Below are 54,674 nucleotides of genomic sequence, written 5' to 3' on the forward strand. Positions count from 1 at the left end.
AGCAGGAGTAGCCAGGCCCTCGCTCGTCCCCCGCATCACCGCAGGTCAGCGCGGCGAGCGCCGATCCGGAGCAGGCCAGACTCCGGATCTGGGGTGGCTGGCGCCCCCGGCCGGGACTGACGCGATCCCCGGAACGCCAGAAGCGACCCCAGGCGTCGTCTAGGGTGGCTGTACAGCTCGTGTGGTGAACGGACCCGAGACCGGTCACCGCACGGGCTGCTCGCATCCCCGGGCAGCACCCACACCTGAACAGCACCACCAGCGCACAGCCCCGCACGGCACCCCAGCCGGCGGGGCTTCGTCATGCCCACCCACCCCCAGGGAGGCCCGATGCCCACCTACACCCTCGCCGTCCTCCTGACCGCCTGGAGGTGGCTCGTCCGCTTCGCCGGCGCGAGCGCCCTGCTCACCGGGACGCTGATGATCGCCAACGGCAGCAGCGGCCTCGGCCTCGCCGTCTTCGGCGCCGCCGGGTTCCTCCCCTACTGGGCCTGGGGTTCCTGGAGCGTCCTCGGCGGCGCGCTCACCATCATCGGCCGCACCCGCATCATCGGGCTCTGGACCTGCACCGCCTGGTGGGCCATCTGGGGAACCATCCTCGTCATCGGCGCCGCCATGACCAACACCGTCTGGTACGTCGCCGGCGTCTACCTCCTCCCCACCGCAGTCCTCACCCTGCTCGTCATCACCGAGCACGAGCTGCGGAGAGGAGCACGCCGTGCGACCCGACCCGCATCTGCGTGACCCCCTGACCACCGGCCGCGTGCCCTACCTCGCCACCGCCACCCTCCTCGCGTTCGTCGCTCTCGCGAACCTCCTGGGCGCCGAGGTCTCCCGCGCCCTGACCCGCGAGGGCGGGCAGCCCCTCGACGTCGCCTGGTCGCTGTGCCTCATCCTCGGCTGGACCCTCGTCTTCGCCTCCTCGGTCATGCCCCCCGGCATGTCCGGGATGATCCTCGAGCGCGCCGGCCTGATCCTCGTGTCCGTCGGCGCCACCGTCTACGGCGTCGTCCTCATCGTCGGCGTCGGTGGCCTCGACGGGGCGCTCATGCTCGTCGCCCTCGACGCCGCGGCCGTCATCAGCTGCGTGCACCGCGCGTGGGAGCTCCACCGGCGGCTGCGGTGGGTCCGCCACGGGAGCCGCCCGTGAGCGCCGTCGCCTGGGGGTCCGTGGCCACCATCGCGGTCGCGATCATCGGCGTCATCGCCGGCATCGTGCAGCACGCGCTCCGCTCCAGCGACCGGCAGGCCGAGCGGGGCCTGGCCAACGCGACCGGCTGGGAGAAGCTCATCACCAGCCAGAGCACCTGGGTCGAGCGGCAGGACAAGGCCCTCGCCGAGCTCCAGGAAGCCCGCGAGATCGAACGCCGGCGCATCAACGAGCTCGACGCCAGCCTCCGCACCACGCAGGCCGAGGTCTCCCGTCTCCGGATGCTCGAGGCGCAGCTGGCCAAGGCCCTGTCGTACATCCGCGACCTCATCGCCTGGGGCCTGGCCGGCGGCGGCCCACACCCGCCCGAGCCGCCCGAGGGCCTCCACGTCACCCCGAACACCCAGCCCACCACCCACCGCCCCGAGGAGTAACCATGCTTGCTGCAGGAGAAGACCCGGACCTCGACCTCACCGACGAGGACTTCACCCTCGACCCCGCCGCCGCACTGCTGGCCACCATCGAGCTCGACACCGACCTGGGCGAGTTCACCGCCCCGCCCGAGCCCGCCGGCGGACAGGACGACGTCGTCGAGGGCCTCGGCGGCCCGGCCAGCACCGGCCCGGGCGACATCCCGTCCTACGTGCGGCCCCGCCGCGAGGCACTCGCCCTCGCCGTCTCCTACGCCCGCGACGGGCGCACGGTCACCCCGGGCTACTGCCTGCGCGAGAGCCGGCAGTACTTCAACGTCGCCGCGCTCTACGCCGCCGCGAAGCTCTCGCTCGCCGGCGCGCAGGAGCTCGGTGTCGCGCACCGCGTCGCGATCACCAGCGACGCCGTCGCGCGCATCCCCCGCGGCGCGATCGTCTACTGGACCGGGCCGCTGTCCCAGTACGGCCACATCGCCCCCTCGCTCGGTGACGGCATGGTCCTGTCCACCGACTGGCCCCGCGGCCGGTACGGCAAGGTCCGCGCCGACGTCCTCGCCGCCGCGTGGGGCTACACCGAGATGGCCTGGGCCCCGACCGTCAACGACGTCCGCGTCTGGCGCCCCAACGCCCAGAAGGCAGCCAGCACCCCGCTGATCAGCCGCGTCCTCACCGCCCTGGCCGACGACCGGCCCGCCAAGGCCCAGGCCCTGCTCGAGCGGCTCGCCGAGGACGGCGACGGCGACCGGCCCCGCGAGGCCAAGCGCGCCGCCCGCAAGCTGCTCCTCGCCTTCGACCTCAACGACGACATCGCCGACCTGCGGGCCGAGATCTCCGATCTCCAGACCCGCCGCAACGCCCTGCGCCGCAACGGCGGCCAGTCCCTCCGCAACCTCAAGGTGGCCTGACCATGAGCATCTCCGAGTACCTGACCAGCCTCGTGGCCAGCATCCGCCGCGAGCCCGCCCTCCTCCTGGACACCGTCGAGACCGGCCTGGTGCTGCTCGTCGCCCTCGGCGTCGCGCTGACCGACGACCAGACCGCCGCGATCACCGCCGTCATCGTGGCCGCCATCGCCCTGCTGAAGGGATGGGCGACGCGCCCCTTCGAGGTCTCCCTCATCGTCGACGGCGCCAGAGCCGTACTCGTCCTCGTGGCAGCGTTCGGGTTCGGCATCAGCGCCGAGACCATCGCGGTGGCCGTGACCTTCCTCGGCACGTTCACCACGCTCATCATGCGCGGCCAGATCAGCCCGGCCAACGGCTCCACCACGCCGACCCCCACCGTGGCCACCGACGCCGGCCACGCCCGGCCCGTCCCGGCCCTCCTGGTCGCCGCGGCCGTCCCCCTGTTCCTGCTGACCGCGTTCCTCCTGCTGCAGCCGCTGCTCGCCGTGCTGCTCACCTGACTCCGCAGCTCCCTCACCCTCCCGCTGCGGGACCGCGCCCCCTCCTGGCCACGAGCCGGGAGGGGGCGCTTCGTGCGTTCCGGACCAACCACAGCTGGGCCAGACCTACAGTCAGGGCGTGAGCGACAACGAGGCGAACGCGCCCGCCGGCTGGTACCCGCAGGGCGACGGCATCCGCTGGTGGGACGGGACCGCCTGGCAGGGCCCGGTGCACCCGAGGCAGGCGGCATCCGCGCAGCCGAACCCCGAGGCCGCGCTGCAGATGGCCGCCGCGAGGATCGTCCAGCGCGGCGGCCGGATCGAGAGCCAGTCGCCGAACCTCATCGTGGTGGTGACCGGCCGGCCGATCAGCCACGTCCTGCACCTGCTGCTGTCGCTGCTCACCTGTGGACTGTGGCTGCCCGTGTGGCTCGCGCTCGCGGTGATCTACGGGGAGCGCCGCACCATGCTCAGCATCGGCCGCGACGGGCGCGTCGTGAAGGCAGGCACGGTCCGCGTCAGGTGACCCTTGTGCATTCGGACTGACGGGGTACTGTTCACAGCCCACAAGTAAAGAAGCGGCCCCCGACGGTGCTACCAACACCAGACGAGGGCCTTGCCGAACCACCGACTACTCCTCGGAGGCCCGACCGTGATGAACGGTAGCCTGCCCGCGCTCGCGGGCAACCTCGACCCTGTCCAGTCGACGTACCTGTCGACCATCGCCTCGCCCGACAGCGACTCCAGCCGGTACACCTACCGCGCGTGGCTGGACCGCTTCCTCGCCTGGTGCGACGTCAACCAGCTCGACCCGCTCTCGCTCAAGCGGCTCCAGCTGGAGGTCTACATCCAGCACCTGCTGACCGACGGCCGCATCCGCGGCACCGGCGGCCTCAAGCCCTCCACCGTCAACACGGCGTTCACCCCGGTCCGCGTGTTCTACGAGATCGCCGTCGACGAGGAGCTGATCCTCCGCGACCCCACCCGCCGGCTCAAGCTCCCGAAGTACGAGTACACCAAGCGCCAGCTGGTTCCGACCCGGGACTTCATGCTGTTCCTCGAGGTCGCGAAGACGACCAGTCCGCGCCACTGGGCGTGCGCCGCGCTGCTCTCCGGGCTCGCCCTCCGCATCCACGAGGTGGCCGCGCTCCGAGTCGAGGACTACCTCCCGAACGTCGAGCAGGGCCAGCACGTCCTGGTCTACCGCCAGAAGGGCGGGAAGACCGCCCGCACCCCGGTCCCGCTCCCCACGCTCCAGGCGCTCGAGGCCGTCCGTGCCGGCCGGACCGAGGGACCGCTGATCCCGAAGCGCGACGGCGGGCAGCTGACCCGCACCGGCGCCGCCGGACTGGTCACCACCATCAACCGCCGCGCCATGGCGCAGGGCATGAAGAAGCCCATCAACCCGCACCTGGTCAGGGCCATGGCGATCACGGAGGCGTTCGAGATGGGCATGACCGGCCGCGATGTCCAGGCTTTCGCCCGGCACGCCGACCCGCGCACCACCAGACGCCACTACGACCTCGGCAACGGGAACCACTACAGGCACCCGGCGCACCAGATCGCCGGCCGCCTGGCCGTCTGAGAGCCGCCCGCGGCGGGCCCCGGAGGTGGCGCTCCCGGCCCGTCGCGCAGGGGGTCGAATCCGCCGCCGGACCGGGAGCAGGACCACGCTACCTCGCTGGCTCCGGCGTCCGGCCGGGTGGTGCGTTCTCGCAGGTCGCGGTGACCGATAACGTCAATTATACGAATTTATCCGGCCTGTCGGGGTGCCGGATGTCGGCCCTGTAGGGCACCATGGAGGCATGCGAATCAGCCCGTGATCCCGGCCCCGACGCCCGCCCCCTCGCCCCTCCCGGCAGGGCCGCCGTCGGCACCCACCACCACCTCGAGCACCACGTCGAGCAGCAGCGCACCGGCCGGCACGGCCGCGGTGACGCCCGGGCCCTCCCCCGCGGGCCCCGGCCGACGCCGCGGCGACGTCCTCGCCCGGGCGCTGCACAAGCTCGACGCCCTCCACCTGCACTCTCCGGCGCCGCCCTCGGGTGGACGTCGGGTGCTCGTCCTCGGCCACCACCTGGCCGCCGGCGCCGCGGAGAACGCGTGAGCGCCCCGGCCGCCGAGAACATCGGCACCGAGTGCTGCTGCGTCGAGGAGCTGCACCCCCGGTGGCTGCCCGCATGGGTCGCCGCCCGCGTCCCGGCCCGCCGCGCGCTCGCGAAGTGCTACCTGTGCGCGTTCGCGCGCCGCGGCCGGCCGGGCCGGGTCACGCTCGACCTGCTGGACCACATCGCGAACAAGCACAAGGCCGTGGCCTCGCCCGCGATCCGCAAGCGAGGCCGCCGTGGCTGACACGACGAGCTCGACGAGTGCGCTCTACCACGGCGGCATCCCCGGCCTGCGGATCGGCGACCTGATCGAGCCCGGCCACGCCCGCCGAACCCACCAGGGGTGCGAGTACTGCAAGGCCCGGGAGGCCGGGCAGGCCCACAACGGCATCGACGGGCCCTCAGGCCGGCCTGACCGGGTGTACGCCACCACCCACCGCCTGTACGCCAAGCACTACGCCTCCCTGTGGGGCCGAGGTGACCTGTACCGCGTCGAGCCTGTGGGAGAGACCGAGCAGTCCTCCGAGGACTCGTTCGAGACGATGATCGCCCCCGCCTTCCGTGTCGTGTCGGTCTACGAGCGGGCCGTGGCCCTCACGATGAGCGAGCGCCGGCGCCTGTACCGCGAGTGGGGTGACGCCGACGAGGCCATGGAGTGGTCGACGACGGGCGACACCGATACCTGGGCACGCGCACACACCAGGGCGACGGGCCACGACACGCAGGAGGGCCCCGACGACCCAGGGTCCTGCGCAGAATGCCCCGCCACCGCCCTGGCCGAGCTGGCGCGATCGGGGACCGAGCGTGGCTGAGCCGAATGCGGAGACTGAGCAGTTCGTCGAGGCCATCGCCTGGGGACGTGCACCGCGGTACCCCAGCCGGAACGTGAACTACCCCGTGGTCTGCGCCGACGGCTTCACGGTGTCAGTCCAGGCGTCGTCCTGGCACTACGCGAACGACTCCCACCCGTCCGGCCGGGCCGCCTACTGGCGTACCTGCACCGACGACGAGCAGGTCGTCTACCCGTTCACCACGTTCGAGGTCGGCTATCCCACCGACACCTTGCCCGACTCCTGGGAGGAGTACGGCGGCGGCGGCGTGTGGGCATGGGTCCCCCGGGAGAAGGTCGCCGAACTGCTCGCCCTGCACGGTGGAGCGGTCGCCTGGAACTCGCCGAGCGATGGGCCCGGATCGGAGGCCGACCGTGGCTGACGAGACACCGCCGGTCCGCCCGCTGACCGTTGCGCGCCTGCGCGAGGCCCTGGCAGACGTACCGGAGGCCACGGAGGTCTACATCGAGACGATCGTCGGCGGCGACCTCGTGCACGCCGACATCGCGCTCATGCAGGTCACCGTGGCGGGATACAGCGACGGCTACTTCGTGCGGCTCCTGCCCGACCCTGCCGACAACTTCGACACGCGGACGCTGATCGACCGGGGTCTGGCCGCCGAGGAGGAAGCCGAGGCGGACGAGCACGAGGACGAGCACGAGGACGAGGACCAGCAACGCCTCGTCGACACGCTCCAGGCCCGGATCGACGCCGTCGACGCGCTCGCGAAGGAGTGGGCCAGCCACACCAGCCACCTCCAGCCACCGCTCAGCCCGACCTACGCCGCCCAGCGGCTCCACGGCGCCCTACACGGCTACACCCCCGAGGAGGACACCCCATGAGGCTCACCTCGCCCACCATCACCTGCGACGCCATCGACCCCAGCGGCGCGTCCTGCAACGCCCTCGAGGTCGACGTCTACGCCTGCGGCGGCGACATCGTCCAGGGCTTCGCGATCGACGAGCAGCACCGCGCCCCGGGGTGGGGCACCTCGCCGGCCGGCGGCGACCTCTGCCCCCTCCACCACCTGCGACAGCTCGTCGGCCCGGTCGACGAGCTGCCCCACCCCGAGGAGGCCCACCGTGGCTGACCACGACCTGACGGCCATCGAGATCAAGCTGGCCACCGCCATCGACGTCACCGACACCTGGGGCGACACGCTCCAGATCACCGAGGTGACCTGGCAGGCATCCAGGTGCCGGCGCCCCGGCGAGGTGCGGATCGCAGTGACCGCGCGTGCCGAGAAAGCCGGCGACTTCCACACCTGGAGCAACGCCACGCGCCCCGGAAGGCCGCTGCTGCACCGGCCCACGACGCCCGGGTGGGTCCCCGACGCCCCGGGGTGGTTCTGGCTCGCCGTCGCCGCCATGAAGGCGCAGCCAGTCGCGATACAGACCACCGAGGAGATCCGATGATCAGCGTCTTCCACTACAACGGGAACCCCTTGCCGGTCGGCAACCCCGTCAGCATGAACGGCAGCCGCCAGTCCTACGCGCTCGGCTTCTACGACGGTGCCGACTACGGCGAACAGTACGCCGACGAGCCGGAGGAGGGCGTCCTCTTCCAGAGCCCGGAGGCGGCCGAGGCGTGGCTGGAGGCAGTCACCGCGGTCCTCACCCCCTACATCGAGACGGGCGACCGGAGCGCCCGTCGACCGGACCCCGATGGCTGGAGCGAGAAGTGAGCGCCGGGAAGCCTGCCGCGGCGTGCGACTGCCTTTGCCACAGCCCCAACGTGCTCGTCACCGCCGTCTACTCGCCCTGCTGCGCGAGTCCCGGGGCTGATCGGGAGCACAGCACTGCCACCAGCGGGGCACCCCTGTCGTCCACGTCAGAGCAGGAGGCGGGCCGATGACGCGGCGGCTCGCGGTGGCCTGCACTGGCGTCGCCCTGGGCGCCGCATGGATCGCTGCCCGTCGCACCGGGCCCCACGTGCTCGCGCACCCCGTCACTCAGGAGGCAAGGAGGCGGACGAAGCGCGCGGTGCACGTCCTCCGTGGACGCCCGCTGCTCGCTGACCTGCACATTGAGGACGGAACGATCTACATCGACCCGGGCGACCGAGCGCTCCTCGACGGCATAACCGTCATCGGGGGTCCGCCGCGGGTGGCGGTGGCTGACATCGAACAGATCATGGCGGACGCGGTCAGCAAGGCGGTGGCAGCCGCCTACTCTCCCACCGCCATCCACGTGGGCCCGCGGCCCAGCACCAACCGCGCAGTCCGTCCCGACGAGGCCGCGCCGTGATCTGGGACGACGGCCCCCTGATGCCGGCGCTGTGCCCGTGGCGCGAGACCCGGGCGTCCGCGGTGCACACCGGTGGACCGGACCGCGTCGTGGACGACGGCCGTCCGACCGGCTACGAGCCGCCGCCGTTCCTGGGCTTCGCCCCGACGCCCGACCCTGAGCCCGAGACCGAGCCGCTGACGTGGCCCGGCGACAACGCCTGAGACCGGAGATCATGATCATGACCAGCCGCCGAACCTGGGGCCTGTGCCGGCCCCGCGTCGGACGTCGCCGTCTGCTGAACCCGATCGAGCTCGCCCGGCTGGAGCACCGCGCGCTGGGCCCGGGCCTGGTCCACGAGACGGGCTGCTGGTCGTGCGCCCAGGAGAAGATCCTGCGCCTGGCCATCGAACTCGATCAAAGGGCGGCCCGATGAGCCTCGGAGGGTGGGTGCCGGACGGTGTCGGGCTGGACGAGCTGTCGCTCGAGGTCGCGGAGCGGAGCGCGTCGGAGGTGCACCTGCGGGTGCGGAACGGGGACCGGTACCCGCGGGCTGCGTGCGCGGTGGTGAACCCGGCGGCGGAGATGCGGACCCTGGGGCGGCTGTGGACCGGTGCGGTGGCTGAGGTGACGTGCGAGCCGTGCCTGGCCACCCAGCAGCCCGACCAGCACCACACCGAGACCCCTGGGGTGGGGTCGTGAGCGGCGTGTGGGCGCCGGCGCGGCGCGCGGTCGCTCTGCTGGTCGTCCGGCTCGCTGGTGGTGTCCCGTGACCCGCGTCCCGGACCTCCTGGTCGTCACCAACGCCGACGGCACCCGGTCGGGCCGCTGCGAGTGCGGTGTCCCGGTGGGCGTCGTCCCGGCCGGCGGGTCGTTGGACGTGCTGGCGCGCGAGCACGCGCAGCACCTGCTGACCGAGCCGTGCCTGGTCGCTTCCCCCGAGCGCGTCCGGGCGCCGCGGCGGCTCCCCGGCACCGGGAAGGCGTGCACCCGGTGCGGCGGGGAGATCATGTGGGCCCAGACTCGCGCAGACGAGCATGGCGCCGGGTCGTGGGTGCCGCTGGACCCGGTCGAGCACCCGTTGGGGCGGGTCGCGGTCATCCCGGTCGCCCGGGGCGTCATCCACGCGCGCAAGCTCGCCGCCGACGAGCAGCACGACCCGTCGGTGGAGCTGCAGGGCCGCTCGCACTTCACCACGTGCCCGGCCGATCCGAGGAACCAGTGACCGCCCCGGCCGGCCAGCGACGGGACCGGGCCGCCGGCGCCCGTGCGGGTGGCCGCGCCGGCGCGCGTGATGGTGGCCGTGCGCGGTCGTGGCGTCTCCTGGCGTGGAACAGCGACCGGCAACTGGTCCACGACACGGTCGAGCCCAGCGACTCGGCGCTGAACGCGACCCTGGCCGTCGTCGAGGCCCGCGCCGACGTGGCCACGTGGCGGGTGAACCCGGCATGATCCCCGCCCTGCCCCACACCCACGGCGCTGGCGCCGCGCCCGATGATCCGCTCGCCGTGGCGTGGCTGGAGCACATGGACCGCCAGGGCACCGCGGTGAACACGATCCGCGCCCGCGTCCGGGTCCTGCGGTCCCTGGCCGCCTCCACCGGTCGGCCGCTGGCCGACCTGACCCGGGAGGACTGCGAGGCGTGGTGGGACTCCCGCGCGCACCTCGCGCCCGCGACCCGCTCCAACGATCTCGCCTGCCTGCGGGCGTTCTTCAAGTGGGCCGCCCGGTGGGAACACCGCGCGGATGACCCCACGAACCGCCTCGACGCGCCGAAGGTCCCCCAGGGCCTCCCCCATCCCGTCTCCCGCGCCGACCTCCAGACCCTCCTGACCGAGCTCGACGGCGACCTGCGTCGCGCGGTGTGCCTGGGCGCCTACGCCGGGCTGCGGGTCGCGGAGGCCGCCGCGCTGCGGTGGGAGGCCATCGACACCGAGGCCCGCCGCATCACCGTGCTGGGCAAGGGGCAGAAGACGCGGGCGGTCGGCCTGTCGCCGCTGCTGCTGGACCAGCTGCTTCCCGCTACGGGCGGGAACGTGGTCACCGCCGGCGGGGACACCTACACCGCGGCGAACCTTCAGCGGAAGGTGAACCGCGCGATCCGCGCGGCCGGGGTCGAGGAGACGTTCCACGGGCTGCGGCACCGGTTCGGGACGCTGGCCTACGCCTCGACCGGTGACCTGCTGGGCGTGTCCCGGGCGATGGGGCACGCGTCGGTCACCACGACGGCGATCTACGCCGCCACGGGGGACGAGGTCCTGGACCGCATCGCCGTCGCTGTGGCTCGGTAACCATCAAGCGTCGTAGCGGAGGTCCTGACGAAATGTGCTCTGACCTGGGCATCTTCACAGGATCTGCACATCAAGGTATTTCAGTGAACGTTTGTGCTGGTCGATCTTGGAAGGGCCGGCACCCGGGCGGCGAAGACTCTGGCAGGAGTTCGCCCGGGTGACCGGTCAACAGGAACCGGTCAGGCGGCGTCGGCCGGGGACGTCGTCCCGGCCCGCTCCCCGCCGCCAGGGAGCAGCAGGAGGGCCGAGAGCATCTCGTCCTCGGTGACGGCCGTGTAGGCCGCCGTCGTCGACAGGCTGGAGTGCCGCATCAGCTGCTGCACCGCGCGGATGTTCGCCCCGGACCGCAGCAGCCTGGTCGCGAACGTGTGCCTGGTCCGGTGGATTCCGCCGTCGATCCCCATCGCCGAGAACAGCGTGGCGACCTTCGAGCTGATGAGCTTCGTCCTGACGTGCCCATCCTCGGGTCCGGGCCACCAGTACCCGTGCCTCGGGTGCCGCTGCGCGATCTCCCACAGGTCCGGGTGCACGGGCAGCTCGGCGCGCGACCCGCCCTTGCCCTCGACGTAGAGGCCGCCCTGAGAGACGTCCTCTCCGCGCAGCTTGGCGATCTCGCTGACCCGCAGCCCGGTCACGAGCCCCGTCACGACCCAGTCACGGGTCGGGCCGGTCACCGTGACCAGGATGCGACTGACCTCGTCCTCGGACAACGGCCTGGGCAGCGAACGCGGGTGCGTCGGCCGGCGTACGCCCTGCATCGGGTCGTGCGGAATGAACCCAGCGGTCGCCAGGTAGCTGCACAGGCAGACCAGGTGGTTGTAGTACGTGTACCGGGTCCAGGCGCTGATGTCGTCGCGACCGAGCACGGCCCGGACCGCGTCGACCGTGAAGCCCGTGAGGCCCCACTCCGACAGCCTGGTCTGCGCGAACTTCCGTCGCGCGTTCACGGTCTGCGCTGACGCTCCCCAGCTGCGCATCCACGTGACGTAGAACTCCAGCACCTTGGCTGGACCGATTCTCTGACTCATGCGGGACGTTCCCCCCTTTTGGACGCCAACGGTCGTCGGCTGTGGGGGTGATCTTTACGGTCAGTAAAGGCAGGCGGAACCTGCTTTCGAGAACTACAGGTGTGTAATTCGCGGCTCACGCCACGACCCGAGAGAGATACCCCGCAGTACCCCTGCCGCTACTCCCAGGTAGCCCCTACCGTCGCCACATGAGCACCTCCACGGACCGTCCCGAGGGTCGTCTGACCCACGCTGACCTGGGCACTCTCGCCTCCATGACCGCCGACGCGCAGGCCGCGTCGCGGGCACTGCACCTGCTGGACGCCGCCGCACGGCGCCCCGCCCCGTCCCTGGCCTACGACGACTACCCGCGCGAGGTCGCCAAGACCGGCGAGGTCCGCGTGGACGTGGCGGCGCAGCGCATCGCCAACGCGCTCGAGCTGCACCTGGACTGACGACCCGTCCCGCGGGCGGAGCCCGACCGCCGCGACACCGAGGGTCTCAGACGCGAGCACCCCCGCCGCCTCCGCGAGGAGGGGACGGGGGTTCTCGTGCGCGCGGCCCGCGAGGCGGGCCGGCTCACAGGCTCAGTGGAACGAGTCGCCGCAGGCGCAGGAGCCGGTGGCGTTCGGGTTGTCGATCGTGAAGCCCTGCTTCTCGATCGTGTCCACGAAGTCGATCATCGCGCCGTTGAGGTACGGCACGCTCATGCGGTCGACGACCACGGCCACGCCGTCGAAGTCGGTGACGACGTCACCGTCGAGGGTGCGCTCGTCGAAGAAGAGCTGGTAGCGCAGACCCGAGCAGCCACCCGGCTGGACGGAGATGCGCAGCTGCAGGTCGTCGCGGCCCTCCTGGTCGAGGAGGCTCTTCACCTTCCCGGCGGCGACGGACGACAGGTTGATGCTGTCGGCGCGGCGCTCCTCGGTGATCTCCACCTGCTCGGTCATGTGGCGGCTCCCAACGTCTCGGTCATGTGAGGCGGCTGCCTCGGTGGTCGGTGGTGCAACGTCTCCAAGGCTACGTCACGCCCGGCTATTCCCGTCAGCGTCGCCGGCCTCAGGACGACCAGGACCGCGCCACCCGCTCGGCGAGGTCGGCCAGCGAGCCCGCCGGGTCGGCGAAGGAGCGCTTCTCCCCCACCACGTCGACCATGCCGTAGGCCGACTCCACGCCCAGGGCCCGCATCTCGCGGGCCCCCACGTCGACCCGGCCGGCCAGCGCGACGCAAGGCCGCAGCGCGGCGGCGGCCACCTCGGCCACGCCTGCGGGCACCTTGCCCGTGCGGGAGGAGAAGTCGAAGGCGCCCTCGCCGGTCAGCACGAGGTCGGCGGCGGCGGCGCGCGCGGCCAGGCCCACCGCGTCCGCCACGAGCCCGATGCCGGGCTCGCGGCGGGCGCCGAGGGCCAGGAGCGCGAACCCGAGCCCGCCCGCGGCGCCGGCGCCCTTCTCCAGCGCGAGGCGCCGGTCGACGGCGACGGCCAGCTGCTCGAGCAGCGCGTCGAGCACGGGGAGCCGCTCCTCGGCGATGCCCTTCTGCGGCCCGAAGGTGCGGGTGGCCCCGAACAGGCCGGTGAGCGTGGCGTCGACGTCGCTGGCGGCGACCAGCTCGACCCCGTCCAGCAGGGCGCGGGCGGGAGCGAGGTCGACATGGGTCACGTCGACGAGGGGCAGGGGCCCCGCGTCCAGGCGGACGTCGGCGCTCGCACCGAGCGCGGAGAGCAGCCCCGCACCGCCGTCGTTGGTGCCGCTGCCGCCGAGGCCGACCACGATCCTGCGGGCGCCCGCCGCCACCGCCGCCCGCAGCAGGTGCCCGACCCCGGCGGTGCCGGCCGCTTCGGCGCCCTGGCGCCCGGTGAGGTGCAGGCCGCACGCCTGGGCGCTCTCGACGTACGCGGCGCCCTCGACCAGCAGCACGGTGGCCGGCGTGGGGGCGCCGTGCGGCCCGGGGACGGTGACGGCGAGCAGGTCGCCGCCCAGGGCCGCGTGCAGGACGTCGACGAAGCCGGGCCCGCCGTCGGAGAGCGGCGCCAGGTCGAGCACGTCCTCAGGCGCGCGGCGGCGCCAGCCGGTGGCGATCGCCTCGGCGGCCTCCACCGCGGTGAGGGTGCCGGCGAACTTGTCGGGTGCCACGAGGACGCGCATGGGCCCATGCTCCCCCACCGGGCACGGCGCGGACGCGGTGGCCGCGCCCGGCCCTACGGTGAGGCGGTGACCGTCTCGCCCGACCCCTCCTCGCCCGGCCCCTCCTCGCCGCCCGTCCTGATCCGCCCCATGGCGCCCTCCGACGTGCCGGTGGCCGAGCGCATCAGCGACGAGGCGTTCCTGGCCGCCGACCTGCTGACGGTGCCGCGCGGGGCCCCGGACCCCACACCGCGTCCCGCGGAGCGCTCCGAGCGCTGGATCGCCCGGACCCGCTCCTTCCTCGACACCGACCCGCAGGGCTGCGTCGTCGCCGAGACCCTCGAGGGGCCGGACGCCGGCGCGGTGATCGGCTTCGCGACCTCGATGGTCCGCGAGCGACTGTGGGTGCTGGCCACCTTCGCGGTGCTCCCGGGGGCGCAGGGGCTCGGCCTGGGGTCTCGGCTGCTCGCCGCCGCGGAGCAGTCCGGGCGGGCCGCCGGCTGCGACCGCGCGATGCTGTCGGCCTCCGACGACCCCCGCGCCCTGCGCCGGTACTGGGGCGCGGGGTTCCGGCTGCACGGGCAGCGGCTGCTCTCGGGCGTCCTCGACCGCTCGGCGCTGCCCGCGGTGACCGGCCTGCGTGAGGGCACCGAGGCCGACCGCGACCTCCTGGACACCCTCGACCGGGAGCGACGCGGTGCCGGGCACGGGCCCGACCACGTGGCGCTCGCTGCGCAGGGTGCCCTGGTCGTGGACGCGGCCGGCGACGGGTACGCGTACGCGGCGGCGTCCGGCCCCGCGCTGGTGGCGGCCAGGGACGAAGGGACGGCGCGCCGCCTGCTGTGGGAGTGCCTGGCCCGCACCGAGCCCGGCGCCGACGTGGAGGTCGGCCACGTCAGCGGCGCGAACGACTGGGCCGTCGACGTCGCGCTCACCGCCCGGCTCACCCTGCGGCACGACGGGTGGCTGGGCACCCGGGGCATGGACGCGCCCACGACGTACCTCCACCACGGCGCCCTGCTGTGAGTGGTCGCCAGCCGAGTCGGGGTGACGGCGTCAGGGAGACGACGCCTACCATCGACGCATGACGACCGTCGACCTCCCGCTGCTCCCGCTCGGCCGGGGCACCGACCCCGACACCGAGCGGGGCGTCGAGTGCCCGGGCGACCTCCCGCCGGCCTCCGACCCCTCCCTCGTCGAACGCGCCCGCGCCGCCAAGGAGAAGCTGGGCGAGCGCGTGTTCGTGCTCGGCCACCACTACCAGCGCGACGAGGTCATCCAGTTCGCCGACGTCACCGGCGACTCCTTCAAGCTCGCCAAGGACGCCGCCGCCCGCCCGGACGCGGAGTACATCGTGTTCTGCGGCGTGCACTTCATGGCCGAGTCCGCCGACATCCTCACCACCGACGCCCAGCAGGTCGTCCTCCCCGACCTCGCGGCCGGCTGCTCCATGGCCGACATGGCCGCGCTGAGCCAGGTCGAGGCCGCGTGGGACGCCCTGTCGGCGGCCGGCGTCGCCGAGCACGTCGTCCCGGTGACGTACATGAACTCCTCCGCCGACATCAAGGCGTTCTGCGGCCGCAACGGCGGCGTCGTGTGCACCTCCTCGAATGCGGAGACCGCCCTGCGGTGGGCCTTCGACCAGAAGGACGACGCCAAGGTCCTGTTCCTGCCCGACCAGCACCTCGGCCGCAACACCGCGGTGCTCCAGCTGGGCTACTCCCTCGACGAGTGCGTGGTGTGGAACCCGCACCGCCCGAACGGCGGGCTGACCCAGGAGCAGATCGACGGCGCCCGGATGATCCTGTGGCAGGGCCACTGCTCCGTCCACGGCCGGTTCTCCGAGGACGTCCTCGACGAGCTGCGCGCGAAGGACCCCGACCTCAAGGTCATCGTCCACCCCGAGTGCAAGCACGAGGTCGTGACCCGCGCCGACATGGTCGGCTCGACCGAGTTCATCATCAAGGTCATCGAGGACGCCGAGCCCGGCACCCACTGGGCGATCGGCACCGAGCTGAACCTGGTCAAGCGCCTGGCCGACTCCCGGCCGGACCTCAGCATCAGCTTCCTGGACCGCAACGTCTGCTACTGCTCCACGATGAACCGCATCGACCTGCCGCACCTCGTGTGGGCGCTGGAGTCGCTGGTCGACGGCGTCGTGGTCAACCGCATCGAGGTCGACGACAGGACCGAGGCCGAGGCCAAGGTCGCGCTGGACCGGATGCTGGCCCTGCCCGGCACCGGCGCCGTCCGCGGCTGACGCACCGTCCGACCCCGAGCAATCGGGCCCGGCCCCTCCTCGGAGGGGTCGGGCCCGCTTGCTTCCGGAGACCTGGTCAGACGGGCAACTCGACCCACACGGTGGTACCGCCACCGGGGGTCTCGGTGATGCCGATGCTGCCGCGGTGCGCGTCGACGATCCGCCGCACGGTCGCCAGCCCGATGCCGGACCCGGCGACGTCCTCGTGCGCCCGCGCGAGGGGCTCGAAGACCCGAGAGCGGTCCTCCTCGGGGACGCCGAGGCCGTGGTCGACGACCTCGATGCGCACCAGGTCGCCCAGGGACTCCGAGCGCACCTCGATGCGCGCCCGCTCCCCCGCGGCGTGGAACTTGGCCGAGTTGGCCAGGAGGTTCTGGAGCACGGCGCGCAGCTGGGAGCGGTCGCCGTGCACCACCGGCAGCACCTCCGCGTGCACGTCTGCGTCGGCCAGCGCCGAGGCGAGGTCGGCCAGCACCTCCTGGAGCACCGAGTCGAGGTCCACGGTGGTCCGTCGCAGGTCGCCGCCCAGGCGCGCGTAGGCGAGGAGGTCCTCGATGAGCACCTGCATGCGTCCGGCACCGTTCACGGCGCGTCCCATCACGAAGGTGAGCCCGGCGGCGGTCACGGGGTCGGCGACCTCCTCGCGGATCTGCTCGTCGACGAGGTCGAGGGACATCACGATGGCGCTGAGCGGGTTGCGCAGGTCGTGGGCCACCTGGCCCGCGAACGCGGTGAGCTGCTCGTTCGAGCGTTCCAGCTCCGCGCGGGCCTGCTCGAGCGCGGAGACCGAGCGCTGCAGCTCGCGGGAGCGCAGCTCCAGCTCGAGCACGTCGACGACCCGGTCGGCCAGGCGGACCAGCGAGTGCTCCTGCTCGTCGGTGAGGCTGCGTGCCACGGTGTCGAAGACGCAGAGCGTGCCGATCGTGACGCCCTCGGGCGTGCGCAGCTGGTGGGTCGCGTAGAAGCGGACGTCGCCGATCTCGCCGTTGACGAACGGGTTGTCGGCGAAGCGCGGGTCCTGGGAGGCGTCCGCGACGATGACGGGCTCGGGCTCGTGCAGGACGCCGGCGCACATCGAGTCCTCGCGGGAGCAGACCGCGGCGTCGAAGCCGGTCACGGCGATCTGGTGCTGCTCGGTGTCCGTGATCAGGTTGATGGTCGCGAGCGGGACGTCGGCCACCTGGGCGGCGATGTCGACCAGTGCCTGGAGGTCGGAGCGCGGCGGCTGGAGGAGCACGTGGTACCGCTCGATCACCGCAGCCCGGCGGGCGTCGTCCTCGAGGCTCCGGTCGGTCGGACCGGGCTCGTTCCTGCCTACGACGAGGTCACCGGCATGCTGCGAGGTGACGTCACGATCGGCGGTCACGGACACGTGTTCTCCTGCTCCTGCTGCGACGGCGAGGACGTCTCGCGCACGGTCGCGGCGACGTCGGGGACCACGGTACGGCCCCGACCGCCGGCGCGCGGCGCATCGGGGCAGATATCACCCCGGGGGGACCCGAGATCCGACCGATCGGAGGAGCGTGCGGGCAGGTCCCACGCTCGACCGGTCCGGTGGAGCACACCGGACCGGTCGTGCAGGCGTCCGTCAGCTCGGCGGGCCACCCGTGCCGCCGCCGCTGCCGGAGGGTGCCTGGCCGCCGGAGGGCGGGGAGAAGTCCCCGCCGCCGGCTCCCTGGCCGAAGCCGGTGGTGCTGCTCGTGTCGCTCTCGTCGGTCGTCGGCAGGGCCTCGTCCAGGTCCGCCAGGACGACGACGTCGCCGGCGTCGAGGCCGTCGGTGATCTCGACCCTGCGAGCCCCGACCACGCCGGTGGTCACCCGCTCGCTGGTCGCCTCGCCGTCGACCAGCACGGTCACGCTGCTCCCGCTCACCGCCGAGGCGGGCACGGTGACGACGTCGTCGGACTCGGCGAGCACGACCTCGGCCGAGGCCGCCAGGTCGGTGGCCAGCCCCAGGTTCCGTCCCTTCAACGTGAGCGTGACCGGGTAGGTGCCGTCCGTGGTCGGGTCGGTGGAGACCTGCGTGACGGTGGCCCGGTAGGACTTCTGCGAGCCCACGGGGGTGACCGTGGCGCTCAGCCCCGTGCTCAGCTGCTCGACGTCGTCGGTGTCGGCATCGACCGTCAGCGTCGTGACCGCGTCGGCGACGACGGTGATCACGGTGGTGCCCGACGAGACCGAGTCGCCCTTCGCGGTGTCGACCGCGACGACGGTGCCGGAGAACGGGGCCGTCACCGTGGCCTGGGCCAGCGCGGAGCGGGCGTCGATCAGGTCGACCCGCGCCTCGGCGATGCTCGCCACGTCCTGGGCGAGCGTGGCGGCCGACGCGGTGGTGGACGACGAGGAGCTGTCCGTGGTGTCCGTGCCGTCCGTGGCGCTCGAGTCGGACGTCCCGGTGTCGGTGGACCCCGTGTCGGTACCGCTCATGTCGGTACCGCTCGTGTCGGTGCCACCCATGTCGGTGCCGCCCGTGTCGGTGCCGCCCATGTCCGCGCCGCCGGTGTCGTCACCGGCCGCGCCGCTGCCGTCGTCCGGCGTGCCGGAGCCGGTGCTGCCCGAGCCGGTGCTGCCCGAGCCGGTGCTCCCGGACCCGGTGCTGCCCGAGTCGTCGGAGCCCGCGTCGTCGGAGGCCTCGTCGTCCAGCGCGTCGGCGGCGTCGGTGAGCGTGGTCACCGCGTCGGTGAGCGTGTCCGAGAGCGTCGTCAGCGCGGTCTGCAGCTCGTCCTGCGCGTCGGCCACGGCCGCCTGGGCGGTCGCGACGTCGGCCAGGGCGTCCGAGCAGGCGGCCGTCGCGTCGTCGGTGTCCGACGTGTCCCCGCTGCCGTCACCCGAACCCGTGTCGCCCGAACCCGTGTCGCCCGAGCCGGAGTCGTCGGCACCCGTGTCGCCGGAGATCGCGTCGGCGCACACGCTCTGCTGCGTGGCCAGCGCGTCGGTGGCGGTGGCGATCGCGTCGGTCGCGGTCTGCTGGGCGCTGATGACGGCGTCCTGCTCGTCGGCGAGCTCCGCGAGCGCGGCGTCCAGCTCGTCCTGGAGGTCGGAGAGGCTGTCGTCGTCCGTGGTCACCTTCGCCACGAGGACGACGCCGCCGGACGCGTCCTCGGAGCCCGGCGTGGTGCGGGCCGAGGACAGCGAGGCGGTGCCGGTGCTGCTGGTCGAGCTGCTCGAGCCGGACGCCGCCGTCACCGCACTGCTCACGGTCGACGCCTGGCCGCTCTTGTCCGAGGCCAGCTGCGCGCGGGCCTGGGCCAGCGCGGCCCGGGCCGTGCGCACCGCGTTGCGCAGGGTGCGTGTCTCGAGGGTGGCGAGCACCTGGCCGGCCTTCACCGTGTCCCCCACCCCGACGCTCACCGACGCGACGGTGCCGCTGGTGGCGAAGGAGAGGTCGGACCTGCCCGCGGGCTCGAGCGTGCCGGTCAGGTCCAGCGTCTGCGCGACCGTGCCGGTCTCCGCGGTGGCGGTCCGGTAGTGGCCGGAGGTGTCGGAGTCGGCGCCGTAGGCGGCCCAGGCTCCGCCCCCGAGCACCAGCGCCAGGGCGGTGCCGGCGACGGCCGCGCGGTGCAGGCGCGGCTGCAGCAGCCGCGGAAGACGTAGGCGGGTGGCCATCACATGCCCCGTCCGGTGGCGCACTCGCCGTCGACGGCCTCGGTGATCGCCACCGAGTCCGCGGTCACGGCCCCGGTGTCGTCGGACTCGCCCTGCGCGCTGACGCACACGCCGACCGCGACGTCGTCCGCGCTGCCGTCGACGGTGAGCGTGTAGGTGGTGTCGGAGGAGACGGTGACGGTCACCTCGCTGGTGCTGCCGTCCATCGAGGAGACCTCGAGGGTGAAGCCGGAGTCGGAGACCGCGGTGACCTCGCCGGTCGACCCGCCGCCCGTGCCGCCACCCATGCCGCCCCCGTCGGTGGGCATGTCGGTGGGCATCCCGGAGGCACCCTCGGACGGCATCTGCATGTCGGTGGGCATGTCGGTGGGCATGTCCGTGGGCGCGTCGCCGGAGCCGCCGGGGGCGCCGCCGCCACCGAAGCCGGCGGTGCAGTCGCCGTCGGTGGAGGTGACGGTCACCGAGGACGCCGCCACGGTGCTGGAGTCGTCGCCGGAGTCGTCCGAGTCGCCGGAGACCCGCACGCACTGCCCCTCGGCCAGGTCGGAGAGCGACCCGTCCTCGGTGGTCGTGAACGTGGTGGAGCCGGTCCAGGTGACCGCCGTCTGGCCGTCGCTGCCCTGCACCTGCATGGTCGTGCCGCTGACGGCGGCGACCAGGCCCGAGGTGCCCGGGGCGGAGCCTGCCCCGCCGGCCGGTGCGCCGCCGGCGTCCGCGCTCGCGGAGCTGCTCGCCGAGGCGTCGTCCGTGGCGGTGGCGTCGTCGGAGCCGCAGGCGGACAGGCCGAGGCCGAGGGCGGAGACGCAGGCCAGGGCGGCCAGGCCGCGCAGGCGGGTGCGGGTCGGGCGGGGGGTGGTGGTGCTGGTCATGGGGTCCTCTCCGATGACGGTGCTGCTGGAGGTGAGGGAGGTGGGGACAGGGGCGCCGGCGCGGACGCGGGAGGGGCGGCTCATCGGCGTCACTCGCTGCGCAGGGCGTCGATGGGCGTGAGCCGAGCCGCGCGGGTGGCGGGGTAGACGCCGAAGCCGACGCCGAGGGCCAGCGAGACGCCGAGGGCGCCCGCGGTGGCGGCGAGGGAGAGCGTCACGGGCTGGTCGATGATCGCCGGGAGCACCCAGGACCCGACCACGCCGATGGCGATGCCGAGCAGGCCGCCGGCCAGGCCGAGGATCGAGGCCTCGGCCAGGAACTGCTTGCCGATCGCGGACGGCGTGGCGCCCAGCGCCTTGCGCAGGCCGATCTCGCGGATCCGCTCCGTGACCGAGACGAGCATGATGTTCATGACGCCGATGCCGCCGACCAGCAGGGAGATCGCCGCGACCCCGGTGAGCAGCACCGACAGCGTCTCGTTGGTCGAGCTGGCGGTCTCCACCAGCGAGTCCTGCGTGGAGATCGAGTAGTCGGCGTCGTCGCCGGACTCGATGCCGTGCCGGGTCGTCAGCAGCGCGTCGATCTCCTGGTAGGCGGCGCTGAGCAGGTCGGCGCTCGCGGCCTCGACGTAGATGGTCGACACGGACGTCGAGGTGGAGCCGGTCAGCGCCAGCGCGGTGCTGACGGGCACGACGGCCACGTCGTCCTCGCTGGTGCCCGACGAGGACGAGCCGGAGGACTCCAGCACGCCGATGACGGTGAGCGTCCGGCCCCCGACGGTGACCTCCTCCCCCACCGGGCTGGTGCCGCTGAACAGCTCGCTGGCCGTGTCCGGACCGAGCACCACGACGTCGGCGCCGGAGTCGGCCTCGGCCTGGGTGAAGAAGCGCCCGGACGCCAGGGTGCGGGTGCGCACGTCGAGCCAGGACGTGGTGGTGCCGACGACCGAGGTCGTCCAGTTGGTCTCGCCGGCCACCAGCGAGGTGCTGGTGGAGGTGGTGGGAGCGACCGCGTCCGCGTCGGGCACGACGTCGGAGTCGGCGATGGCGTCCGCGTCCTCCAGCGTGAGGGTCGTCGCGGAGCCGAAGCCGCCGCGGCTGCCCGAGTCGTCCGTGCTGGAGCCCGGCGAGATGATGAGCAGGTTGGAGCCCAGGGCGCTGATCTGCTCCTGCACCTGGGCGCGGGCGCCCTGGCCGAAGCCCACGGTGAGGATCACCGAGGCGATGCCGATGACGATGCCCAGCATCGTCAGGATCGAGCGCATCCGGTGGGAGCGGACCGCCTCGAGGGCGGTGCGCAGGGTCTCGGCGGTGTTCACGCGGGCACCCCCACCGGGGTGTCGGCCACGATGAGGCCGTCGCGGATCACCAGGTTCCGCTCGGCGCGGGCGGCCACCTCGTCCTCGTGGGTGATGAGGACGATGGTGCGGCCCGAGCGGTGCAGGTCGTCGAGGAGGCCCAGGACGTCGGCGGTCGAGCGCGAGTCCAGGTTGCCGGTCGGCTCGTCGGCCAGGATCATCGCCGGCTCGGTGACCAGCGCGCGGGCCACGGCCACGCGCTGCTGCTGGCCGCCCGAGAGCTCGCCGGGCTTGTTCTCCACGCGCTCCCCCAGGCCGACCTTGGTCAGCGCGGCGATCGCCCGCTCCTTGCGCTCGGCCTTCGGCACGCCGGCGTAGACCAGCGGCAGCTCGACGTTGCGCCAGGCCGACTGGGAGGCCAGCAGGTGGAACTGCTGGAAGACGAAGCCGATCCGCTTGTTGCGGACCTCGGCCAGCTGCGTCTCGGTCATGCTGGCGACGTCGTCGCCGGCCAGCACGTAGGAGCCCTCGGTCGGGTTGTCGAGGCAGCCGAGGATGTTCATCAGCGTGGACTTGCCGGAGCCCGAGGGCCCGATGACGGCGACGTACTCGCCCTCGCGGACCACGGAGTCGACGCCGCGCAGGGCCTCGAACGTGATGGTGCCGGAGGTGTAGGTCTTGCGGATGCCGGAGAGCTCGATGATCGGCTCGCCCCCGGTGCTGCGGTGGCGCTGCTGCGCGGCCGGGCTCACCCCTGGCCCCCGGGCATCTGACCGCCACTCATGTCGGGCATGCCGCCGCCGCTCATGTCGGGCATCTGGCCCTGCTGGCCGGAGTCGTCGCCGCTGCCCGTGGGGGCGGTGAAGCCCTGCACGACCACCTCGTCGCCCTCGGAGAGGCCGTCGGTGATCTCGGTGCTGCGGCCGTAGGTCTCGCCCACGGTGACCTCGCGCTGCTCCTCGACACCGTCGACCAGCACGGTGACGTAGGTGGCGTCGCCCTCGGTGGTGAGGGCGGTGGAGTCCACGGTCAGCACGTCGGTGCGCTGGCTGACGATGATCTCCATCGTGGCCGAGGTGCCGGCGTAGACGTCGTCGCGGGTGCCGGTGACCTGCACGGTCACGGGGAACACCGCGGCGCCGGAGTCGTCGGTCTCGGCGACGAGGCCGATCTCGGAGACGGTGCCGTAGACGGTGTCGTCCACGCCGGAGACGGTGATCTCGACCTGGAGGCCGGTGGTCACCGAGTCCGCGTCGGTGGCGGCCACCGTGCCGTCGACCACGAAGCGACCGGTCGAGACCAGGTCGATCGTGCCCCCGGAGCTGCTCGAGGACGAGCTGCCCGAGGCATCGGTGCCGCCGCTGCTGCTGGAGGAGCCGACCACGTCGCCCTTGCTGATGCCGACGGAGGTGACGGTGCCGGAGATCGTGGCGCGCAGGACGGCCTCGGAGACCGCCGTGCGGGCGTCGGCCAGCGACGCCCGTGCGGTCACGACGGTGGCCCGGTCGCTGGCGAGCTGGATGTCGTCGGCGTCGGCGTCGACGTCCTCGGAGAGCTGGGCCTGGGCCGCGGTGAGCTGCGCCTGGGCGGCCTTGCGGGCCGCGACCAGGGAGTCGTCGTCCACGACCGCGAGGACCTGGCCCTTCTTCACGGTGTCACCGGCGTCCACGGTCACCTTGGTGACGGTGCCGGACACGGAGAAGGACAGGCTGCGGCTGCGGGCGGCCGCGACGGTGCCGTCGGAGCTCACCGTCTCCGAGATCGTCTGGGTGGAGACGGTGGCGGTGCTGGTGGTGGCTGCGGCCTCGGTGTCGCGGGTCAGCAGCCAGGCGCCGACACCTCCAGCGACGACCAGGAGCAGCACCACTCCGGCGGCGACCAGGATCTTGGGTCGTCGGGGCAGGCGTAGACGCAACGGTGTTCCTCTCGAGTCTGCTCACCCCGGGGGGTGGGGGAGCTCGTCGAGAAGGGTGGAGGGGCGGTCTGTGGCGGCTGTGGCACGTCCCTGTCGAGACGCTGTGGTGCCCGACAGTCGTGGGTGAGCCAGCTCTCAGACGCCGGGAGCGCCCCAGAGGGCCAGCCAGCGACCGGTGTCCTTCTCCACCGGCAGGTCGGCCGCGAGCATGTCGCGGGCCCGCAGCTCCAGGAGGTTGTCGCGCTGCTTGCCGGCGCCCGGCTGCGGGGCGAAGGGGTAGAAGGTGCCCTGCTTGTACAGGTAGACGAGACCGAAGCGGCGGCCCGAGGCGTCCGCGAAGGGGATCAGGGAGCACAGCAGGCCGGGCCCGAACCCGTGCGCCTCCAGCGTCGTGTTGACGGCGTGCAGGTCGGTGACGAGGCCGGTGAGGTCGTCCGGGTCGTCGTCGACGACGAGCCAGGTGAACCCGAACTCGTCGGTGCTCAGCCGGACGTCGGGGGCGTCGGCCGTGCCCGTCAGCAGGTCGAGGATCTCCTGCTGCACCTGCGCGAACGCCCCGCCGCCGGCGGCGCGGTAGCAGACCGCCCCGAGCCCGGTGGGGTGCAGCCCGGCCTCGGCGGCCAGCGTGATCGCCGAGGACGGCACCGCGAACAGCGCGTCGAGGTTGGCCTGCTTGGGCTTGGTGCGCCCGAGGATCGCGTCGAGGAAACCCATCCCGCTCCCCCCCGCTCAGGCCGTGGGCCGGCCGAGCTCGGCCTCGATCGTCGCCAGCTGCTCCAGCCGCTGCTCGAGCGTGGGGTGGGTCGAGGTCAGGGTGCGCAGCGAGACGCCGCGGATCGCGGGGGCGATGAAGAAGGCGTTCATCTTCTGGCTGGCACGCAGGTCGGTGTCCGGGATGGCGTTCATCGAGCCGGTGATCTTCTGCAGCGCCGAGGCCAGCGCCTGGGGCTTCATCGTGAGGTACGCGCCGGCGCGGTCGGCGGAGAGCTCGCGGTAGCGCGAGAGCAGCTTGAGCAGCAGGAAGCTCACCGCGTAGGTGATGAGGCTGACCACCAGCATCACCAGCCAGATGGGCAGGCCGTTGTTGTTGTCGCGGCGGTTGCCGCCGAAGATCGCGCCGTACTGCGCGCCCTGCGTGACCATCGAGGCGACGATGCCGGCCGAGCTGGCCACCGTCATCACCAGCACGTCGCGGTGGGCCACGTGCGAGAGCTCGTGGGCCAGCACGCCCTCGAGCTCCTCGGCGGTGAGGGTGCGCAGGATGCCGGTGGTCACGACCACGACGGCCCGCTCGGGCGAGCGGCCGGTGGCGAAGGCGTTCGGGACGGCCGTGTCGGCGATGCCGACCCGGGGCTTGGGCATGTCCGCCATGGCGCAGAGCCGGTCGATCATGCCGTGCAGCTCGGGGGCCTGCTGCGGGGAGACCTCGCGGGCGCCCATGGCCCGCATCGCCACGGTGTCGCTGCTCCACCACTGGTAGACCGCGATGCCGATGCCGATGAGGCCGACGATCACCGCGAAGCCGTAGCCGCCGTAGCTCCCGGCGATCGCCATGAGGATCGCGATGAAACCGACGAAGAGGGCGCCGAGCAGGAACATCACGGTCGTCATCCGGACCGTGAGGCCGGAGTCGCCGACGAAGCGGGTGCGTGCCATGGCTCCATCCTCCCCGATCGGCCAAGCAGCCCGCCTCGGGGATCGCCCTGGTCCGCGCCGCCCCCGGAGCGCCGGTGCTCAGCGACCTCCGCTGCGCCCGGAAGGGTGGCGACGCACACCCTGGTCGCGAGCAGGGCCAGGACGCGACGCCGCCCCGCCCACCGCAGGGGTGGACGGGGCGGCGCGGTGCGTCGGGTGCGACTGCTCAGCCGGGGATGAGGCCGTCCTCGGCGAGCATGTCGCGGACCTCCTCCAGCCCGGCGTCGGCCGGCGGGAGGATGAGGTCGGAGGAGTCCAGGGAGTCGACGTCGTGCACGGCTCCCTCGGCCCGCACGGCGTCGAGCAGCGCGGTGAGCGCGGCGGCGAACGCCTCGTGGTCACCGGCACCGACAGCGGCCTCGACGGCCGAGTCCAGCTCGTTGAGCCGGTCGAGCGAGGCGTCGTCGACGTCGAACTGGCCCTCGCCGAGGATGCGGACGATCATGCCTGGTCCTTCTGCGCCTGGGGCTCCTCGGAGAGGATGGCCCCGGAGGAGGACTCGATCGCGTCGGGCGCGGTGGAGCCGCCCTTGAGCGCGGCCAGCTCGGCCTCCACGTCGGCGTTGCTGGAGAGCGCCGCGAGCTCGCGGCCGATGTCGTCACCGGCGTTCAGCGAGCTGGCGTCGTCCAGGGCGCCGGAGGCGATGAGCTCGTCGATCGCGCCGGCCCGGGCCTGCATGTTCGCCGTCTTGTCCTCCGCGCGCTGGATCGCGAGGCCGACGTCGCCCATCTCCTCGGAGATGCCGGACATGGCCTCGCCGATCTTCGTCTGGGCCTCGGCGGCGGTGTAGGTGGCCTTGATCGTCTCCTTGCGGGTGCGGAAGGACTCGACCTTGGCCTGGAGCCGCTGCTGGGCCAGGGTGAGCTTCTCCTCCTCCCCCTGCAGCTGGGCGTGCTGGGCCTGGAGGTCGGCGATCTGCTGGGCGAGGCCGGACTTGCGGGTCAGGGCCTCGCGGGCGAGGTCCTCACGGTCGACGGCGATCGCCTTCTGCGCCTGCTCGGTGAGCTTCTGGGCCTGCTGCTGGAGCTGGTTGAGCTGGAGCTCGACCCGCTTGCGGCTGGTCGCGACGTCCGCGACGCCCCGACGGACCTTGCTCAGCAGCTCCAGCTGGCGCTGGTAGCTGTAGTCCAGCGTCTCCCTCGGGTCCTCGGCGCGGTCGAGGGCCTTGTTGGCCTTCGACCGGAAGATCAGGGTCATGCGCTTCCACAGACTCATGGGGGTGGGCTGCCTCTCGTGCTCTGCTCGGACCTCGACGGGGACGGCCGACCGCCGGGCGGACGCCGTCATGCCCACCCTACGGCTCACCGGCAACCGCGGCGAGGGGACCGGACCACGCCGCGTCGCGTCCTCCTCCCGCTTCCCCGTAGGCTGGTGACCCCGCAGGAGGCGCGCAGGGACGCGCGTGAGGAAGAGAGAAGGCGCCGCGTGTTTGGCCGCAGCAAGTCCGAGACCGAGACCCCGGCGACCGAGGCCGAGGTGAAGCCCGGCGGCAAGGGGCGTCCGACGCCCAGCCGCAAGGACGCCCAGGCCGCCTCGCGTGCCCGCGCCATGGGCGCCACCGCGCCGGGTGACAAGAAGGCCGCCCGCGCCGCCCGCGCCGAGAGCCAGTCCAAGATGCGCGAGGCGATGCGCACCGGCGACGAGCGCTACCTGCCCGCCAAGGACAAGGGCCCCTCGCGGCGCTTCATCCGCGACTACATCGACGCCCGGTTCTCCGTGGTGGAGATCCTGCTGCCGCTGCTGGTCGTCTCGATCGTGCTGACCTACTCGGGCGTCAGCAACCTGGTGCTGTTCGCCAACACCCTGGTGATGGTCTCGCTGCTCGTCGGCGTCCTCGACATGGTGCTGATGCGCTTCCGCCTCCGCAAGCAGCTCACCACCCGCTTCCCCGGCGACGCCGGCGTGCTCCGTGGCGCCACCTGGTACGCGGTGACCCGCGCGATGCAGGTGCGCTTCCTGCGGCTGCCCAAGCCGCAGGTCAAGCTCGGGCAGCCCCTGCCCGACACCTACCGCTGAGCTCCACCGGCACCCGCCGGTCGCAGCCCGGGCCCACGACGGCCACGACGGCCCGCCCCGATGCCTCGGGGCGGGCCGTCGTGCTCGTGCGTGCTGCGTGCCAGTGACGGGTCGGGTCGGGTCAGGAGATCAGGTCGTCGCGGTGCGGGGACGAGGTCAGCGACGGGTCCCGCGTGACGACCGGGTCGAGCACGTCGTCGATCGCGGCCATCAGGTCGGCGTCCAGCCGGACGCCGGCCGCCTTCACGTTGTCGGTGACCTGCTCGGGCCGGCTGGCGCCGATGATCGCGGCCGAGACCGCCTGGTTCTGCAGGACCCAGGCCACGGCGAGCTGCGCCATCGTCAGGTCGGCCTGCTCGGCCAGCGGACGAAGACGCTGGACGCGCTCGAGGACGTCGTCGCGCAGCCAGCGCGAGACCATGTCGGCCCCGCCCTTGGCGTCGGTGGCGCGCGAGCCCGCCGGGTAGTCCTCCCCCGGCCGGTACTTGCCGGTGAGCACGCCCTGGGCGATGGGCGACCAGACGACCTGGCCCATCCCCGCCTCGAGGCTCGCGGGCACCACCTCGTCCTCGATGACCCGCCACAGCATCGAGTACTGCGGCTGGTTGGAGACCAGCGGCACCTGCAGGTCGCGGGCCAGCGCGGCGCCGGCGCGGATCTGCTCGGCGGTCCACTCCGAGACGCCGATGTAGAGGGCCTTGCCCGCGCGGACGACGTCGGCGAAGGCCAGCATCGTCTCCTCCAGCGGCGTGGAGTCGTCGAAGCGGTGGGCCTGGTAGAGGTCGACGTAGTCGGTGCCCAGGCGGCGCAGCGAGGCGTCGATCGACTCGCGCACGTGCTTGCGGGAGAGGCCGGAGTCGTTGTGCTTGCCGGGCCCCGTGGGCCAGTAGACCTTGGTGAAGATCTCCAGGCCCTCGCGACGCTCGCCCTTGAGGGCGCGCCCCAGGACGCTCTCGGCGGCCGTGTTCGCGTAGACGTCGGCGGTGTCGAAGGTGGTGATCCCCTCGTCGAGGGCCTGCCGCACGCACGCGGTGGCGGCCTCCTCCTCGACCTGGGAACCGTGGGTGAGCCAGTTGCCGTACGCGATGGCCGAGATCTTCAGCCCGCTCGCGCCGAGGTTGCGGTACTCCATGCCCGCGACGTTAGCCCGGCGCCGGAGTGACCCGGGCCACCCGGTGGATGCGACGCCTCCCGGGCCGGCTGGCAGGATGCACGCCATGGTCTCCTCCCCCACCGCCGACGTCTCCGTCCGGCTGGCATGGGCCGACGACGCCCCCGCCCTGGCGCGGCTCCAGCTGCGCGCCTGGCCGGAGCGCTTCGCCGGCGTCCTCCCGCCCGAGGCGCTGCCCTCGGGGCCCGAGGCGGACGCCGCGGCGACCGAGACCTGGGCGGCGTCGCTGGCCCGCCCCGCGGACGCCCGCCAGCGCACGCTCGTGGCGCTGGAGCGCAACCGGCCCGTCGGGCTGGCCGTGACCACGCCCGCCACCGACCCCGACTGCGACCCGGTGCGCGACGGCGAGCTGGTCGAGCTGGTGGTCGCCGCGGACGACCGGGGCGCCGGCCACGGCTCCCGCCTGCTCCAGGCCGCGGTCGACACCCTGCGCGCCGACCGGTTCGCCCGGGCCGTGCACTGGGTCGATGCCCGCGACGACGCCACGCGTGCGTTCCTGGTCGGCACCGGCTGGGAGGCCGACGGCGCGCACCGCGAGCTGGAGCCGGCCGGCCCCGGCACCTCGCTCAAGCAGGTGCGGCTGCACACCTCGCTCGTCGAGGCCACCGCGTGAGCACCGGCCGGTGAGCGCTCCCGGCCACGAGCACCACGACGAGCACCACGACGAGCACCACGACGGGCACCGGGACGGAAACCGGGGAGCGAACCGGGACGAGCGGCGGGCCGTCGTCCGGGCCGGTCTGGCCGTGGGCCTGGCGACCGGCACCTACGGTGTCTCGTTCGGGGCGGTGGCGGTGACCAGCGGGCTGAGCGTCCTCCAGACCTGCCTGCTGTCGCTGCTGATGTTCACCGGCGCCTCGCAGTTCGCCCTGGTGGGCGTGCTCGGCGCGGGCGGCGGGGCGGTGGCGGCCGCCGCCACGGCGCTGCTGCTCGGCACCCGCAACACGCTCTACGGGCTGCGGCTGGCACCGCTGCTGGGCGTCCGGGGCTGGCGCCGGGCGGCTGCCGCGCACCTGGTGATCGACGAGTCGACGGCCGTCGCCACCGCGCCGGCCTCCCGGGGCCACGAGCGGACGGGCTTCCTGGTCACCGGCGTCTCCGTGCTCGTGCTGTGGAACGCCTTCACCCTGGTGGGCGCGCTGGCCGGCACCGCGCTGGCGGGCTCGCCGTGGGCCGACCCGCGCACCCTCGGGCTGGACGCCGCCGTGGGCGCGGCGTTCCTGGCGCTGCTCTGGCCGCGGCTCACGTCAACCACCACCCGGCTGGTGGCGCTCGCGGGCGCCGCGGTGGCGCTGGGCCTGGTGCCGGTCACGCTCGCGGGCGTGCCGGTGCTGGCGGCAGGCGGGGTGGCGCTGCTCGTCGGCGCGCTGGTGCGGCCGGCCTCGCTCGGGTCCGAGGGCCGGTCGTGAGTGCCGCGTGGGCGGCCGTCCTGGTCGGGGCGGCAGGCTGCTGGCTGCTGAAGGTGCTGGGCCTGTCCGTGCCGGCCCGGTGGCTGGCGCGTCCGCGGGTGGCCGCGGTGGCGGCCCTGCTGCCGGTCGCCCTCCTGGCAGCCCTCGTCGCGGTGCAGACCGCCGCCACGTCCACCGCCGAGGGCCCCGCGCTCGCCCTCGACGCACGTCTGGCCGGGCTGGGTGCGGCGGCGCTGCTGCTGCTCGTCCGCGCGCCCTTCCTGGTGGTCGTCGTGGGCGGTGCGGCCACCGCCGCGCTCCTGCGCCTGGCCTGAGGCCCGGGCGGCCACGCGAGGCCCCGAGGCAGGCAGACCACCGGCCCGCAGCGGCCCCGGGGAGAAGGGGGCGGATGCTGCGGGCCGGTGGCTGCGCACGTCCGGGAGCGGCGTCGGTGGGGTGAGCTGCCCCCGGACGAGCGGTGCGGGGAGGGGCCGTCAGGCCACGTCCACCGCGTCCCAGGCGGCGGCGACAGCGGTCTCCTCCGTGCTGCCGGCGCCGTACAGGTCGGCCGCCGCGGCGAGGGTGGCGTCGCGGGCGCCCGAGTAGTCGGTGCCCGAGGTCATGTAGACGGTGAGGGCACGGAACCAGATGTCGGCCGCGGCGTCGCGACCGATGCCGGTGACGGTGGAGCCGTCGCAGGTGGGGCTGTCGTGCTGCACGCCACCGATCACCTTGGCCCCCGAGCCCTCGGCGAGCAGGTAGAAGAAGTGGTTGCCCACGCCGGAGGAGTAGTGGACGTCCACGTTCGCGGTGGACGAGGACCAGCAGGACTGCGAGGAGCCGTCGCTGGCCGGGTCGTCCATGCGGCGCAGCCCCTCGCCCGAGGCCAGGTCGAACTCCTCGCCGATCAGGTAGTCGGCGGCGTCCTCGGTGTTGTTCGCGTAGAACTCCACCATCGTCCCGAAGATGTCGCTGGTCGCCTCGTTCAGGCCGCCGGACTCCCCGGAGTAGGTGAGGTTCGCGGTGTGCTCGGTGACGCCGTGGCTCATCTCGTGCCCGGCCACGTCGAGGGAGACCAGCGGGCCGTAGGAGGAGCCGTCACCGTCGCCGTAGGTCATCTTCTCGCCGTCCCAGAAGGCGTTGACGTAGTTGCTGCCGTAGTGGACGCGGTTGAAGGAGCCGGAGCCGTCGCCGAAGATGCCCTCGCGGCCGTGGACCTCGAGGTAGTAGTCCCAGGTGACGTCCGTGCCGTACTGGGCGTCGGCAGCCGCGGTGTCGGGGTCGGCGTTGGTGCCGTCGCCGAAGGAGGTGGTCGGCGAGGTGACGATCGTGCCGTCGTCGCAGCGCATCCCGAGCAGCTGGCAGGCGTAGGAGTCGGTGGCCCCGTCCATGTCCGTGGTGTAGCTGCCGCCGCGGGTGGCGTCGCGCATCTCGTAGCCCGAGCCGGTGGCGGTGACGTCCAGCGGCACGGTGCCGCCGTAGAGGGTCTCGCCCTCGCCGTCGATCGTCTGGATGGTCTCCTCGCGGCGCAGCACCTGGCCGGTGTCGGCGTCGACGTAGGTGAGCAGGCGGCTGGGGGTGCCGTCGGCCTGGGTGCCGACGGTGGTGACCTCCCAGGCGAGGGTGGGCGCGCCGGCCAGCGCGTCGACCACGAGGCGGGTGGGGCCCTGGGCCTCGAGGCCGTCGATGCCACGCACGTCCTTGCTCGGTGCCGCGGCGGTGCTGCGGGCGGCGGCGCGGGCCACGTCCGGGGTGGTGGCGACGGTGACCTTGGCGCCGAGGGTGCGGGAGAGCCCGGCCCACGCGCCCTGCGCGGTCTCGTGGGCGACCACGTCGCCGCCGAGCACCGGCAGCCCGCGGTAGGTGCGGGTCATGCGGACGTGCGCGGAGCCGTCGGGGTCCAGCACCGTGTCGCTGACCTCGAAGGCGGTGCCGCGGCTGACCTTGGCCACGCGTCGGTGCTCGAGCACCTGCGAGACGACGTCGGCGGCGCGGTCGGCCGAGACCTGGCCCGAGACCTGGCCCGAGCCCGGACGGTCGGCGGCGTCCGTGCCGGAGCCCGCCGCCTGGGCGGTGCCGGGCACGGTGCTCGCGGCGACGGCGCCGAGGGCCAGGACGGCGGCCGCTGCCAGGCCGAGCCGTGCGTGCGGTCGGTCGTGGTGGTGCTGCATGGGGGTCCTTCTCTCACTGGGTCGTCCCCGGCGCACCCGAGACGGCGCCGGAGGTCAGGACCGTCTCAGCGTCACGACGGTTGACGGAAGCACCCAGCGCCTGCAGGTCCTTGCATCGCAGGAACCTGCGAACCTCCCCTGGCCGCCCGGGCCACCCGGGTCACCCGGGCGGACGGCCTCAGTCGAGGTCGAGGACGTGCTCGAGCCCGATCGTGAGACCGGGGCGGGTGGGCACGGCCCGGACGCCGGCCAGCACGCCGGGCACGAAGGAGGACCGGTCGAGGGAGTCGTGCCTGATGGTGAGGGTCTCCCCCTCGGCGCCGAGGACGACCTCCTGGTGCGCGACCATGCCGCGGATGCGCAGGCCGTGGACCCGGATGCCGTCCACGTCCGCCCCGCGGGCGCCGGGGAGCTCCGAGGTGGTCGCGTCCGGCACCGGCGGGCAGCCCGCCTCGCGCCGGGCCGCGGCCACCAGCTCGGCGGTGCGCCGGGCCGTGCCGGAGGGCGCGTCGGCCTTGCCGGGGTGGTGCAGCTCGACGATCTCGACCGACTCGTAGAAGCGGGCGGCCTGGGCGGCGAACCGCATCATCAGCACCGCGCCGACGGAGAAGTTCGGGGCGAGCAGCACGCCCACGCCGGGCGCGTCGGCCAGCCAGGTCTCGAGGGTGGCCACGCGCTCGGCGTCGAAGCCGGTGGTGCCGACGACGGCGTGCAGGCCGTGGCCGACGCAGAACTCGAGGTTCGCCATGACGGCGTCGGGGGTCGTCACGTCGACGACCACCTCGGCCTGCCGCTCGAGCAGCGCGCCCAGGTCGTCGGCGGAGCCCAGCTCGGCGACGAGGTCGACCTCCGCGGACTCGCGCAGGGCCGCGCAGATGGCCGACCCGAGGCGTCCGCGTGCGCCGAGGACGGCCACGCGCGGGCGCGAGGAGGTGCTGGACGGGGCGGCCTGGTCGGAGTCCACGCCCCCAGCGTTCCACACCGGTGCGGACGTGCTGCACACCGCACACGCGGATGAGATCTGCCGACCTGACGGGCGAGCCGTGGAGGACTTCTGGCAATCTTGGTCCCATGGTGCTGCAGACGATCCCTGCCCGGATCCGCTGGTCGGTGGACCTCATGGACGTCCAGCCGGACGACCACGTGCTCGAGATCGGCTGCGGCCCCGGCTATGGGGCCGAGATGATCTGCACCCGGCTCGAGACCGGCAAGCTGTTCGCCATCGACCGCTCCGAGTCGGGCGTGGACCGCACCAAGCGCCGCTGCGCCCGGTTCCTGGAGGCCGGTCGGCTGACCGTGCGCCAGATCGACCTCGCCACCCTGCGCGTCCCGGTCAAGCGCCTCACCAAGGTTTACGCGTTCAACGTGAACCTGTTCTGGGTCCGCGACTGCGCGGACGAGGTGGCGCTCCTGCACGAGCGGCTCCTGCCCGGCGGCGCCATCTACGTCTACTTCGAGGCGACCCGTCCCGAGCAGGTGCCCGAGATGGTCGAGAAGACCAGCGCCGTGCTGACCGCGGCCGGGTTCCGCACCCAGGTCGTCCAGCGCAAGGTGCCCGCCTGCGTGGGCGTCATCGGTCGCCGCTGAGCGCAGCCCCACGCCTCGCGGCGCGCCTCCGCGGCATCCAGGCGCACGCGCGACGCCCCGCCTCCCGGTCCGGGAGGCGGGGCGTCGTGCGTGGCGTGGGGCTGCTGCGCGCCGGCTAGGACCCGTGCGGCCGGTCCTGGTCCCCGGTGCTGGTCTGCTCCTCCTCGAGGAGGCGCTCGGCGCGGCGGCGTCGGTGCCGCTCGCGAGCCACGGCGAGCACGCCCAGCAGCACCGCCAGCAGCAAGAGCCACCACCAGTGGCACCAGAACCAGTGCCAGAGGTTCGTCCACCAGCCTGCGTCCTCGTCCCAGCCCTCGTCGCACCAGCAGCCCTCGTGCTCGGTGCTCAGGCGCGTGCCGTCGAGGGCCACGCTGGTCGCCGACCGTCCCCCGGCGCGCTCGGTCACGGTCACGGTCGCGGTCGGACGACCGGGCCGCGCCGTCTCGGTGACCACCACGGTCCGCACGTCGGTCACGGTGCGGGTGGCGGCCCGGGGGGCGGCGGCCTGCTCGGTGACCGTCACGGTCCGCGTCGTGCCGGGGAGGACGACGGTCGCACGCCCGCCCGGTGCCCGGGTCACGGTGGCCCAGGCGGTCGCGAAGGCCGTCTCCGTGGCCGTCGCGGTCTCCGTGGTTGTCTCGGTCGCGGTGGCGGTCTCCGTCGTCGTGGCGGTAGCGGTGGCGGTCTCCGTGGCGGTCTCCGTCGTCGTGGCGGTAGCGGTAGCGGTGGTCGTGGCAGTCGCGGTCGCCGTCTCGGTGGTCGTGGCGGTCGCGCTCGCCGTCTCCGTCACCGTGGCGGTGGCGGTGGCGGTCTCGGTCGCGGTCTCGGTGGCCGTGACCGTCACGGTGGGGGTCACCACCACCGGGGCGACCCAGGTGAGCGAGGCCGTGGAGCGGTCGTTGGAGCCGTCGGGGTCGATGACGTCGCTGGTGGCGATCTCGACGACGGTGTCGTACGTGCCGGGCACCCAGCCCGTCAGCGTCATCGTGGCCGTGGCGGTCTCGCCGACCGCCAGGTGCGGGATCGTCCAGTCCCCGCTCGCAGGGTCGGTGCTGCCGACGTCCGCCGTGCCACCGGTGACCACGATGCCCGGCCCCGTCTGCTCCACGAGCACGACGTCGTGGGCGTCGGAGGGGCCGGCGTTGGTCACGGTCACGGTGACCTCGACCGTCGAGCCCGTCTCCTGGTCCCCCGTGGGCACGCTCTGCGCGACCGCGAGGTCGGCGACCTGGCTGACGGCGATCGTCGTCAGCGCCTGGTCGTTGCCGGGAGTGCTGTCGGAGTCGGTGGCCACGCTCGCCGAGCCGTCCATCCAGGCGCCGTCGAACCAGGCGGGCACGCTCGAGGCGAGGACGACGGTCCAGGTGTCACCGGCGGCGACCTGCGCGGCCTGGCACACGACGGTGCCGCCGCTGAGGGCGAGCCCACCGGTCACGGTGCCGACGAACGAGCACGAGCCCCCGCCGTCGTCCGTCACCGTGGGCACGGGGTGACCTGCGGGCACGGGCACCCTCAGGACCACGTCCTCGGCGCGCGTGGCCCCGACGTTCTCCACCGACGTGGTGATGCCCAGGGCGCGACCGGAGACGGTGTCGGCGGCGCCCCCGGGGCCGGTCAGCGACTGGCTGACCGCCAGGTCGCTGTCGAGGAACACCTCGAAGGCCACGGAGTCGGTGTTGTCGGAGACGTCGGGGTCGGGCGTGCTGGCGATCGCGGTGGTGCTCGAGACGCCCGGGCCGCTCGCGGCGTCGACGTCGATGTCGGCGGTGCCGGCGATGACGATCTCGTCGCCCACCCCCAGCAGGGGGATGGTGCAGGCCGACGGGGTGCAGAACGGGCTGGCGGGCCGGACGATGGTGATGCCGGCCGGCACCAGGGTGGTGAACGAGACGTCGCGGGCCACCGACGGGCCGTCGTTGCGGACCGTGAGGGTGAACGGCACGCTGTCGCCGGGACGGGCGACGGTGGCGGCGATGTCGAGCACGACCGAGACGTCCGCCTCGGTGGACCCGGCGGCGGAGACCGCGGCGGTGTTGTCGGAGGCGTCGGGGTCCGACGTCGTCGCGTTGACGGCGACCGCACCGTCGACCGCGCCGCTGCCGGCCGGGTCGAGGGTGAGCACGACGTCGACGTCGAGGGAGTCCCCCGCTGCCAGGTCGGGCAGCGTGCAGACCACCGTGGAGGTCCCGTCGAGGGCGCAGGTGCCACCGGGCACGGACGCCGAGACGAAGACGGAGCCGGTGGGCACCGGCATGGTGAGCTGCACCCCGCGGGCCACCGAGGGCCCGGTGCTGGTGACCGTGGCGGTGTAGGTGACGTCGTCGCCGGCCACCCCCGGGTCGGGGCTGACCGCGAGCAGGACGCCCAGGTCCGCCACCGTCGAGACCACCGAGGTGTGCGCGGCCACGTTGTCGCCCGTGTCGATCTCGTCCACGTCGCCCGCGACGCCGGCGGAGAAGGCCAGCGAGCTGCCGGCGGCCGCGCCGGGCGCCATGTCCCCGGTGAGCGTCACGGTGCGGGTCTCCCCTGCCGGCAGGCCGGCCCAGGTGCACGTGACCTGGGTCGGGGTGCCAGGGACCACGGTGCAGGTGCCGCCGGGCGTGGCGGCCGTGACGGCACCGAGCGACCCGGGCACCGTCACGGTGGCGGTGACCGCGCCGGCGTCGTTGGGTCCGTCGTTGCCCACCTGGAGCAGCCACGTGCCGGTGGTGCCGGCGACGGCGGCCCCGCTGCGGCTCAGCGCTGCCGTCAGGTCCGCGGCCGGGGCCACCACGACGGCGGCCTCCCCCGTCGTGGAGACGAGGGTGCCCGCGGTGAGGTCGTCGTAGAAGGTGACGTCGACGTCGTCGGTCACGGTGGTGCCCGCCCCGGCGGTGCCCACGCGGGCCTGGTAGGTCACCACCCGCGAGGCGCCGGGTGCGAGGGTGCCGCCCGCCGCGCTGGTCGCGCCCGTGCCCAGCCGGACGCGGACCTTGCCCTGCGCGGAGAGGTACTCCCCGGCGTCGTCGCCGGAGGCGTCGCTGATCGCGGTGGTGCCGGTGCTGGTGGTCACGCGCAGCGACCCGGGGACGTAGGTGGTGCCCGCCGGCAGCGCGTTCTCGAACCACACGTCGTCCGCGGGGTTGCCGCCGTTGTTGGTGGTCGTCAGCCGGTAGGTGACGACGTCGCCGACGTGGGCGGTCCCGTCGCCGGCGGGGGTGTCGGCGGTGAGCGTGCTGGTCAGGCACGGCGCGGTGCCGAAGGAGATGGCGTCGAGGAAGTTGCCGATGCTGGTGTTGCCGCCGGCGGCGGAGACCGAGACGAACGCGAAGCGGGTCGTCGTCTGCCCGGCGGGCACCGTGTAGACCCCGCTGTGCTCGCCCCAGGCCTGCGGGTCGCTGAACTGGGCCTGCTGGAGCTCGCCTCCGGGAGGACCGATCTTGACCGCCATCGTGTCGGTGCCGAGGCGGCCCGCGTGCAGCAGCTCCCAGCGCAGGGTCTGGCCCGGGGTGGTGGTCACGTCCTGGTAGAGCGAGGAGACCATGTTGGCGTTCAGCTCCGCCCACTGCTTGCCCTGGGCGCTGCGGTAGCCCTCGTGGCCGTCGTTCCAGATCTCGATCGCGTGGTCGGAGGCCGTGGTGAGCCACCCGGGCACGTTGCTCTCGTGGGTGATGACGAGGTCGCCGGCGGCCAGGACGGGCTTCTCGAAGTCGCCGTTGACCAGGCTCACGGCCGAGGGGCACGAGGTCGCGGCGGCGGGGGTCACCTGCACGGGCTCGGGCGTCGGCAGGCCGGCCCGGGTCACGGCGGTCAGCGAGCCGCCCAGCACCGCGACGGCCAGCCCGACGGCCAGCAGGGACCCGACGGCCTGCCGGGAGGCCCGCGCGGCGGGAGGCACGTCCGCGCCGCCCCGACGGGCGCGCCGCCCACCGGTGCGGAACGGGTTCAGCGCCGGGACGAGGCGGGGACGCCGCGTCGCGCGGTGCCGCGCCTCGTCCGGCTCACCGGCGGGGGCGTCCCCCGCGTCGGCGCCGGTGGCGTGCCACCTGCTGGTGGTCTCGTCCATCCTGGCCTCCTGGTCGTCTGGGACCGGATCGGCGCAGGCCAGGGGCTTCTGAGTCGGGTTGAGCCCTCACGGGGCAAAAATCGAGCAAACGCTTGTGAAGATGTTGTGCACGCCCCCCTCAGGGGATCGTCTCAGCGCGCAGCAGGCCCCACCACGGCAAGGATCTCGGGGTTGCTCAGCACGTCGCGGGCGACCCGGGCGACATCCTCGGTGGTGACGGTCTCGATCCGGGTCAGCACCTCCTCGACCGGGAGGTAGGCCTCGTGGACGAGCTCGGACTTGCCGAGCCGGGACATGCGCGAGCCGGAGTCCTCCAGACCGAGCACGAGCCCGCCGCGCAGCTGCCCGCGCCCACGGCGCAGCTCCTCCTCGGTCAGCCCGCCCTCGACGACCTTCGCCAGCTCCTCGCGCACGACCTCCAGCGACGCGTCCAGGCGCTGCGGCAGGCAGCCCAGGCCGATGCCCACCAGGCCGGAGTCGGCGTGGTGGCTGGAGAAGGAGTAGACGGAGTAGGCCAGGCCACGACGCTCGCGGACCTCCTGGAAGAGGCGGCTCGAGGTGCCACCGCCCAGCGCGGTGGTGAGCGCCCCCAGGGCGAACCGGTCGGGGTGGTCACGCCGCAGGCCCTCGGCACCGAGCACGAGGTTCACCTGCTCGAAGGGCCGCTCCACCGTCGCCAGGCCACCGCGCACCGCCACGTCGGCTCCGGTGTGCAGTCGGCTGACCGGAGCCTCCTCGCCGCCGGGGCCGTAGCCCTCGAAGGCGCGGGCGACGAGCTCGACCACGGCGTCGTGCTCCACGTTGCCCGCGACCGCCACCACGGTGGTCGCCGGGCGGTAGTGCGTGCGGTAGAAGCGCTCCACCTGGTCCCGGGTGAGGGCGGAGATGGACTCCTCGGTGCCGGCGATCCCCCGGCCCAGGGCGGTGCCCGCGCCCCAGGCGAGCTCGGCGAACAGGTCGTGGACGACGTCGTCGGGGTCGTCGTCGTGCATGGCGATCTCGTCGAGGATCACGTCGCGCTCGGCCTCCACGTCGACCGACTCGATCAGGGACCCCGTGAGCATGTCGCCGAGCACGTCCACGGCCAGCGGGAGGTCGTCGTCCAGCACCCGGGCGTGGAAGCAGGTCAGCTCCTTGGCGGTGAAGGCGTTGAACTCGCCGCCCACCTCGTCCAGCGCGACGCTGATGTCCAGCGCCGAGCGCCGCGCCGTGCCCTTGAACAGCAGGTGCTCGAGGAAGTGGCTGCAGCCGTGCAGCACGTCGTCCTCGTCCGCGGAGCCGACGTTGACCCACACGCCGATGCTGGCCGAGCGGACGCCGGCCATCTGCTCGGTCACCACGCGCAGCCCCCCGGGCAGGAGGGTGCGGCGCACGAGGCCGGTGAGGCCGTGGGTGTCGACGGGGGCGGGGGTGCTCACTGCGGGGACCTTTCGGGGAGACGAACCGCGCCCCGCCCGGAGGCCGGGCGGGGCGCGGGGTGCTGCGGGGACCTCACCGCCGGCGTGGGCGGTGAGGCCGTGGGATCACTCCGAGTCGGAGGTCTCCTCGGCGGCGTCCTCCTCGACCACGGGGATCAGGGAGAGCTTGCCGCGGTCGTCGATCTCGGCGATCTGGACCTGGACCTTCTGGCCCACGGAGACGACGTCCTCGACGGACTCGACGCGCTTGCCGCCGGCCAGGCCACGCAGCTTGCTGATGTGCAGCAGGCCGTCCTTGCCGGGCATGAGCGAGACGAACGCACCGAAGTTGGTCGTCTTGACGACGGTGCCGAGGTAGCGCTCGCCGACCTCGGGCATCGTCGGGTTGGCGATCGCGTTGACGGCGGCGCGGGCGGCCTCGGCGGCCTCGCCGTTGGTGGCACCGATGTAGACGGTGCCGTCGTCCTCGATCGAGAGCGTCGCGCCCGTGTCGTCCTGGATCTGGTTGATCACCTTGCCCTTGGGGCCGATGACCTCGCCGATCTTGTCGACCGGGACCTTGACGGTGATGATGCGCGGCGCGTGGACCGACATCTCCTCGGGGACCGTGATGGCCTCGGACATCACGTCGAGGATCGCCAGGCGGGCGTCCTTGGCCTGGGTCAGCGCGGCGGCGAGGACCTCGGCCGGAATGCCGTCCAGCTTGGTGTCGAGCTGGAGGGCGGTGACGAACTCGGAGGTGCCGGCGACCTTGAAGTCCATGTCGCCGAACGCGTCCTCGGCGCCGAGGATGTCGGTCAGCGCCACGTACTGGGTCTGGCCGTCGACCTCACCGGAGATGAGGCCCATCGCGATGCCCGCGACGGGGGCGCGCAGCGGCACGCCGGCCTGGAGCAGCGACATCGTCGAGGCGCAGACCGAGCCCATCGAGGTGGAGCCGTTGGAGCCCATGGCCTCCGACACCTGGCGGATGGCGTAGGGGAACTCCTCCTTGGTGGGGAGGACGGGCATCAGCGCGCGGCCCGCGAGGGCGCCGTGGCCGATCTCGCGGCGCTTCGGGGAGCCGACGCGGCCGGTCTCGCCGGTGGAGTACGGCGGGAAGTTGTAGTTGTGCAGGTAGCGACGCTCGGTCTCCGGGGAGAGCGTGTCGAGCTTCTGCACCATGGTCAGCATGTTGAGGGTGGTGACGCCCAGGATCTGGGTCTCGCCACGCTCGAACAGGGCCGAGCCGTGCACGCGCGGGATCACGCCGACCTCGGCGTGCAGCGGGCGGATGTCGGCCAGGCCGCGGCCGTCGATGCGGACCTTGTCGCGCAGCACGCGCTGGCGGACCAGCTCCTTGTTGAGGGAGCGGAACGCGGCGCCGAGCTCCTTCTCGCGGCCCTCGAACTGACCACCGAGGGTCTCGAGGACCTCGGCCTTGATCTCGTCGAGCTTCTCCTCGCGCTCCTGCTTCGGCCCGATGGTGAGGGCGGCAGCGGTCTTCTCGGAGACGGCGGCGGAGACGGCGGCGTAGACGTCGTCGGCGTAGTCGAGGAAGACGGGGAAGTCGGCGACGGGCTTCGCGGCCTGCTTGGCGAGCTCCATCTGGGCCTCGCACAGCTGCTTGATGAAGACCTTCGCGGCGTCCATGCCGCCCGCGACGATCTCCTCGGTCGGCGCCTGGACGCCGCCCTGGACGAGGTCCCAGGTCTGCTCGGTGGACTCGGCCTCGACCATCATGATGGCGACGTCGCCGGTCTCGGTGACGCGGCCGGCGATGACCATGTCGAAGACGGCGTTCTCGAGCTGGGAGTGCGTCGGGAAGCCGACCCACTGGCCGTCGATGAGGGCGACGCGCACGCCGCCGACCGGGCCGGAGAACGGCAGGCCGGAGAGCTGGGTCGACATCGAGGCCGCGTTGATCGCGAGGACGTCGTAGGGGGTGTCGGGCTCGAGGGCCATGACCGTGATGACGACCTGGACCTCGTTGCGCAGACCCTTCTTGAAGGTCGGGCGCAGCGGCCGGTCGATCAGGCGGCAGGTGAGGATGGCGTCCTCGGACGGACGACCCTCGCGACGGAAGAACGAGCCGGGGATGCGACCCGCGGCGTACATCCGCTCCTCGACGTCGATGGTGAGGGGGAAGAAGTCGAAGTGGTCCTTCGGCTGCTTGGAGGCGGTGGTCGCCGAGAGCAGCATCGTCTCGTCGTCGAGGTAGGCCGTGACGGAGCCGGCGGCCTGACGGGCCAGCAGGCCGGTCTCGAACTTGACGGTACGGGTGCCGAACGAGCCGTTGTCGATGACGGTCTCGACGGCGGAGATCACGGGCTCAGCCGTGGTGGACTCGGTCAAGAGTGGTCCTTGTCGGTGTCGCGGAGCAAACCGCTGCGTCCCGCTTCTACTCGCCGGTCTTCGATCGAGGCCCGCAGCCGCGGCGGCTCGCGCCGGCGCTGCTGAAGGCCACTACCGAGGACCGGGCACAGGCGTGCGGGTCGCTCCTGGTGGGTGGTGCGTGTTCTGTTGTGCGCAGCGAGTGCGCGGGCGGCACCCGGCGGGTGCGGCGCCGTGGGCCAGCCTAGTCCCTGGGCCTTCGAATGCGGCGGAGCGGCCGCCCGGAGGTCCGGGCGACCGCTCCTGGTCCGCCTCAGAGGCGGAGGATCAACGACGCAGGCCGAGGCGCTCGATGAGCGAGCGGTAGCGGTTGATGTCCGTCTTGTTCAGGTAGTTGAGCAGACGGCGACGCTGGCCGACGAGGAGCAGCAGGCCACGACGGCTGTGGTGGTCGTGCTTGTGCTGCTTGAGGTGCTCGGTGAGGTGGGAGATGCGGTGCGTGAGCAGCGCGACCTGGACCTCGGGGGAGCCGGTGTCGCCCTCGGTGGTGGCGTACTCGGCGATGATCTTCTTCTTGGTCTCAACATCGGTACCGACCGACATGCGAGTCTCCTTCCGCCCTGGGGGCGATCGTTGCGCGGCGCGCCGGGGCCTGTTCACCCGGGCACTACTGGTCCGCGGCCGTTAGACGGCAACCGGAGAAGACTATCGCCGTGCGGGGTGAGCCCGAAATCGTGCCGGGCTCCCCCGGACGCTCCCCCACATGTTCCCCCGCACGTGACGGACCACCCGTCCGCGGGTCGGGGAGGGCGGTCCGGTCCTCGGGCCCGGTCCGGTCCGGGCCCGAGCGGTCGTCGGCGGGGTGCGCCTCAGACGTCGGTGGTGGTGGCGCGCTCGGTGGTGGTCTGGGTGCCGTCGGCGTGCGTGGTGGTCGCGGTGGTGGCGGTGCCGCGGCTCTTGTTCAGCGTGAACGCGGTGAGGCCGAGGACGACCAGGCCGACCACGGTCAGGATCCAGCCGATCATCGTGGTGTCGACACCGCTGATCGAGTCCTGCACGGCCAGCGCCAGGATCAGCCCGACGGCGACGAGGAGAGCTCCGAGTCCGTAACCCATGGTGAACAGTCCTTCCGTGAGGGGCGCGTGCCTCTCACGCGCCGGGGCGGCACCGACGGTGCCTGCCTGCCGGGACGGTTCCCCGCGCGGGAGGCCCTCCACCCACCCCTTCGGGTAAGAGGTCTCCTCAGGTCGGCGCGTCAGCCAAGCAGCACGCCGCGCACGGCCTCCCGGGCGCCCGCCGGGTCGTCGGCGGACAGGGCCGCCTCGGCAGCCTCCTCGCACTGCCGCTGGGTCACGCGCCCCACCTGGGAGCCCACGGCGCGGACGGCGGCGGCGGCCATCGACAGCGAGGTCACGCCCATCCCCACGAGGGCGCAGGCGAGCAGCGGGTCCGCCGCGGCCTCGCCGCAGACGCCGACCGGCTTGCCGGCCTGGGTGCCCGCGTGGGCGGTGATCGCGATGAGCTGGAGGACGGCCGGCTGCCACGGGTCGGTGAGGTGCGCCAGGTCGGTGGCCATCCGGTCGGCGGCCATCGTGTACTGGGTCAGGTCGTTGGTGCCGATCGAGAGGAAGTCGACGACCTCGAGCATGCGGTGGGCCAGCAGCGCGGCCGAGGGGACCTCGACCATCACGCCGGGCTTGAGCCCGCGGGCGCGGACCTGCTCGGCGAAGTCGCGAGCCTCGGCCACGGTGGCGACCATCGGCGCCATCACCCAGGTCTCGACGCCGGTCTCGCTCGCGGCCGCGGCGATCCCGTCCAGCTGGCGCTCGAGCAGGCCGGGGTTGTCGAACGCCAGGCGCAGGCCGCGCACGCCGAGGGCGGGGTTCTCCTCCCCGGCGTGCGTGGCGAAGGCGATCGGCTTGTCCGACCCGGCGTCCAGGGTGCGGACGACGACGTGGCCGGCGTCGGCGAAGGGCCGCAGCACCGAGGCGTAGATCTCGGTCTGCTCCTCCACCGACGGCTCCTCGCTGCGGTTGAGGAAGCTCAGCTCGGTGCGGAAGAGGCCGACCCCCTGCACCGGGGCCTGCGCCGCGCGCGCGGCGGAGTCGCCGTCCGCGACGTTGGCGAGCAGCTTGACCGGCAGCCCGTCGGCCGTGGCGCCGGGGCCGCGCCAGCCCTCGACCTCGGCGCGCAGCGCGGCGTCGCGGGCCACGCGGGCCGCCGCCTCGTCCGCGTCCGGCTCGACCTCGACGACGCCGGTGGCGCCGTCCACGAGCACGCGCACGCCCTCCTCGAGGTCGCCCGCGCGGGTGGCGCCGACGACGCACGGCAGGCCCAGCTGCCGGGCGATGATCGCGGTGTGGCTGGTGGGCCCGCCACGCTCGGTGACCAGCGCGACCACGAGGCGCGGGTCGAGCCCGGCGGTGTCGGCCGGTGCCAGGTCCTCGGCGACCAGGACGGAGGGCACCTCGGGCACGGGGACGCCGGGCTCGGACTCCCCCACCAGGCGGGCCGTGGCCCGACGCTCGATGTCGCGCAGGTCCGTGACGCGCTCGGCCATGAGGCCGCCCATCTGCTCGAAGACGCCGGCGAACTGCTCGACGGCCGCGTGCAGCGCCGCCAGCAGCGGCGTCCCCGCGCGCAGGTGCTTGCGCACCGCGCTGCGCAGGCCCTTGTCCCGCGCCAGGCCGGCGCTCGCGGTGAGCACCTCGGCTGCCGCGCCGGAGCCCTCGGCCGCGCGGCGCTCGAAGCCCGCGGCCACCTGGCCGACGGCCTCGTCGTAGGCCGCGAGCGCCGCCTCCTCGTCGAGGGCGGGCCGCGCCTCGAAGGCGGCGACGGCGGCGGGGCTGATCTCGGTACGGACGCACAGGACCGGGCCGTGGGCCAGTCCGGGCACGACCGGGGTGCCGGTGACGGTGAGCATGCTCACAAGTTAGACCTCGTGCCACTTGACAGTCAAACAAGATCGGGCATAAAACAACACAAACACAGAAGGTGACCGGCGACACAGGTCGGCGCCGACGCGGCCCCGGCGAGGGGCCCGGGACGAGGGACGAGGAGGACCGCCACCGTGTACGCCGAGGAACGTCAGCAGGCCATGGCCCGGCTGGTCGCCGAGCGCGGCCGCCTGTCGGTCGCCGCGCTCGCGGAGGCCTACGACGTGACGACGGAGACCGTGCGACGCGACCTCTCCACCCTGGAGCGGATGGGGCTGCTGCGCCGCGTCCACGGGGGTGCCGTGCCCGCGTCCTCGCTGGCGGTGATGGAGGCCGCGCTCTCCGAGCGCGACCTGGCCCGCACGGACGAGAAGGACCGGATCGCCGCGGCGACCGTGGACCTGCTGCCGCCCAGCGGTGGCACGCTCCTCGTCGACGCCGGCTCGACCACCGCCCGGATCGCCGCGCACATCCCGCGGGACCTGCGGGTCTCGGTCTTCACCCACTCCGTCTCCGTGGCCTCACGCCTGGCCGGCCACCCGGCCGTCGAGCTGCACCTGCTGCCCGGCCGCGTGCGCGGCACCACGCAGGCCGCCGTGGGGCCCGACACCGTCAGCGCCCTCGAGCAGCTGCGGGTCGACGTCGCGCTCGTGGGCACCAACGGCATCTCCCTGACCCACGGACTCTCCACGCCCGACCCGGAGGAGGCCGCGGCCAAGCGGGCCCTCGTGGCGGCCGCGCGCCGCGTCGTCGTCCTCGCGGACGCCTCGAAGCTGGGCGTGGAGGCCACCGTCCGCTTCGCCTCGCTGGAGGACGTGGACACGCTCGTGACCGACGCGACGGCCGACCCCGGCCTGCTCGACGCCTTCACCGCGACCGACCTGGAGGTGGTGCGCGCATGATCGTCACCCTGACCCCGAACCCGAGCACGGACCGCACGGTGAGCCTGGCGGGCCCGCTGGAGCGGGGTGCCGTGCTGCGGCTGACCGGCTCGGCCTCCCAGGCCGGCGGCAAGGGCGTGAACATCTCCCGGGCGTGCGTCAGCGCCGGGGTGCCCACCGTCGCCGTCTTCCCGGCGCCGGCCGAGGACCCGTTCGTGACCGAGCTGCTGGCCGCCGGCATCGACGCCCGCCCCGTGCCGGGCCCCGCCCCGCGCACCAACATCGCGGTCACCGAGCCCGACGGCACCACCACCAAGCTCAACAGCGCCGGCGCGCCGGCCACGCCCGCCCTGCTGGACGCGCTCGTGACCGCCCTGGAGGGCGCGTCGGGCCCGGGCGGCTGGGTGGTGCTCGCGGGCTCGCTGCCGCCGGCGACCCCGGCGTCCTGGTACCGCGACGTCGTGGCCCGCCTGCGCGAGCGCGGGTGCCGCGTCGCCGTCGACACCTCCGACGAGCCGCTGGTGGCCCTCGTGGCCGGGCTCCCGGGCCCAGGCGCCCCCGACCTGATGAAGCCGAACGGCGAGGAGCTGGCCCAGTTCACCGGTGGCGACGCCGCCACCCTGGAGGCCGACCCCGAGGCCGCCGCGGCGGCCGCGCGCACGCTGCTGGACGGCGGCGTGCGGACCGTGCTGGCCACGCTGGGCGGGCACGGTGCCGTGCTCGTGACGCCCGAGGGCTCCTGGCACGCCGCTCCCCCGCCCACCACGGTCGTCTCGACCGTCGGTGCCGGCGACTCCAGCCTCTTCGGCTACCTGCTGGGCGACCTGCGCGGTCTCGACCCGGCCCACCGACTCGCGCTCGCCGTCGCCTACGGCAGCGCGGCCGCCGGACTCCCCGGCACCACCATCCCGCGGCCGGAGCAGGTCCACCCGGACCTCGTCCCCGTGCGGGAGCTGTTCACCACCCAGGAGAGCAACCATGTCTGACCTGATCACCCCGACCCTGGTGCGGCTCGACGCCGACCTGGGTGGAGAGAAGACCGACGTCATCCGGGCCCTGGCCCGCGTCGTCGGTGAGGCCGGACGCGCGGTCGACGTGGACCGGCTGGCAGAGGATGCGCTGGCCCGTGAGACGACCTCGCCGACAGGACTCAACGGCGGGATCGCGATCCCGCACTGCCGCACGGCCGGCGTGAGCGAGCCGACGCTCGCCTTCGCCCGTCTCCAGCCGACGGTCGACTTCGGCGCCAAGGACGGGGCGGCCGACCTCGTCTTCCTCATCGCCGCGCCCGACGGCGGCGAGGCCACGCACCTCCAGCTGCTGACCAAGCTCGCGCGTGCCCTGGTGAAGCCCGACTTCACCACCGCGCTGCGCGAGGCGGCGACCCCGGAGGCCGCCGCGGCCGCGATCATGGACGTGGTCTCCCCTGCTCCCGCGGCTGCCGCTGCCCCGGCTGCCTCCTCGGCTGCCCCCGCGGCTTCCTCGTCGGCCGCCCCCGAGGCGCCCGCCGCTGCCGGCTCCCTGGTGGCCGTCACCGCCTGCCCGACCGGCATCGCGCACACCTACATGGCCGCCGAGGCCCTGGAGGCAGCCGCCCGCAAGGCCGGCGTCGAGCTCCAGGTCGAGACCCAGGGCTCGGCCGGCTCCACGCCGCTGGACCCGCAGGTGATCGAGCAGGCCTCCGCCGTCATCTTCGCCGTGGACGTCGGAGTGCGCGACCGCGCCCGCTTCGCCGGCAAGCCCGTCGTCTCCTCCGGCGTCAAGCGCGCCATCGACGACGCGGACGCGATGATCGCCGAGGCGCTGCGCAACGCCGGCGACCCGAACGCCCCCACGGTCGAGGCAGCGTCCGGGGAGAGCGCGAGCACCGGTGGCGCCCTCGAGGAGACCTGGGGCCAGCGGGTCCGCCGAGTCCTGATGACCGGTGTCTCCTACATGATCCCGTTCGTCGCGGCCGGTGGTCTGCTGATCGCGCTGGGCTTCCTGCTCGGCGGCTACGACATCACGAACGCCTACGGCACGATCATGGTCGACAACACGCTGTTCCAGCTGCCGGATCCGTCGGCCCTGGGACTGGAGCACGTGCTCCTGGACTCCGGCCTCATGGCCTACCTCGGCGCGCTCTTCTTCGTTCTCGGCAAGACGGCGTTCGTCTTCTTCATCCCGGCGCTGGCCGGCTACATCGCCTACGCGATCGCCGACCGCCCCGGCATCGCCCCCGGCTTCGTCGCCGGTGGTCTGGCCGCCAACGTCTTCGGTGTCGCCAACGCCGACGGATTGGGTGCCCCGGCGTCGGGCTACCTCGGTGCCATCGTCGGCGGTGTGCTCGCCGGTCTGCTGGCCCACTACCTGGCGACGCGCCGGACGCCCGCCTGGCTGCGCGGTCTGATGCCGGTCCTGGTGATCCCGCTGGTGACCAGCCTCGTGGTCGGCTTCTTGATGATCGCTGTCGTCAACCGGCCGCTCGGCTGGGTGATGGACCGTCTCACCGACGGCCTGAACTCGATGGGCACGGGCAGCGCCGTGCTGCTCGGCGTCGTGGTCGGCCTGATGATGGCGTTCGACATGGGCGGCCCGCTGAACAAGGTCGCCTACTCCGTGGCCGTCGCCGGCATCGGTGGCGCCGCCACCCTCGCAAACGGCGCGCCCGAGCTGAAGCTCATGGCCGCCGTGATGATCGCGGGCATGGTCCCCCCGCTGGGTCTGGCCCTGGCGACCGTTCTCCGTCCCAGGTTGTTCAACGCCGCGGAGCGCGAGAACGGCAAGGCCGCGTGGCTCCTGGGAGCCTCGTTCATCACCGAGGGGGCCATCCCGTTCGCCGCGGCCGACCCGCTGCGGGTCATCCCGTCCATCATGCTCGGCTCCGCCGTGGCCGGCGGTCTCGCCGAGGCGCTCTCGGTCGGCGTCCGGGCCCCGCACGGCGGCATCTTCGTGCTCTTCGCCGTCAGCAACATCCTCGGCTTCCTCATCGCCCTGGCCGTGGGCACGCTCGTGTCCGCCGCCATGGTCGTCTTCCTCAAGTCGCTCGGCCGCGACACCGCCGCCGCCTGAGCACCCGCTCCCCGACCCACCGCTAGGAGAAACACATGGCTTCCACCACCGTCACCGTCGGGTCCTCCGTCGGCCTGCACGCCCGCCCCGCCGGTCTCATCGCCGAGGCGGCCGGCGAGCTCGACTCCGAGGTCTTCCTCGCCGTCCCCGGCGACGAGCCCGTCGACGCCAGCTCCGCGCTGCTGATCATGACCCTCGGTGCCGCCTGCGGCGACCAGGTCGAGGTCTCCGGCGAGAACGACGCCGACGTCGAGACCATCGCGGCGCTCGTCGCCAAGGACCTCGACGCCTGAGCGTCCCCGCACCGCCGACGGCCCCCGGAGCAGCTGCTCCGGGGGCCGTCGGCGTCTGGGTGCGTGGGGCGCTCAGTCGGTGGTCGGGGGCGGCTCGTCACCGCGTCCGCGCAGCGCCAGGTAGACCGCCCGCAGGCCCACGGCGCGCTCAAGCTCGCGCACCACGAGGCCGAGCAGCTGGCTGCGGTAGCTCTCGTCGGTGACGGTGGAGACAGCCAGGTAGAGGAAGGAGAAGGAGCCCAGGAAGAGGGAGACCTTCACCAGCGCCACGCTCAGGTTGCTCAGCAGCGGCAGCGCAGTCACGTCGGAGGCCGTCCAGGTCTCCTGCACGGTCGGGTCCATGGTGATGACACCGAACAGCAGGAAGAACACGGTGACCAGCGCGGAGAGCAGCAGCAGCTGCCCGGCCTGGAGGATGACGAGGAACAGCACGAGGTTGGTGCGCTCGTAGCCCGAGACCTGGGCCCGGGCGACCGGGTCGGCGGCCGTCCCCTCGCTCCCCTCCCGGCGCCGCGCGAGCAGGTCGCGGCAGGCACCCGCGAGCGGGGTGCCCTCGCAGGCGCGCCTGAGGAAGTCCTCGTCGACGGCGTCGTCGAGACGGTCGACCTCCTCGGGGAGCCGCACCACCAGGAAGCCGATGGCCAGGGCCACGAACAGGACGAGGGTCAGCCACAGCGCTCCCCCGGCCAGCGACGCGGACAGCTGCCAGACCTCGGCGTTGATGAACAGGAACGTGACGAAGACCAGCAGCAGCGGGAGCGCCCGGGTCAGCTGCGGCAGCAGGTGCCGCACGTTGCCCAGCGTCCGGGTGCCAGCCCAGCGCACCACCGGACCGGCCTGGAGGGTGGTCAGGGCGTACCAGAGCCCGCCGGCGACCACGCTGGCCACGACCAGGGCCGGGGCGGCGCTGACCTGGTCGGTGAGCACCGCCAGCAGCACCCCCAGGGCGGCGGAGACGCCCACGGCCACCCCGAGGCGGGGCAGCGTGCGGCGCGGCGAGAGGCCCTCGCGCACCTGGGCTCGCCGCTCGGGCACGAAGTAGGGCAGGCCGTGCCCGTCGAACCACTTGTCGGCGGCGGCCAGCGTCTCCTCCACGCTCTGCGGCGCGTCCTCCTCGCGGCGGCGACGGCGCAGTCGCGGGCGGGCCGTGCCCGCGGTCGCCAGGGGCTCGGTGGGGGCGGGCTCGGTGGGAGAGGGCTCGGTGGGAGAGGGCTCGTCCTTGCCGCCGACGGGCGGCGGGCCCTCGGCGGCGTCGTGCTCGTCGGGCGGGGTCACGCCGGGTCGATACCCAGGATCTCCCGGGTCCGAACCACGTCGTGGTCCATCTGCTCGATCAGCGTCTCCACCGACTCGAAGGCCACCATGCCGCGGATGCGGTCGACGAAGGTGACCTCGACCTGGGCGCCGTAGAGGTCCAGGTCGGTCTGGTCGAGCACGTAGGACTCGACGCGGCGGTCGCGCACGCCCTCGAAGGTCGGGTTGGTGCCGACGGAGATCGCGGCCGGCCAGGTGCCGGCCCCGTCGAGGCGGCGCAGCCAGCCCGCGTAGACGCCGTCGGCGGGCACCGCGATGGTGCCGGGGATGGGCACGTTGGCGGTGGGGAAGCCCAGCTCGCGCCCCCGCTGGTCGCCGCGGACGACGGTGCCCAGGATGCCGTGCGGCCGCCCCAGGGCCTCGCCGGCGCCGGCCACGTCCCCGGTGACCAGGCAGGTGCGGACGTAGGTCGAGGACCACACCTGCGGGCCGCCGTCCAGCGGGATGCCCTCGGCGGTGAAGTCGTGCGCGGCGCCGACCTGCGCCAGCAGCGTCACGTCCCCCGCGGCCCGGTGGCCGAAGCGGAAGTTGGCACCCACGACGACGGCGGCGGCGTGCAGCGCGTCCACGAGGACGCGGCGGGCGAACTCCTCCGGGGTCCAGCCCGACATCTCCCGGGTGAAGGGCAGCGCGACCACCTCGTCGGCGCCGGCCGCGTGCAGGAGGTCGGCCCGCTGCTCCAGGCCGGTGAGCGTGGTGGGGGCGTGCTCGGGCCGCAGCACCGCCATCGGGTGGGGGTCGAACGTCACCGCCACCAGGCGGAGCCCGCGCTCGTCGGCGACCGCCCGCGCGCGCGTCAGCACTCGGCGGTGCCCCAGGTGCACGCCGTCGAAGTTGCCGATGACCACGGCGGTACGGCCGAGGTCAGCAGGCAGCTCGTCCAGGGATCGCCACAGCGTCACGGGCGCCACCCTAGCGGGCGCCCGAGGGCCCTCCCGGGTGGCCCGGGCGCACGCCGCGCCGGTGCGAGATGGGTCTCAGCCCGCGCGCCGGATCTGGGCCCCGACTGCCTCGGCCACCTCGGGGGTGATGGCGGTGATGCCGTGTGCGTGGGCGGCGTGGTCGGCGACCTGGCCGAGGAGACCGTCCTGCGTCTCGTCGGTGAAGGTGGCCGGGCAGCCGGGCATGACGTCGCCGCAGGCGAGCTCGAACTTCATGGTGACTCCTCGTGGTGGTGGCCCTGGTGGGCCGGGTGGGGGGGTGATGTGTGGTGTGGGGTCGCAGCCGTGGGTGACGGCTCCTCGACCGTGCGCTCCGGGAGGCTCCCGGGAGCGGGCACGCGGACCCAGAAGGCGGCACGTTCCTCGTCCTGCTCGAGGCCGAGGGTGCCGCCGTGCACGACGGTCAGCGCGCGGGCGAGGTAGAGGCCGACGGTCAGGCCCGCCTCGCCGTGCCCGGTGTTGAACGGCTCGAACAGGGAGCGAGCCGTCTCGGGTTCGACGGGGTCGCCGCTCCGCACGACGCGGAGCTCGACCCAGCTGCCCACGGTCCGCGACTCGAGCGAGACGCGTCGGGGCAGCGGCTGGGTGGTCGCGGCCGCGGACCACAGGTCCCGCAGCACGCGCATGAAGAGGACCGGGTCGACGAACACCCGGAGCCAGGGCCCGTCCCCGCCGACGTCCTCGGGCCGGGTGACGGCCGAGGCGAGCCGGCCGACGGAGACCTCGCGGGCGTCGAGGTCGAGCCGGCCCAGCATGGCCGCGGTGAGCAGCTCGACCTCGGAGACGCGGTCGGCGAGGGAGTCCAGCGACTGCTGGAGCCGCTCGAGGGCCCGGACGCGGGTGCCGGGATCGACGGAGAGGTCGCCGAGCAGGCCGACCCAGGCCTGGGCGACGGCCAGCGGGGAGCGCAGGCCGTGGGTGAAGACCGTGAGGAAGCGGTCCCGTTGCTGGGCGGTCTCCCCCTGGGGGCGGTTCGTCACCTGGGCCGCCCCGGCCTCCACGAACGCGGTGACCCACCGGTCGAGCAGCGCAGGCTCGACGGCGTGCGCCGCGGCGACCGCGACCCGGGGGTGCCCGGCCAGCACGTCGAGCACGGCACGCACCCGGAGGTCCTGCGCCGACCCCAGGTCGTCGAGGACCGGGTGCGGCACGGCGCTCGCGGCCATGGGTCACTCCCTCTCTCCCCCGTCGCAGGTTAGGCGAGGTGGAGGGCCCGTGGCGCCCCCGCTGCGGCATTCGCACCGACCGATCCGCGGGCATGACCCGATCGGACTAGTCCCGCACGCCGACCGGCGACAGGGCCCGCCGGACGCGGGCCTCGGCGGGCCATCCAGGAGCCCGCGTGAGCCTCAGACGAAGACCGCGGTGGGGCGGGCGGTGCCCGGCTGCTCGGCGTCAGGCTCGTAGAGCGCCAGGAAGGTGCCGTCCGGCGCGAAGAGGGCGGTCAGGCCGGCCAGCTCGATCGTGAGCCGTCGTCCGACCCGCACGGCGGAGGCGTCGTCCTCGCCCAGGTCGACGGCGGCGAACGCCGCGCGGGCCGCCTCCGCGATGGGCAGGACGACGGCGCCCGGCCCGCCCTCCTCGGCGAGGTCCGCCAGCTCCTCGAGGCTGCGAGCCTGCGCCAGCGCGTACGGGCCGATGGCGGTGCGTCGCAGGGCGGTGAGGTGGCCGCCCGTGCCCAGTGCGCGGCCGGCGTCGCGGGCGATGGCCCGGACGTAGGTGCCGGAGCTGCAGCGCAGCGACACGTCCACGTCGAGGACCCGGACGCCGTCCTCGGTGGTGGCCGTCCGCGCCTCGCCCGTGGTGAGCTCGTGCACGGTGACGGGGCGCGCCTTCAGCTCGACCTCCTCGCCGTCCCGCACGCGCTGGTAGGCGCGCTTGCCGTCGACCTTGATGGCCGAGACGGCCGTCGGCACCTGCAGGAGGTCGCCGGTCTGCGCGGCGAGCGCGGCCCGGGCGTCGTCCTCGGTGACGTCGCCGAGCCCGGCGGCCTCGACGACCTCGCCCTCGGCGTCGTCGGTGGTGGTCGCGACGCCGAGGCGGACCGTGGCGTCGTAGCCCTTCTCGGTCAGCATCAGGTGCCCGAGCAGGCGCGTCGCACGGTCCACACCGAGCACCAGCACGCCCGTGGCCATGGGGTCGAGCGTGCCGGCGTGGCCGACCTTGCGGGTGCCCACGAGGCGGCGCACGCGCGCCACGACGGCGTGGGAGGTGATCCCGGCCGGCTTGTCGACGACGACGAGGCCGGGGACGGGGGTGGGACGGGGGGCGTCCGCCACGTCAGTCCTCGTCGCGGTCGTCGGTGTCGTCCTGCGCGTCCCAGTCGTCGTCCAGGTCCTCGTCGCGGACGCGGGGCTTCTTGTACGGGTCGGACTCGCCGGCGTAGGTGTCGCCACGCAGGGCGGCGACCTCCTCGTCCTGCTGCTTGGCGCGGGCCAGGACCTCGTCGAGCTGGCGGGCGGTCTCCGGCAGCGCGTCGGCGATGAAGGTGAGGCTGGGGACGTGGCGCATGCCGAGCTGCTTGCCGACCTCGGAGCGGATGAGTCCCTTGGCGGACTCCAGCGCCTGCGCGCTGGCGGTCATCTGGGCCTGCTGGTCCTCGACGCTGCCGAGGACGGTGTAGAAGACGGTGGCCTGCTGGGTGTCACCGGAGACCCGGACGTCGGTCACGGTGACGAAGCCGAGCCGCGGGTCCTTGATCCGACGCTCGAGCATCTCGGCGACGATGACCTGGATGCGGTCGGCGATGCGGCGCACGCGGGGGCTGCTCATGGTGGTTCCTCTCGAGGTGTCCGCCGCCCCGCCGACGTGAGCGGGGCGGACGCGCCGGCGGCCCGACCCGAAGGGGGCCGGGCCGCCGGACGCGGTACTGCTGGGTGGTGCTCAGGCGCGGGGGATCTCCCGCATCTCGAAGGCCTCGACGATGTCGCCCTCCTTGATGTCGCCGAAGTTCTTCAGGACCAGACCGCACTCGAAGCCCTCGCGGACCTCGGACGCGTCGTCCTTCTCTCGGCGCAGCGACGCCAGGTCGGCCGACTCGACCACGACGGCACCGTCGCGGATGAGGCGCACCTTGGCGTTGCGTCGGATGACACCGCTGGTGACCATGCAGCCGGCGATGTTGCCGATCTTGGAGGACCGGAAGATCGCGCGGATCTCGGCCTGGCCGAGCGCGACCTCCTCGTACTCCGGCTTGAGCATGCCCTTGAGCGCCGCCTCGATCTCCTCGATCGCCTGGTAGATGACCGAGTAGTAGCGGATCTCGACGCCCTCCTTGTCGGCCATCTCCGTCACCTTGCCCTGCGGGCGGACGTTGAAGCCGATGATGATGGCGTCGGAGGCGGAGGCCAGGTCGACGTTGGTCTCGGTGATCGCACCGACACCGCGGTCGATGACCCGGATGCCGACCTCGTCGCCGACGTCGATCTTCGCCAGGGCGTCCTCGAGGGCCTCGACCGAGCCGGACACGTCGCCCTTCAGGATCAGGTTCAGGTCCTGCGACGCGCCCTTCTCCATGGAGGCCATGAAGTCCTCGAGGGTGCGGCGGACGCGGCGCTTGGCCTGCATCGCAGCACGCTCGCGGGCCTCGCGCTTCTCGGCGATCTGGCGAGCCATGCGGTCGTCCTCGACCACGATGAAGTTCTGGCCGGCGCCGGGGACGGCGTTGAGGCCGAGCACCATCGCGGGGCGGGACGGGTCCGCTTCCTCGATGTTCTCGCCGTACTCGTCGAGCATGGCGCGGACGCGACCGTGGGCCGGACCGGCGACGATCGAGTCGCCGACCCGCAGGGTGCCGCGCTGGACCAGGACGGTGGCCGTCGGGCCACGACCGCGGTCGAGGTGGGCCTCGACCACGAGACCCTGGGCGTCCTGGGTCGGGTTGGCACGCAGGTCGAGCGAGGCGTCGGCCGTGAGGACGACGGCCTCGAGCAGGCCCTCGAGGTTGAGCTGGGAC

Annotated in this window: 63 protein-coding genes (1 of these 63 running past the window's edge); 34 read left to right on the forward strand and 29 right to left on the reverse strand. The window is 73.5% G+C overall.

All coding sequences use genetic code 11. From position 1 onward, the window contains the following. Positions 1-330 precede the first annotated feature (330 nt). The 22 genes from M8330_RS17945 (at position 331) to M8330_RS18050 (ending at position 10,419) form a co-directional block, all read left to right on the forward strand. Positions 331-744: a hypothetical protein gene (locus M8330_RS17945; RefSeq protein WP_250828440.1), complete on the forward strand. Its 414-nt coding sequence runs from the start codon at positions 331-333 to the stop codon at positions 742-744. Further along, the gene (locus M8330_RS17950) at positions 719-1,150 is read left to right on the forward strand and encodes a hypothetical protein (protein WP_250828441.1); all 432 of its coding nucleotides are present in this window, start codon (positions 719-721) and stop codon (positions 1,148-1,150) included. The genes M8330_RS17945 and M8330_RS17950 overlap by 26 nt, the downstream gene beginning before the upstream one ends. Next, positions 1,147-1,584, forward strand: a complete 438-nt coding sequence (locus M8330_RS17955) for a hypothetical protein (protein WP_250828442.1) — start codon at positions 1,147-1,149, stop codon at positions 1,582-1,584. The genes M8330_RS17950 and M8330_RS17955 overlap by 4 nt, the downstream gene beginning before the upstream one ends. Before the next feature lie 2 nt (positions 1,585-1,586). Then, positions 1,587-2,486 carry a hypothetical protein gene (locus M8330_RS17960; RefSeq protein WP_250828443.1) on the forward strand — a complete coding sequence of 300 codons (900 nt, stop codon included), beginning with the start codon at positions 1,587-1,589 and terminating at the stop codon, positions 2,484-2,486. Positions 2,487-2,488: 2 nt separating this feature from the next. Further along, a complete protein-coding gene (locus M8330_RS17965; protein ID WP_250828444.1) occupies positions 2,489-2,986 on the forward strand; it encodes a hypothetical protein in 498 nt (165 codons plus the stop codon). A 118-nt stretch (positions 2,987-3,104) separates the two neighbouring features. Next, positions 3,105-3,491, forward strand: coding sequence for a DUF8108 domain-containing protein (locus M8330_RS17970; protein ID WP_250828445.1), 387 nt, complete (start codon positions 3,105-3,107; stop codon positions 3,489-3,491). Between the two features lie 129 nt (positions 3,492-3,620). Next, positions 3,621-4,550 carry a tyrosine-type recombinase/integrase gene (locus M8330_RS17975; protein WP_250828488.1) on the forward strand — a complete coding sequence of 310 codons (930 nt, stop codon included), beginning with the start codon at positions 3,621-3,623 and terminating at the stop codon, positions 4,548-4,550. Between the two features lie 234 nt (positions 4,551-4,784). Then, positions 4,785-5,072, forward strand: a complete 288-nt coding sequence (locus M8330_RS17980; protein ID WP_250828446.1) for a hypothetical protein — start codon at positions 4,785-4,787, stop codon at positions 5,070-5,072. After that, entirely contained in the window at positions 5,069-5,317 is a 249-nt protein-coding gene (locus M8330_RS17985) for a hypothetical protein (protein WP_250828447.1), read from the forward strand. Before M8330_RS17980 ends, M8330_RS17985 begins: the two co-directional genes overlap by 4 nt. Beyond that, on the forward strand, positions 5,310-5,885 hold the full coding sequence (locus M8330_RS17990) for a hypothetical protein (RefSeq protein ID WP_250828448.1): 576 nt from the start codon (positions 5,310-5,312) through the stop codon (positions 5,883-5,885). Before M8330_RS17985 ends, M8330_RS17990 begins: the two co-directional genes overlap by 8 nt. Beyond that, positions 5,878-6,285: a hypothetical protein gene (locus M8330_RS17995; protein WP_250828449.1), complete on the forward strand. Its 408-nt coding sequence runs from the start codon at positions 5,878-5,880 to the stop codon at positions 6,283-6,285. The genes M8330_RS17990 and M8330_RS17995 overlap by 8 nt, the downstream gene beginning before the upstream one ends. Then, positions 6,278-6,745 carry a hypothetical protein gene (locus M8330_RS18000; RefSeq protein WP_250828450.1) on the forward strand — a complete coding sequence of 156 codons (468 nt, stop codon included), beginning with the start codon at positions 6,278-6,280 and terminating at the stop codon, positions 6,743-6,745. Before M8330_RS17995 ends, M8330_RS18000 begins: the two co-directional genes overlap by 8 nt. Beyond that, positions 6,742-6,993, forward strand: a complete 252-nt coding sequence (locus tag M8330_RS18005) for a hypothetical protein (protein WP_250828451.1) — start codon at positions 6,742-6,744, stop codon at positions 6,991-6,993. Before M8330_RS18000 ends, M8330_RS18005 begins: the two co-directional genes overlap by 4 nt. Next, complete coding sequence (locus tag M8330_RS18010) at positions 6,986-7,318, forward strand: hypothetical protein (RefSeq protein ID WP_250828452.1); 333 nt, start codon at positions 6,986-6,988, stop codon at positions 7,316-7,318. Before M8330_RS18005 ends, M8330_RS18010 begins: the two co-directional genes overlap by 8 nt. Further along, positions 7,315-7,587 (forward strand): hypothetical protein, encoded by a 273-nt coding sequence (locus tag M8330_RS18015; protein ID WP_250828453.1) that lies wholly within the window; start codon positions 7,315-7,317, stop codon positions 7,585-7,587. Before M8330_RS18010 ends, M8330_RS18015 begins: the two co-directional genes overlap by 4 nt. A gap of 166 nt (positions 7,588-7,753) precedes the next feature. Beyond that, complete coding sequence (locus tag M8330_RS18020; RefSeq protein ID WP_250828454.1) at positions 7,754-8,149, forward strand: hypothetical protein; 396 nt, start codon at positions 7,754-7,756, stop codon at positions 8,147-8,149. Further along, positions 8,146-8,352: a hypothetical protein gene (locus M8330_RS18025; protein WP_250828455.1), complete on the forward strand. Its 207-nt coding sequence runs from the start codon at positions 8,146-8,148 to the stop codon at positions 8,350-8,352. Before M8330_RS18020 ends, M8330_RS18025 begins: the two co-directional genes overlap by 4 nt. A 17-nt stretch (positions 8,353-8,369) precedes the next feature. Continuing rightward, positions 8,370-8,564, forward strand: a complete 195-nt coding sequence (locus M8330_RS18030; protein WP_250828456.1) for a hypothetical protein — start codon at positions 8,370-8,372, stop codon at positions 8,562-8,564. Then, the gene (locus M8330_RS18035) at positions 8,561-8,830 is read left to right on the forward strand and encodes a hypothetical protein (RefSeq protein ID WP_250828457.1); all 270 of its coding nucleotides are present in this window, start codon (positions 8,561-8,563) and stop codon (positions 8,828-8,830) included. The genes M8330_RS18030 and M8330_RS18035 overlap by 4 nt, the downstream gene beginning before the upstream one ends. A gap of 67 nt (positions 8,831-8,897) precedes the next feature. Then, a complete protein-coding gene (locus M8330_RS18040) occupies positions 8,898-9,353 on the forward strand; it encodes a hypothetical protein (protein ID WP_250828458.1) in 456 nt (151 codons plus the stop codon). Continuing rightward, positions 9,350-9,580, forward strand: coding sequence for a hypothetical protein (locus M8330_RS18045; RefSeq protein ID WP_250828459.1), 231 nt, complete (start codon positions 9,350-9,352; stop codon positions 9,578-9,580). Before M8330_RS18040 ends, M8330_RS18045 begins: the two co-directional genes overlap by 4 nt. After that, positions 9,577-10,419: a tyrosine-type recombinase/integrase gene (locus M8330_RS18050; RefSeq protein WP_250828460.1), complete on the forward strand. Its 843-nt coding sequence runs from the start codon at positions 9,577-9,579 to the stop codon at positions 10,417-10,419. Before M8330_RS18045 ends, M8330_RS18050 begins: the two co-directional genes overlap by 4 nt. A gap of 179 nt (positions 10,420-10,598) precedes the next feature. Here the strand turns inward: M8330_RS18050 and M8330_RS18055 are convergent, their stop codons facing one another. Continuing rightward, entirely contained in the window at positions 10,599-11,447 is an 849-nt protein-coding gene (locus M8330_RS18055) for a tyrosine-type recombinase/integrase (RefSeq protein ID WP_250828461.1), read from the reverse strand. 188 nt (positions 11,448-11,635) lie between these two features. On the opposite strand from M8330_RS18055, the gene M8330_RS18060 reads away from it, so the two are divergent. After that, complete coding sequence (locus M8330_RS18060) at positions 11,636-11,881, forward strand: hypothetical protein (RefSeq protein WP_250056470.1); 246 nt, start codon at positions 11,636-11,638, stop codon at positions 11,879-11,881. A gap of 132 nt (positions 11,882-12,013) precedes the next feature. Here M8330_RS18060 and erpA read toward each other — a convergent pair whose 3' ends face one another. Together erpA and M8330_RS18070 are read right to left on the reverse strand one after the other, a co-directional pair. Further along, entirely contained in the window at positions 12,014-12,376 is a 363-nt protein-coding gene (gene erpA / locus M8330_RS18065; protein WP_250056471.1) for an iron-sulfur cluster insertion protein ErpA, read from the reverse strand. A 109-nt stretch (positions 12,377-12,485) separates the two neighbouring features. Then, positions 12,486-13,571, reverse strand: coding sequence for a glycerate kinase family protein (locus tag M8330_RS18070; RefSeq protein WP_250828462.1), 1,086 nt, complete (start codon positions 13,569-13,571; stop codon positions 12,486-12,488). A 66-nt stretch (positions 13,572-13,637) separates the two neighbouring features. Between M8330_RS18070 and M8330_RS18075 the strand changes: the two genes are divergently transcribed. Continuing rightward, on the forward strand, positions 13,638-14,576 hold the full coding sequence (locus tag M8330_RS18075; RefSeq protein ID WP_250828463.1) for a GNAT family N-acetyltransferase: 939 nt from the start codon (positions 13,638-13,640) through the stop codon (positions 14,574-14,576). Positions 14,577-14,634: 58 nt separating this feature from the next. Then, entirely contained in the window at positions 14,635-15,810 is a 1,176-nt protein-coding gene (gene nadA, locus M8330_RS18080; RefSeq protein WP_250828464.1) for a quinolinate synthase NadA, read from the forward strand. A gap of 76 nt (positions 15,811-15,886) precedes the next feature. Here nadA and M8330_RS18085 read toward each other — a convergent pair whose 3' ends face one another. From M8330_RS18085 to M8330_RS18130, 10 genes are all read right to left on the reverse strand, one after another. Continuing rightward, positions 15,887-17,176 (reverse strand): sensor histidine kinase, encoded by a 1,290-nt coding sequence (locus tag M8330_RS18085; RefSeq protein ID WP_250828465.1) that lies wholly within the window; start codon positions 17,174-17,176, stop codon positions 15,887-15,889. 222 nt (positions 17,177-17,398) lie between these two features. Next, positions 17,399-19,417: an efflux RND transporter periplasmic adaptor subunit gene (locus M8330_RS18090; RefSeq protein WP_250828466.1), complete on the reverse strand. Its 2,019-nt coding sequence runs from the start codon at positions 19,415-19,417 to the stop codon at positions 17,399-17,401. Then, positions 19,417-20,370, reverse strand: coding sequence for a DUF5666 domain-containing protein (locus M8330_RS18095; protein WP_250828467.1), 954 nt, complete (start codon positions 20,368-20,370; stop codon positions 19,417-19,419). Before M8330_RS18095 ends, M8330_RS18090 begins: the two co-directional genes overlap by 1 nt. Before the next feature lie 5 nt (positions 20,371-20,375). Further along, positions 20,376-21,605, reverse strand: a complete 1,230-nt coding sequence (locus M8330_RS18100; RefSeq protein ID WP_250828468.1) for an ABC transporter permease — start codon at positions 21,603-21,605, stop codon at positions 20,376-20,378. Then, positions 21,602-22,336, reverse strand: a complete 735-nt coding sequence (locus M8330_RS18105) for an ABC transporter ATP-binding protein (protein ID WP_308196046.1) — start codon at positions 22,334-22,336, stop codon at positions 21,602-21,604. Before M8330_RS18105 ends, M8330_RS18100 begins: the two co-directional genes overlap by 4 nt. Continuing rightward, on the reverse strand, positions 22,333-23,499 hold the full coding sequence (locus M8330_RS18110) for an efflux RND transporter periplasmic adaptor subunit (RefSeq protein ID WP_250056487.1): 1,167 nt from the start codon (positions 23,497-23,499) through the stop codon (positions 22,333-22,335). The genes M8330_RS18105 and M8330_RS18110 overlap by 4 nt, the downstream gene beginning before the upstream one ends. Before the next feature lie 135 nt (positions 23,500-23,634). After that, complete coding sequence (gene pspAB, locus M8330_RS18115; RefSeq protein ID WP_250056489.1) at positions 23,635-24,213, reverse strand: PspA-associated protein PspAB; 579 nt, start codon at positions 24,211-24,213, stop codon at positions 23,635-23,637. A gap of 15 nt (positions 24,214-24,228) precedes the next feature. Then, positions 24,229-25,155: a zinc metalloprotease HtpX gene (gene htpX / locus M8330_RS18120; protein ID WP_250828469.1), complete on the reverse strand. Its 927-nt coding sequence runs from the start codon at positions 25,153-25,155 to the stop codon at positions 24,229-24,231. 205 nt (positions 25,156-25,360) lie between these two features. Beyond that, the gene (gene pspAA / locus M8330_RS18125) at positions 25,361-25,639 is read right to left on the reverse strand and encodes a PspA-associated protein PspAA (RefSeq protein WP_250056492.1); all 279 of its coding nucleotides are present in this window, start codon (positions 25,637-25,639) and stop codon (positions 25,361-25,363) included. Continuing rightward, positions 25,636-26,409: a PspA/IM30 family protein gene (locus tag M8330_RS18130; protein ID WP_250828470.1), complete on the reverse strand. Its 774-nt coding sequence runs from the start codon at positions 26,407-26,409 to the stop codon at positions 25,636-25,638. Before M8330_RS18130 ends, pspAA begins: the two co-directional genes overlap by 4 nt. A gap of 210 nt (positions 26,410-26,619) precedes the next feature. On the opposite strand from M8330_RS18130, the gene M8330_RS18135 reads away from it, so the two are divergent. Next, positions 26,620-27,210 carry a DUF3043 domain-containing protein gene (locus M8330_RS18135; protein WP_250056496.1) on the forward strand — a complete coding sequence of 197 codons (591 nt, stop codon included), beginning with the start codon at positions 26,620-26,622 and terminating at the stop codon, positions 27,208-27,210. Between the two features lie 121 nt (positions 27,211-27,331). On the opposite strand, the gene M8330_RS18140 is transcribed toward M8330_RS18135, so the two are convergent. Further along, positions 27,332-28,342, reverse strand: a complete 1,011-nt coding sequence (locus tag M8330_RS18140) for an aldo/keto reductase family protein (protein WP_250828471.1) — start codon at positions 28,340-28,342, stop codon at positions 27,332-27,334. 85 nt (positions 28,343-28,427) lie between these two features. On the opposite strand from M8330_RS18140, the gene M8330_RS18145 reads away from it, so the two are divergent. Genes M8330_RS18145 through M8330_RS18155 form a run of 3 tightly spaced genes read left to right on the forward strand, consistent with a single transcriptional unit; the run spans position 28,428 to position 30,104 of the window. Continuing rightward, the gene (locus M8330_RS18145) at positions 28,428-28,994 is read left to right on the forward strand and encodes a GNAT family N-acetyltransferase (RefSeq protein ID WP_250828472.1); all 567 of its coding nucleotides are present in this window, start codon (positions 28,428-28,430) and stop codon (positions 28,992-28,994) included. A 10-nt stretch (positions 28,995-29,004) separates the two neighbouring features. Beyond that, complete coding sequence (locus tag M8330_RS18150; RefSeq protein ID WP_250828473.1) at positions 29,005-29,790, forward strand: AzlC family ABC transporter permease; 786 nt, start codon at positions 29,005-29,007, stop codon at positions 29,788-29,790. Continuing rightward, positions 29,787-30,104 (forward strand): AzlD domain-containing protein, encoded by a 318-nt coding sequence (locus tag M8330_RS18155; protein ID WP_250828474.1) that lies wholly within the window; start codon positions 29,787-29,789, stop codon positions 30,102-30,104. Before M8330_RS18150 ends, M8330_RS18155 begins: the two co-directional genes overlap by 4 nt. Before the next feature lie 159 nt (positions 30,105-30,263). On the opposite strand, the gene M8330_RS18160 is transcribed toward M8330_RS18155, so the two are convergent. Beyond that, positions 30,264-31,940: a M4 family metallopeptidase gene (locus tag M8330_RS18160; protein WP_250828475.1), complete on the reverse strand. Its 1,677-nt coding sequence runs from the start codon at positions 31,938-31,940 to the stop codon at positions 30,264-30,266. A 178-nt stretch (positions 31,941-32,118) separates the two neighbouring features. Beyond that, the gene (dapB, locus tag M8330_RS18165; RefSeq protein ID WP_250828476.1) at positions 32,119-32,904 is read right to left on the reverse strand and encodes a 4-hydroxy-tetrahydrodipicolinate reductase; all 786 of its coding nucleotides are present in this window, start codon (positions 32,902-32,904) and stop codon (positions 32,119-32,121) included. 107 nt (positions 32,905-33,011) lie between these two features. Between dapB and M8330_RS18170 the strand changes: the two genes are divergently transcribed. Then, the gene (locus M8330_RS18170; RefSeq protein ID WP_250056510.1) at positions 33,012-33,527 is read left to right on the forward strand and encodes a class I SAM-dependent methyltransferase; all 516 of its coding nucleotides are present in this window, start codon (positions 33,012-33,014) and stop codon (positions 33,525-33,527) included. Positions 33,528-33,642: 115 nt separating this feature from the next. On the opposite strand, the gene M8330_RS18175 is transcribed toward M8330_RS18170, so the two are convergent. From M8330_RS18175 to ptsP, 6 genes are all read right to left on the reverse strand, one after another. Beyond that, positions 33,643-37,572 (reverse strand): hypothetical protein, encoded by a 3,930-nt coding sequence (locus tag M8330_RS18175; RefSeq protein WP_250828477.1) that lies wholly within the window; start codon positions 37,570-37,572, stop codon positions 33,643-33,645. 131 nt (positions 37,573-37,703) lie between these two features. Then, positions 37,704-38,990, reverse strand: a complete 1,287-nt coding sequence (locus tag M8330_RS18180) for a M16 family metallopeptidase (protein ID WP_250828478.1) — start codon at positions 38,988-38,990, stop codon at positions 37,704-37,706. A 105-nt stretch (positions 38,991-39,095) separates the two neighbouring features. After that, positions 39,096-41,324: a polyribonucleotide nucleotidyltransferase gene (locus M8330_RS18185; protein ID WP_250056516.1), complete on the reverse strand. Its 2,229-nt coding sequence runs from the start codon at positions 41,322-41,324 to the stop codon at positions 39,096-39,098. 306 nt (positions 41,325-41,630) lie between these two features. Then, positions 41,631-41,906 carry a 30S ribosomal protein S15 gene (rpsO, locus tag M8330_RS18190; protein ID WP_250056518.1) on the reverse strand — a complete coding sequence of 92 codons (276 nt, stop codon included), beginning with the start codon at positions 41,904-41,906 and terminating at the stop codon, positions 41,631-41,633. A gap of 266 nt (positions 41,907-42,172) precedes the next feature. Next, a complete protein-coding gene (locus M8330_RS18195) occupies positions 42,173-42,418 on the reverse strand; it encodes a DUF6458 family protein (RefSeq protein ID WP_250056520.1) in 246 nt (81 codons plus the stop codon). Between the two features lie 140 nt (positions 42,419-42,558). Continuing rightward, entirely contained in the window at positions 42,559-44,226 is a 1,668-nt protein-coding gene (gene ptsP, locus M8330_RS18200) for a phosphoenolpyruvate--protein phosphotransferase (RefSeq protein ID WP_250828479.1), read from the reverse strand. Between the two features lie 147 nt (positions 44,227-44,373). Here ptsP and M8330_RS18205 point away from each other — a divergent pair, with 147 nt between their 5' ends. From M8330_RS18205 to M8330_RS18220, 4 genes are read left to right on the forward strand one after another with little or no spacing between them, the layout of a single operon-like run. After that, positions 44,374-45,141 (forward strand): DeoR/GlpR family DNA-binding transcription regulator, encoded by a 768-nt coding sequence (locus tag M8330_RS18205; RefSeq protein WP_250828480.1) that lies wholly within the window; start codon positions 44,374-44,376, stop codon positions 45,139-45,141. After that, complete coding sequence (locus M8330_RS18210; RefSeq protein WP_250056525.1) at positions 45,138-46,106, forward strand: 1-phosphofructokinase family hexose kinase; 969 nt, start codon at positions 45,138-45,140, stop codon at positions 46,104-46,106. The genes M8330_RS18205 and M8330_RS18210 overlap by 4 nt, the downstream gene beginning before the upstream one ends. Then, positions 46,099-48,171, forward strand: a complete 2,073-nt coding sequence (locus tag M8330_RS18215; protein ID WP_250828481.1) for a PTS fructose transporter subunit IIABC — start codon at positions 46,099-46,101, stop codon at positions 48,169-48,171. The genes M8330_RS18210 and M8330_RS18215 overlap by 8 nt, the downstream gene beginning before the upstream one ends. A 35-nt stretch (positions 48,172-48,206) precedes the next feature. After that, entirely contained in the window at positions 48,207-48,464 is a 258-nt protein-coding gene (locus M8330_RS18220) for an HPr family phosphocarrier protein (protein WP_250056529.1), read from the forward strand. A 72-nt stretch (positions 48,465-48,536) separates the two neighbouring features. Here M8330_RS18220 and M8330_RS18225 read toward each other — a convergent pair whose 3' ends face one another. From M8330_RS18225 to infB, 7 genes are all read right to left on the reverse strand, one after another. Next, on the reverse strand, positions 48,537-49,739 hold the full coding sequence (locus M8330_RS18225; RefSeq protein ID WP_250828482.1) for a hypothetical protein: 1,203 nt from the start codon (positions 49,737-49,739) through the stop codon (positions 48,537-48,539). Further along, positions 49,736-50,680 (reverse strand): bifunctional riboflavin kinase/FAD synthetase, encoded by a 945-nt coding sequence (locus M8330_RS18230; RefSeq protein ID WP_250056541.1) that lies wholly within the window; start codon positions 50,678-50,680, stop codon positions 49,736-49,738. Before M8330_RS18230 ends, M8330_RS18225 begins: the two co-directional genes overlap by 4 nt. Positions 50,681-50,755: 75 nt before the next feature. Continuing rightward, positions 50,756-50,935 (reverse strand): DUF1059 domain-containing protein, encoded by a 180-nt coding sequence (locus M8330_RS18235; RefSeq protein ID WP_250828483.1) that lies wholly within the window; start codon positions 50,933-50,935, stop codon positions 50,756-50,758. Continuing rightward, positions 50,932-51,885 carry a sensor histidine kinase gene (locus M8330_RS18240; RefSeq protein ID WP_250828484.1) on the reverse strand — a complete coding sequence of 318 codons (954 nt, stop codon included), beginning with the start codon at positions 51,883-51,885 and terminating at the stop codon, positions 50,932-50,934. Before M8330_RS18240 ends, M8330_RS18235 begins: the two co-directional genes overlap by 4 nt. Before the next feature lie 183 nt (positions 51,886-52,068). Continuing rightward, positions 52,069-52,998 carry a tRNA pseudouridine(55) synthase TruB gene (gene truB, locus M8330_RS18245; RefSeq protein WP_250828485.1) on the reverse strand — a complete coding sequence of 310 codons (930 nt, stop codon included), beginning with the start codon at positions 52,996-52,998 and terminating at the stop codon, positions 52,069-52,071. A 1-nt stretch (position 52,999) separates the two neighbouring features. Further along, positions 53,000-53,491, reverse strand: coding sequence for a 30S ribosome-binding factor RbfA (rbfA, locus tag M8330_RS18250; RefSeq protein ID WP_250828486.1), 492 nt, complete (start codon positions 53,489-53,491; stop codon positions 53,000-53,002). A 111-nt stretch (positions 53,492-53,602) separates the two neighbouring features. Next, positions 53,603-54,674 carry part of the coding region annotated (gene infB, locus M8330_RS18255; RefSeq protein ID WP_250828487.1) for a translation initiation factor IF-2 on the reverse strand (this coding region is incomplete at its 5' end). Its footprint extends 1,420 nt past the window's final position, so 1,072 of the 2,492 annotated nt are shown.

The organism is Nocardioides bruguierae (assembly GCF_023656415.1).
Classification (GTDB): Bacteria; Actinomycetota; Actinomycetes; order Propionibacteriales; family Nocardioidaceae; genus Nocardioides; species Nocardioides bruguierae.

What these genes read in the sequence shown, in the direction of transcription:
- M8330_RS17975 (WP_250828488.1), top strand. Translation starts at nt 3,621, where the DNA reads ATGAACGGTAGCCTGCCCGCGCTCGCGGGCAACCTCGACCCTGTCCAG.
- M8330_RS18215 (WP_250828481.1), top strand. Translation starts at nt 46,099, where the DNA reads ATGTCTGACCTGATCACCCCGACCCTGGTGCGGCTCGACGCCGACCTG.
- M8330_RS18175 (WP_250828477.1), bottom strand. Translation starts at nt 37,572, where the DNA reads ATGGACGAGACCACCAGCAGGTGGCACGCCACCGGCGCCGACGCGGGG.
- M8330_RS18060 (WP_250056470.1), top strand. Translation starts at nt 11,636, where the DNA reads ATGAGCACCTCCACGGACCGTCCCGAGGGTCGTCTGACCCACGCTGAC.
- M8330_RS18130 (WP_250828470.1), bottom strand. Translation starts at nt 26,409, where the DNA reads ATGAGTCTGTGGAAGCGCATGACCCTGATCTTCCGGTCGAAGGCCAAC.
- M8330_RS18145 (WP_250828472.1), top strand. Translation starts at nt 28,428, where the DNA reads ATGGTCTCCTCCCCCACCGCCGACGTCTCCGTCCGGCTGGCATGGGCC.
- rbfA (WP_250828486.1), bottom strand. Translation starts at nt 53,491, where the DNA reads ATGAGCAGCCCCCGCGTGCGCCGCATCGCCGACCGCATCCAGGTCATC.
- ptsP (WP_250828479.1), bottom strand. Translation starts at nt 44,226, where the DNA reads ATGCTCACCGTCACCGGCACCCCGGTCGTGCCCGGACTGGCCCACGGC.
- M8330_RS18035 (WP_250828457.1), top strand. Translation starts at nt 8,561, where the DNA reads ATGAGCCTCGGAGGGTGGGTGCCGGACGGTGTCGGGCTGGACGAGCTG.
- M8330_RS17965 (WP_250828444.1), top strand. Translation starts at nt 2,489, where the DNA reads ATGAGCATCTCCGAGTACCTGACCAGCCTCGTGGCCAGCATCCGCCGC.
- M8330_RS18030 (WP_250828456.1), top strand. Translation starts at nt 8,370, where the DNA reads ATGACCAGCCGCCGAACCTGGGGCCTGTGCCGGCCCCGCGTCGGACGT.
- erpA (WP_250056471.1), bottom strand. Translation starts at nt 12,376, where the DNA reads ATGACCGAGCAGGTGGAGATCACCGAGGAGCGCCGCGCCGACAGCATC.
- M8330_RS18005 (WP_250828451.1), top strand. Translation starts at nt 6,742, where the DNA reads ATGAGGCTCACCTCGCCCACCATCACCTGCGACGCCATCGACCCCAGC.
- M8330_RS18090 (WP_250828466.1), bottom strand. Translation starts at nt 19,417, where the DNA reads ATGGCCACCCGCCTACGTCTTCCGCGGCTGCTGCAGCCGCGCCTGCAC.
- M8330_RS18020 (WP_250828454.1), top strand. Translation starts at nt 7,754, where the DNA reads ATGACGCGGCGGCTCGCGGTGGCCTGCACTGGCGTCGCCCTGGGCGCC.
- M8330_RS18240 (WP_250828484.1), bottom strand. Translation starts at nt 51,885, where the DNA reads ATGGCCGCGAGCGCCGTGCCGCACCCGGTCCTCGACGACCTGGGGTCG.
- M8330_RS18170 (WP_250056510.1), top strand. Translation starts at nt 33,012, where the DNA reads ATGGTGCTGCAGACGATCCCTGCCCGGATCCGCTGGTCGGTGGACCTC.
- pspAA (WP_250056492.1), bottom strand. Translation starts at nt 25,639, where the DNA reads ATGATCGTCCGCATCCTCGGCGAGGGCCAGTTCGACGTCGACGACGCC.
- M8330_RS18095 (WP_250828467.1), bottom strand. Translation starts at nt 20,370, where the DNA reads ATGAGCCGCCCCTCCCGCGTCCGCGCCGGCGCCCCTGTCCCCACCTCC.
- M8330_RS18210 (WP_250056525.1), top strand. Translation starts at nt 45,138, where the DNA reads ATGATCGTCACCCTGACCCCGAACCCGAGCACGGACCGCACGGTGAGC.
- M8330_RS18070 (WP_250828462.1), bottom strand. Translation starts at nt 13,571, where the DNA reads ATGCGCGTCCTCGTGGCACCCGACAAGTTCGCCGGCACCCTCACCGCG.
- M8330_RS18050 (WP_250828460.1), top strand. Translation starts at nt 9,577, where the DNA reads ATGATCCCCGCCCTGCCCCACACCCACGGCGCTGGCGCCGCGCCCGAT.
- M8330_RS18140 (WP_250828471.1), bottom strand. Translation starts at nt 28,342, where the DNA reads ATGGAGTACCGCAACCTCGGCGCGAGCGGGCTGAAGATCTCGGCCATC.
- M8330_RS18235 (WP_250828483.1), bottom strand. Translation starts at nt 50,935, where the DNA reads ATGAAGTTCGAGCTCGCCTGCGGCGACGTCATGCCCGGCTGCCCGGCC.
- M8330_RS18015 (WP_250828453.1), top strand. Translation starts at nt 7,315, where the DNA reads ATGATCAGCGTCTTCCACTACAACGGGAACCCCTTGCCGGTCGGCAAC.
- M8330_RS17960 (WP_250828443.1), top strand. Translation starts at nt 1,587, where the DNA reads ATGCTTGCTGCAGGAGAAGACCCGGACCTCGACCTCACCGACGAGGAC.
- htpX (WP_250828469.1), bottom strand. Translation starts at nt 25,155, where the DNA reads ATGGCACGCACCCGCTTCGTCGGCGACTCCGGCCTCACGGTCCGGATG.
- nadA (WP_250828464.1), top strand. Translation starts at nt 14,635, where the DNA reads ATGACGACCGTCGACCTCCCGCTGCTCCCGCTCGGCCGGGGCACCGAC.
- rpsO (WP_250056518.1), bottom strand. Translation starts at nt 41,906, where the DNA reads ATGTCGGTCGGTACCGATGTTGAGACCAAGAAGAAGATCATCGCCGAG.
- M8330_RS18195 (WP_250056520.1), bottom strand. Translation starts at nt 42,418, where the DNA reads ATGGGTTACGGACTCGGAGCTCTCCTCGTCGCCGTCGGGCTGATCCTG.
- M8330_RS18160 (WP_250828475.1), bottom strand. Translation starts at nt 31,940, where the DNA reads ATGCAGCACCACCACGACCGACCGCACGCACGGCTCGGCCTGGCAGCG.
- M8330_RS18220 (WP_250056529.1), top strand. Translation starts at nt 48,207, where the DNA reads ATGGCTTCCACCACCGTCACCGTCGGGTCCTCCGTCGGCCTGCACGCC.
- M8330_RS17945 (WP_250828440.1), top strand. Translation starts at nt 331, where the DNA reads ATGCCCACCTACACCCTCGCCGTCCTCCTGACCGCCTGGAGGTGGCTC.
- M8330_RS18055 (WP_250828461.1), bottom strand. Translation starts at nt 11,447, where the DNA reads ATGAGTCAGAGAATCGGTCCAGCCAAGGTGCTGGAGTTCTACGTCACG.
- pspAB (WP_250056489.1), bottom strand. Translation starts at nt 24,213, where the DNA reads ATGGGTTTCCTCGACGCGATCCTCGGGCGCACCAAGCCCAAGCAGGCC.